Raw genomic sequence first — 57671 nt, forward strand, 5'->3', positions numbered from 1 at the left:
ACCGAGGGTCTCGCCGACGCAGTCGACGCAAGCGAATGCTGAAGCGCACCCCCGACCCGACGACGCCCGGTGTCCGGATCGATTCCACCTGTAATACGCTGGAAAGACTCCTAAGTAGGAGCCCTGGCGGGCTCGACCTGATCAGCGATGATCATCCGGCCTATCGCGCCGCCATCAACAGACTCAATCGTCGGTTCACATCCGGCACCCTCATTCGCCACTCGATACACGCCAACCCGGATCGATCGTCGGGTCGGAGCCGGGTCGTCGCCAAGGAACGGGATCAGGCGATGTTTGCCGTCGATCTGCTGCACAAGTTGATTCGGCACTGCCAGGCCCATCATCGTCGGGAAACCATCGCGTTTGGTCGCAAGAGTGCCAACGTAAACGGCAGGGCGATGCTCTTTGCGATCTGGCGAAACTTCATCAAGCGCATGACAGAGCGGAGGCCCGAGCTGATCTCGCCGGCGATGCGAGTCGGGTTGACCTCATCGCTCTGGACCTGGCAGGATTTCCTCGCCAAGCGGCTGTTTGCCGGAAGGATCTCGGGCTAGCCGCTTTCGGCGACGAGCTCGGCGCAGATCTAGCACGACGACGTCCGCGATAGTCGACACTTGAGCCCATCGACATTCAGATCCCGGGTCATGACAGCGCCACGCGTCGCGTGGCGTCGTAACTACAACATTCTTCGGGTCACGTTGGAATCGTCGGCTGCGCCCGCTATAATTCCAGCCTCTCGATGGCCTTCCCGGTCTCGAGTTCCCGGCCGCACAGGGTCGGCAAAAGGGGCAACCGTGTCCGAGGATCGCACGCTGCGCATCGCCAACGGGCAAGGCTTCTGGGGTGACTCGATCGACGCTCCGGAGCGGTTGATCGACGAGGGGCCCATCGATTTCCTGACGCTCGACTATCTCGCCGAGGTCACGATGTCGATCATGCAGAAGCTACGTCGACGAGACCCGGAGGCCGGGTACGCGACCGACTTCATCAACCTGATCCAACGTACGCTGCCGCGACTCAGAGAGCGTGGGATCCGTATCGTCGCAAACGCCGGTGGGGTCAATCCACAGGCCTGTCGTCGCGCGCTCCTCGCCGTTGCCAGAGAGCAGGGGGCGACGGGCATGCGTGTCGGCGTCGTGCAAGGCGATGACATCCTCGATCGTCTGGATGAGATCGTATCCTCCGGTGTCGCGCTGGATAACCTCGACGACGGTCGGCCACTCTCCGAAATCCGCGACGGCATTCTCTCCGCCAACGTCTACATCGGTTCGTTCCCGGTCGCCGACGCGCTGCGACAGGGAGCGGACATCGTCGTGAGCGGTCGTACGACCGATCCGGGGTTAGTGCTGTCTCCCTTGATCGCCAAATTCGGTTGGGGCAGCGACAATCTCGATCTGCTGGCGGCGGGTACCGTCGCCGGTCATATCATCGAGTGCGGAGCGCAATGCACCGGTGGCAACTACAGTCGCTGGTGGGAAGTCGAGGGTTGGGATCGTCTGGGCTATCCCGTCGTCGAATGCTCCGAAGACGGTTCCTTCGTCGTCACGAAGCATGAGAAGACGGGTGGGATGGTCACCGTCGATACGGTGGCCGAACAACTGGTCTACGAGATGGGCGACCCCCATCGCTACATCACCCCGGATTGTGTCGTCGATTTCACGTCGATCCAATTGGAGCAGCAGGGCAAGGACCGTGTGCGGGTCTCCGGGATCCGCGGAGCCGACGCGACCGAGACCTACAAAGTGTCGATCTCTTATCTCGAGGGGTACAAGGCCACCGGCCAACTGACGGTCAGCGGGCCCGACGCGCTGGCCAAGGCGAAGATCTGTGCGGAAGCCCTGTGGGGACGTCTTCGCCGGGCGGGGTACGAGTACGACGACACCATTACCGAGTACGTCGGTGTGGACTCGACCCACGGCGACATCTGCCCGACGGGATCCGTCAACGAGGTCGTGCTACGTGTCGGCGTGAAGGACGCCGATCGGCAGCGGGTCGACCGGTTCGGAAAAGAACTGGCGCCGCTTGTCACGTCAGGGCCGCCCGGTGTGACGGGGTTCGCCGGCGGCCGACCCAAGGCCACCGAGGTGTTGGGCTACTGGCCGACCCTGATTCCAAAATCGTTGGTGCACCCCGAGGTGACGGTCGAGGAGGTCGAGTGATGCAGGTTCCGCTGTATGCGATGGCTCATGCGCGCTCCGGCGACAAGGGCGATGGGTCCAACGTCGGTGTGCTGGCGTATGACGCTCGCGGTTACGAGATCTTGCAAGCCTGGTTGACCGCCGAACGAGTCAAGCAACACTTCGGCGGGATCGTGCTCGGCACGGTGGATCGATTCGAGATGCCCAACGTGATGGGCTTGAACTTCATCCTGCACGACTCGCTGGGCGGAGGGGGATCGGCCAGTCTCAAGACCGATGCCCAGGGCAAGACCCATGCGATGGCGTTGTTGCGTATCCTGGTTGAGGTCCCCGACGACTACGTACTACCGGATGTGGGAACCCGTGGGGCGATGGCACCCGGCGGCGAGTTGGGATGAGTCGCTACGAGACGATCCGAATAGAGAGCGAACCGAACGGCATGCGTCGTCTCGTTATGGATCGTCCTCCGGTCAACGCGCTCGGACGTGTGCTGGTCGACGAGATGACGGATGCGTTGGCGGCGCTGAGTTCCGATGACGATGCCCGCTGCCTGATCCTGATCTCCGCAGGAAAACATTTTTGCGCCGGGGCCGATCTCAAGGAACGCAAGACCATGACCGTGGACGATGTTCGGGCGTTCGTCCCGAAGTTGGCGGGGGTTTGCGAGGGGCTCGCGGCGTTGCCGTTCCCGTCGATCGCGGCGGTGAGCGGTGTGGCCGCCGGTGGGGGCTGCGAGTTGGCCCTCGCCTGCGACTTTCGTGTTCTGGCGGAGAGTAGCAAGATCGGTCTGCGAGAGACCGCGTTGGCGATCATCCCGGGTGCCGGTGGGACGCAGCGACTCCCGCGTCTGGTCGGAGCGGCCGTCGCCAAGCGCTGGATCTTCACCGCCGAGCTGTTCAGCGCAGAGGCGGCTCTGCGGGACGGCGTGGCGCAACTCGTCGCAACGGACGACGGACTCGCGGATGAGGCAAATCGCGTGGCGGGGCTGATCTGCGCCAACGGCCCGGTGGCCATCCGCCTGGCAAAACAGGCGATCGAGCTAGGGCTCGATCTCCCGCTCCAGGAGGCTCTGGCGTTGGAGTGGGAGCGCTATCAGAAGGTCCTCGAAACCCACGATCGGACCGAGGCTCTGGCCGCGTTCGCCGAGAAGCGGCCGCCCCGCTTCGAAGGACGCTGAGCAATTCGCTAGGATAGAGCGATGCTCCGCTACGGCAATCTATCGATCGACCCACCCCTGGTGCTGGCTCCCATGGCCGGGATCACCGATCGTCAGTTTCGATTGGTCCTCCGGCGTGTCGGCGGAGTGGGGCTTGTCACGATGGAGTTTATCTCGTCGGAAGCCCTGACCCGCGGCAACAAGCGCACGTTGCAGATGATGCATTACGTCGAGGAGGAGCGACCGATCTCGATCCAGATCTACGGTTCGGATCCGTCGCGCATGGCAGAAGCCGCCCGGGTGGTCGAGGGGATCGGCGCCGACATCTGTGATATCAACATGGGCTGCCCCGCCAACAAGATCCTGAAGGGATGTGCCGGCTGTTCGCTGATGTCCGACCTCGATCTGGCGCAGGCGATCATTCGCGAGGTTCGAGGCGCCATCAAGATCCCCCTCACCGTCAAATTCCGCGCAGGAATCCGCGACACCTCGCTGAACTATCTGGAGCTTGGCAGGATCTGTCAGGGCGAGGGCGTCGATGCCGTCGCGTTACACCCCCGCACCGCCAAGCAGATGTATCGGGGCACCGCCGACTGGTCGCGGATCGCACGACTGCGCGAGGCGCTCACGATCCCTGTGATCGGCAACGGTGACGTCACCGAGGCCGAGGACGTCCGGCGAATGATGCGCGAGACGGGTTGCGACGGCGTCATGATTGGTCGTGCGTCGATGAGGAACCCCTGGATCTACCGCCAGGCCCAGGCGCTTCTTCGCGGTGAGCCGGTCTACCAGCCGACACTCGAGGATCGTCACGACGTCATCGTCAGTCACTTTCGGTTAATGCTGGAGCAGGAGGCAGACCCGAAATTCCGCCTCCACAAGTTGCGGACCTTTACGGGTTGGTACACACGCGGACTTGTCGGCGGAAAGCATCTAAGATTGAAGATCAGTGGACTAGATACTCCAAACGCATTCCTGGACGCCGTCGAGGAATTCTTTGAACAAGCCCGGGCGGCAGCGTAACCGGCAAGGAGAGGACGATGGATCTCGGTGCCATCCAGGAGGCGATTCGCGACCAGGGGCTGGACGGCTGGCTGTTCTTCGATTTTCATCACAAGGACCCCATCAGCTATCGCGTGCTCGGCGTCGACATGAACACCATGACGACACGACGTTGGTTTTACCTGGTCCCGGCCAACGGTGAGCCCACGAAACTCTGCAGCACGGTCGAGCCGACCCGGCTGGATAGTCTGCCGGGGAAGAGCGAGACGTATCTCTCGTGGAAGCAGCTCCATCAGCAGCTCGCGTTGATCCTGAAGGGTCGGAACAAGATCGCGATGCAGTATTCGCCGATGGGGAACATCCCGTACGTCTCCAACGTCGACGCGGGCACCATCGAGATGGTCCGTGCGGCCGGTGTCGAGGTCGTGACGTCCGCCGATCTGGTCCAGACGTTCGACGCCCTCTTCGACGCCGAGGGGTTCGCGAGTCACCGCGAGGCGGGCGAGACGATCCTGCGGATCAAGGACGACGCCTACGCCATGATGGACGCGGCCCTGCGGGCGGGAAAGAAGATCACCGAATTCGATGTCTGTTCGTTCATTCTCGACGAATTCGAGTCGAACGGCCTGACCACAGACGGCTCGGTCCCGATCGTCGGCTTCAACGATCATCCCGCGGATCCGCATTTCGAGCCGACCGCGGAGAACGCCTACACGCTGCATCACGGCGATACGATTCTGATCGACCTCTGGGCTCGCCGTCGTGAGCCGGCCGGCGTCTACTACGACGTGACCTGGTGTGGGTTTGCCGGTCAGGACCCACCCGACCTGTATCGCGAGATCTGGGATGCGGTCGTGAGCGGCAGGGATCGCGGACTGGAGTTCGTGAGAAGTCGATTCGAGCAGAGCAAGCCGTGCTTCGGATGGGAAGTTGATGATGCGACTCGAGCCGTCGTCCGTGACGCCGGCTACGGCGATGCATTTGTCCATCGCACGGGGCACAGCATCGGCGTGCTCGATGTCCACGGTAACGGTGCCAATATCGATAACCTGGAGACCCGCGACGAACGACGTCTAGCACCCGGAAGCTGTTTCTCGATCGAACCGGGGATCTATCTCGCCGGGCAAATGGCCGTAAGAAGCGAGATCGACGTCTTCATCACAACCGAAGGAGCCGTCGAGGTCTTCGGTGCGATACAGACGGACCTGATTCACGTCGGCTAGCGGTCGGAGAGGAGAGTCTCTGCGGAGTCGACGACGGCAGAGGCCGCATCTCGGGCCCGTTCCGGAAACAGATGGGTCGTGTTTTCGATGACCCGGATCGTTGCGGCCGGTTGCATTCCTTCCGTTCGCTGCCGGACCCGGTCGGGCGTCCCGAACTCGTCGTTTTCTGCCTGGACCACGAACAGCGGCCGTTTCAGCAAGGGGAGTTCGTCGAAGGGGTACTTGTCGACAGGAAGTCCGAGGGCGATGACGCCGCGGATATTGGCGTCGCGGATCGCATAGCCGATCGAGCACACCGCCCCGAACGAGAATCCGACCAGCAGCATGGGAACTCCCGGTGCCAGACCGCGAAGCCATGCCACGGCCGCCGCGATATCCTCGATCTCGCCGCGGCCGTCATCGTGGGTCCCTTCGCTCTCTCCGGTTCCGCGAGAGTTGAAACGGAGGGTCGTCATGCCGACGCGATGCAGTTCCCGATCGCTGTGAAAAATGACCGGGTTATGGAGCGTCCCGCCGTGCAGGGGATGGGGGTGCATGACCGCCGCAAGTGCGCGAGGTCGCTCGGCCACGCGGAGCGCCGACTCGAGCCGTATGCCGTCTCCCGGGATCCAGAGCTTGCGAACTTCCGTCATCCATCACAAGTAGCACCGACCGGCGGGACGCGACAAGTATTCATCCCGAAACCCATCTCGGCCGGCGAAGAGATCATCGATCCCCAGAAGGACCTACCGTCGAATCATGGATTCGATCTTGCGTCGTGTCTGCGGGGTCGCGCGCCTCGCACTGTGGCTCTACCTCCTGGCGCTGGTTGACCGGCCGTGGCACGAGCTCTCGGGCTGGCTGACACCACAAGTCGGCTGGTACGCACGACTCGCGACGGTGGTCGGCTTCGCCGTCGGACTGTTACCGCGGCGCGGGACGGTTCGTTGTGGGCACGCGCTCCTGGTGATTCTTTCGTGCTACCTGGTGGCTCTCTCACGAGGGGAGCTGTTCGTCTGGGCGACGACGTCCGCAGTGACCGCGTTGCTTGCGGGTCGGGACATCGTCTACGCGGTCCGGCCCCTACTCTTCGGTCGCCCCGTCGGAACAACGGGAGCCCTGCGGGAGCCCGATGCCGAGGACAACGCCATCAGCACCTTCGTCGTCGCGCCCGAGATCGCCATCGACCGAAGACCCGCGCGCGAGACCCAGCAGAGCTCTTCGACTCCTGACGTCCGGCCGCAGCGTAGGGACCCGACGACGATTTCGAGGGTCAGCCGACGATGCAGGATGCCGTGAGTCACGGTTCGTTCCACCACCATTAGGCGCGCGTCGAGGTCAAAACGATCCAGGAGATAGCGTTGCAACGATCCGGTCGCCGTGTCTTCGCCGGGGAGTTCGCAGGACGGAAGGTCCCATTCGCCGCGAAGCGGTCCTCGATCTCGGCGCTGCAGGAGGTATCGATCTCCCCGTCGAACGACCGCGACGCCGGCGCGGACCTTGACGGTGGCCCTTCGTTCGAGACGACGGGGAATCTCTGCGACGAGTTCCTGCTTTCTTGCGACACAGTCTTGCGAGACGGGACACGACGGACACTCAGGGTGGGTCGGCGAGCAGATCGTCGCCCCTAACTCCATCAGGGCCTGGTTCAGATCTCCGGGCTGCGGGCCCATGGCCCAGGTCGACGCGCGCTCCCAGAGCATCTTCTCTTCCGCACTCTTCGATAGGCCGCAGGCATCGATCCCCTCGATGCGGCTGATCACGCGACGCACGTTGCCGTCAAGAATCGGTTCCGGAAGACCAAACGCGATGCTTGCCACCGCACCCGACGTGTAACGCCCGATTCCCGGCAGCGCGCGAAGTGCCAGAGGATCCGATGGGACCTGACCATCGTGCCGGCTGACGACTTCCCGAGCGGCGCTATGAAGTTGCCGTGCGCGGCGGTAGTAACCGAGTCCGCTCCAGAGTGCCAGAACCTCGTCGACCTCTGCGGCGGCCAACGAATGCACGTCGGGGAATCTCGAGAGGAACCGCTCGTAGTAGGGGATGACCGTAGCGACCTGCGTCTGCTGAAGCATGATCTCGGAGACCCACACGCGATACGGAGCCGGTTCGCTCCGCCAGGGAAGATCGCGGGCGTGCTGCCCGTACCAGACGAGGAGCCGTCGACGCGGCTCCTCGTTATCCATCGGCGCCGGGCTTTGCAGGCGTTGCGTGTTGGATTCGTAGGCGCTCGACGGGGGTCCCGCCGATGAGGTGATCGTTGAGGATCTCTTCGACATCGACCGGGGTGACGTGGCCGTACCAGACCGCCTCGGGGTAGACGACGATCGTGACGCCGTCCTCGCAGGTGCTGAGACAGCCGGCGGAGTTGATCCGAACCTTGCCCTTCAGGCCGGCCTCGAAGGCCAGACGCTTGAGCTTGGCGTGGACCTCGCGCCCGCCACTGCGGACGCAACACCCCTTGGGGTTATCGGCGGCTCGTTCGTTGACACAGACGAATACATGACGTTCGAAGGGTGGCATGCTGGGATTATAGCCAGATGAAACGGCTGTGCTAGCATTGCCGGTCGTTCGAGTTCGTCAAGACAATCCAACCAAGACGCTGGAGATTCGAGATGCCCGCAGAGAACGCAGAGAGAGTCGGCAAGCGCGTCAGCGCCCTGAAGAGCAAGATGGCCGCCGCCGGAGATTCCTTGACCGGAGTCGACCGTCGCAAGGCCGCCAAGAAGGTCCGTCGCGCGCAGCGCAAATTCCGCCGAATCCACGTCCCCGCGCCCGAGGCCAAGGAAGAGTCCGCCGAGTAGGCTCCGGACCACGAGTTCGACATGAAACCCTGGCGCAGACTTGAGGCGCGGCGGGTCGAAGCTTGCAAGATCTTCGATCTCGACCACGTCCGTTTCGAACGACCGGAAGGTGTCGGTAGCGAGTGGTTCTACGTCGTCGAATCGATCGACTGGATCAACGTCATCGCGATCGACGACGACCATCGTGTCTTGATGGTTCGACAGTATCGCTTCGGCATCGAGGACTTCACACTCGAAATCCCAGGTGGGATGTGCGACCCGGGCGAGCAGCCGCTGGAGTCCGCACGTCGGGAACTACGCGAAGAGACCGGCTTTGAGGCCGACCGTTGGGACGACCTTGGGTGGGTGCATCCCAACCCTCCCATTCAGAACAACCGTTGCTTCACGTTTCTTGCCCGTGGACTTCGCCGGGTGGGAGATCCTCGCCCCGATCCCAACGAGGCGTTCGAGCAGATGGTCGTTCCACTCGCAGATGTTTCGCGCCTGATTCTCGAAAGACGCATCACCCATGCGTTGGTGCTGGCCGCGTTTCATCGCTACCAGCTCTTCGGCGAGGGTTCGGCGGGCTAGTCGTCCGACTTTCGCATGAGCGCGCGGGCCAGCAACGCGTCGACGGCTGCAGGGGACAGCCGGTTCGCGATGTTGAGGAAGCGAGCCTCGAGCGACAGCACTCTCTCGCGTCGTCTGGAGCCGGCCATCTTGACGATCGCACGGGCTACCGAGTCCGCGGAATGCCGACGTAGACGTTTCCGGTTCTGGCCCGGGCCCTCACGGAGTAGATGATCCTGGAAGCCCGTCTCGGTGGATGACGGATAGACGACGCCTACCGTCACGCCGGTCTTGCGAAGCTCGACACGTAGGGCCTCGGCGATCCCCGTGAGCGCAAACTTGCTACCGGAATAGGCGGAGTAGTTTGGGATGCCGCGCTTTCCGACGATGGACGACACGAATAAGATTCGACCGCTGCCACGTCGGACCATGTCGTCGATGTGCGGGCGCACTGTACGATAGACGGCGACGACGTTGAGATCGAAGACCCGCTCCAGGGCCTCGTCCGTCGTCTCCGCGAACCGAGCGTCCAGGCCGATGCCGGCGTTGGCGACGATCACATCGGGGGTTCCGATTCCGGTAAGCAAATGGGTCAGCGCGTCGGCGTCGTTGGTTTCCGTCAGGTCGGCCGCGAACGGGATGCAGTTGTCCTCTCCCAACTCTTTGGCGAGGGACTCGAGCGCTTCACGATTCCTTGCGACCACGACGAGGCGATCGCCGTTCTCGACAAACCGTATCGCGGCCGCTCGTCCGATACCCGCCGATCCACCGGTCAGCAGGACCAGGCGCCCGCCCGACTTCATTCCGCGTTCTCCGCGACCGCGGTGATCCGGACACGACCAATTCCCTCGATCTGGCCGATCGCCGTGTCGCCAGGGGTCAGCGGGCCGACGCCGGCAGGGGTTCCGGTGAACAGCAGATCCCCGCGTCGCAGCGTCATCAGCCGCGAGGCGTACGCGACCAGCTCATCCACACCGCGAAGCATCTGAGACGTGTTCCCCGACTGCCGAGTCTTACCGTTGACCTCGAGCGTGATCGCGAGTTCGCCGATATCTCCGGCCTTCTCACGGGAGATGGCGCTCGAGACCGGTGCCGACTGATCGAAGCCCTTGGCCTGTGCCCAGGGTTGTCCCTTGTCCTTTGCCTCCGACTGCAGATCGCGGAGAGTCAGGTCGAGACCCACCGCGTAGCCGGCAACGTGTTGCAGGGCATCCGCCTGCGGGATGCTCTTGCCGGTGCGCCCGATGACGACGACGAGTTCGACCTCGTGGTGGATCTGCCCGAACCCGTCGGGAAGACAAACCTCGGCACCGTCTGCGGCCAGCGCCGTCACCGGCTTGAGGAACATGACGGGTTCCGAGGTCGTGTACCCCATCTCCTTGTTGTGTTCCGCGTAGTTCCTGCCGATGGCAAGAATCTTCCCGACGCGCAGTCGTTCGCCGGTGTCCTCGATCTGGATCGTGTCCGGCGGAGCGGTCTTCGTCCCCGGTTTTCCCGACCACAGCCGCCAGGTCCCAGTTCCGGTGGCGAGCAGGCGATCACGATCATCGACCACCTCCCCGGCGGCGAACGCAATGCTCCGTCCGCGTCGTACGACCCGCCCGCGAGCGGTCAGACGACCGTCGACCGGACCGCGCAGGAACTCCGTGTTGAGCGAGAGCGTCGCACACCACCACTCACTCGGCATCGACGAGATGACCGCCGCGCCGAGAGCACTGTCCAGCAGGCTTGTCATCACGCCGCCATGAGCGACACCCCGCAGATTCAGGTGGTGAGGCAGAAGCTCGAGGGACACCTCCGCCTCGCCATTCCCGCGCCGGGAGACAGTGGTCCCGATGAGCTCGTTGAACGGAGGGATCTGCATTTAACCGAATGGGTCCTAGCGAACCTTGGCCTTGAGCAATAGGTCCACTCGGCGGTTCCTCTCTCGACCCGCGGTCGTCGAGTTGTCATCGACGGGATGGGACTCGCCATAACCCAGCGACGTGATGCGGGAACTGTCGATGCCATTCTCCATCAGGTACCGTGCCACCGACTGTGCACGTCTCTCCGACAGTCCCTGGTTATGCTCGTCGCTACCGGTCGAGTCGGTATGTCCCTGGGAGATGATGGCCGTCTTCTTATACTCGACGAGTACGGCGGCGGCCTGCTCCAGCGCACTGTAGGAACTGCCGCTGAGCTCGGCGGAGTCGACGGCAAACAGAATGTCCGAGTCGAAGCGAACCAGAAGTAGATCCTTGTCTTTCCGCTCAATCGTCGTTCCGGGGATCTTCGCCAGTTTCTCTTCCTGGTTGTCCATGTAGGTTCCAACGCCGGCTCCCACGCCGGCGCCGATGGCCGCACCGGCGAGGATCTCGTCCAGTTCGCCCTCGCCAAGCACCGCACCCAGCACGGCACCGCTGGCGGCACCGATGGCCGCACCTTTCTTCATCTTGTCTCGATCCGTCGTGTGTTCTTCGGTTGCGGCGGAAAAGAAGGCGCAACCGCTGGAGGTAAGTACCGTCGCTGCGACGACGAGGACCAGAAGGCGAGAGATAGTACGCATGATGAAACTCTCCGTGGAAGATCGGTGGGCGAACTCAGGTTCGATCAACGATAGGGTGGGTGGATCGACAAAATCAAGGTATTCCCTGGGATACTTGTTGCGCCAGTTGGGCTGCAAAGTAAAAGGCCGTGATGGTCACGATCACACCGACCACCGCCAACGCTGCCCATACCGCACGGGACGTGCTTCCGCGTAGTCGACCCGGTTTGACAAAGAACCCGAAAGCACCACCGGCCAGAAGCCCACCCAGATGGCCGAGATGATCGATGCTGCCGACGAAAAATGTGATCACCAGAAGAAACAGCGCCATCCGCCACAGCATCGCCTTGACCGCCGACCAGATGGCGCCGCCTTCGCGGTAGCCGTAGGCGATGAGGAATCCCATCAGCCCCAGTAGGGCGCCCGAGGCACCGACCGTCGGTGCCCATCCGCCACGGACCAGAAAGCCGATGTAGGACTCGCTCAGCGTGGCCCCGGCAACGCCGGAAACCAGGTAGACGACCCAGAAGCGGTCCGTCTCCAGCAGGTCCTCGATCGTCGGGCCGAGGTTCATCAGGAACAGGGTGTTCATGAAGAGATGGATCAGTCCGCCGTGGATGAAAATGGGGGTAATGAGACGCCACCACTCACCGCCGGAGACGAACCCCTCGGCGATCAGGTGGGGTTCGCCGAGACCGGCACCGAATCGCATCAGCAGCTCGATATCGAAGCCACCGAAGATGCCGCCACCATTTCCACTCCGGATCTGGCTCATCAGCATCAAGACGAACCAGAACCCGTTGGCCAGCATCAGGAGCGAGGTCGCGCGGGAGATTCCCGGGAACAGGTTGCCGACGATACGACCGGCTCCGGGTCGGCTGGCACCGCGACGGATTTGCTCGCCGCACTCGGGGCACGTCGATGCGCTCCGCGGCACCAGCGCACGACACTCGGTACACATGCGGTGTTTGCCCTTGGCGGACCGAAACAGCATCTCTGCCTGGACGCCGGACTCTGCGGCCTTCAATCGGCGTTGACGCCACTTCCAGCGGAACCGCGTGCCGTTGAGTCCCAGAAGGTCCAACAGCTTCGCAAGGCTCTCGACGATGGAATCGAGGATTCCGCCGCGTGGTTCATCGTCCATGGCAGCCGCCTCTAGTGGCCCTTGAACTCGGGTCGTCGGCGACCGAGCGACGACAGGCCCTCGTACGCGTCCTTGGTGGAGAAGATCGTCTCCAACTGGTCGAGTTCCATCTGAAGTCCGTTCTGAAGCGTCGTCTCCAGTCCGCCGTCGATCAGCTTCTCTGAGATCGTGAGCGCGATCGGAGCCTTGAAGCCGACGCTCTTGGCCGCCTTTGCCAGGGACTTGTCGTCGTTGACCTCGACCTCTCCGGACCGCAGCGCATCGACGCTGTTCGATTCAAAGAAGTTGCGTAAACTCTCATAGGGTTCCGGTCGTTTCTGATCCTCCAGGCAGGCGGCGTCGTGGATGACACGCTTGATCGTGGAGTCGATCTGTCCGTGGGGTACGACCTGATCGACCAGACCGATCTCGGCGGCCGTTCTGGCGGGAACCATGGCACCGGAGAAGATCAGCCACTTGGCGAGTCCCTTGCCGACACGACGCGTCGATCGTTGGGTCCCACCCAGGCCTGGGTAGATGCCGATTCCCGTCTCAGGGAACGCGAACATCGCCTTCTCCGAGGCGATGAGGTAGTCGCAGGCCAGGGCCAGTTCGAGACCGCCACCGAGGGCCAGGCCGTCGAGACGGGCGACGACGGTCTTCTCGCACGCGTCGATCGAGTTGAGCAGGATGTGCCCGGCCTTCGTGAATGTGGCGATGCGTTCCAGATCGCCTGCGTCCATGTTGCGAACGAAGAAACGAATGTCGGCGCCGGCGATGAAGGCCTTCCCGGCACCGGCGATCACGATCCCGCGGATGTCGTCGCGATGCGAGACGTCCCGAAAGGCCTCCGTCAACTGACCGACGACGGCCTCGTTCAACGCGTTCATGGCGTCCGGGCGATTGACCGTCAGGGTCGCAATACCCGCGTCGACGTCGGTCTTGACGAGACGAAACTCGAAGGGCTTTCCCGACTCGACCTGTTTAGTGAGGACCGTCGGTGTCTTCAGGTTCCATCGTTCGCAGAGGGCGTGGACATCCTTCATCGCGTCGACGACACCGACCCGATTCATCAACTGAAACGGTCCGCGGGGCCATCGCAATCCAACCCGCGCGCCGATATCGGTGTCCTCGATGGAACTGACTCCTTCATCAACCAGCGCACCGGCCACGCAGAACGTGACTCCGAGCATCCGGGAGGAAACCGCCTCGAAACGTCCCTCGTCCGCGTCGCCCTCGAGTTTCCAGTGCTCTCCGCTCTCGACCTGCGCCCGAAGTCGATCGTCGGGGGCATACAGAGGTCCGAACTGTTCGCCGAGGGTGGTCGCCGCATGGAGTGCGATCGGGACACCTGTCACGTTCATCAACTCGAACGGACCCATTCCTACGCTGAAAGTCTTCTTACACGCCGCCTCGATTGTGGGGATGTCGGCGACATCCTCCGCAAGGAGACGAACGGCCTCGTTTAGCCACGGTACGAAGTAGCGGTTCACGACGAAGCCCGATGCGTCGGCAGACGCGATGGGAGTCTTGCCGATCTGTTCCTGTAACGACCACGACCGCGATGTATGGATCGGTGCGGTCGCGGGGCCGGGGATCACCTCGACGAGTCGGTTTTTTGCAGGATGGTAGAAGTAGTGCAGTCCGATGATCCGCTCGGGATGGGTTGCATCGCGGGCCAGGTCTTCAACGAGAAACGACGAGGTGTTGGTCGCGAGGATCGTATCGGCGCGACAGACGGACTCCAGTCGGCGGATGACGTCCTTCTTGACGCCGAGATCCTCGAATACCGCCTCGACGACCAGGTCGACGTCGGCCAGATCGTCCCAGTTGGAGGTTCCCTTGACCCTCTCCCGGATCGCTTCCGCCTGATCGGGTTTGAAGATCTTTCTCTTGACGCCTTCGGTCAGCGTGTCCTGGATAATGGTCAGACCGCGCTGGACCTTTTCGTCGTCGATGTCGACCAGGACAACCTCGAAACCCTCTGTTGCCATCTTCTGTGCGATCCCGCTGCCCATGTTGCCGGCACCGATCACGGCCAGTTTCTTGATCTCGCGTTGAGACTCCGTCATCACTTCCTCGCTGAATGAATCGAACCGATTTTGGTTAGAAGTTCACAGTCTAGCAGGCAGCCAGCACCACCGCGGCGACGAACAGGACGAGCGCTGGCCACCATCCGGAGCGCGGTTTTGCGGCGAGTCCGGCAAGCGTTGCGGCCGAGGTTGCAAGAAGGACCGACAGAGCGACGAGAACGTAAATCCACCCCCGTTCGCCGCCGGCCAGGGCCGGGAGAAGAAGCCCGATCAACAGGGCCAATCCACTCCAGGGCAAAGACCGCCCGGCCCGTCGGGAGGCGGCCCTGCAGGCCGGTTCGTCCTGCTCCAGCCGGATGGCCCCCCGCAGGCGAAAGAGGTCGCCGAGAAACCGAGAGCCGGTGAGAACCCAGGCCACGGCATACAGGCTGGCGGTCCTACCGTCGGGATACCGTTCCGGAAACAGGGAGGTCACCAGGAGGCCCCAGGCCACAAGCGCGACCATCGCGACCAACAGTCGCGTTCGGGTGAACCGTTGCAAACTGCGCGCGATGGTGAACTGGGTCACCAGCACGACGAGCGCCAGGCTGACACTACCGATCATTCTGCGTCTCCGGCATCGTAGAACCCTATACCACGGGTCTAGCCGTCGACGTGACGACTGGTCTATCCTGCGCCAGGATCGTGAAACGCTCTTGGAGATGACGATGGATCAGAATCGTGTCGTGGTGATTGGAGCGGGGACCATGGGGCACGGCATCGCCCAGGTGGCTGCCTCCGCAGGTCTTCAGGTGGCGCTCCACGACGTCTCGTCGGACCGAATCGAAGCCGGTCTTGCCGCAGTTGAACGGAATCTGACCAAGGGCGTCGAGAAGGGCAAGGTGCAGCCCCAGGATCGCGCGCAGACGCTGTCGCGATTGACCGCCGCGCCGGATCTATCGATGGCCGAGGGCTGTGGGCTGGTCGTCGAGGCAGTGCCCGAGGATATCGGCCTGAAGAACGCTCTGTTCGCGCGACTGGACGAGATCATCGATGCCGATGCAATCCTGGCCAGCAACACCTCGTCGCTCTCGATCGCGTCGATCGCAGAGGGTACGAAGCATCCGCAGCGGGTCATCGGCATGCATTTTTTCAACCCGGTTCACATCATGAGCCTGCTGGAAGTCGTCAAGACCGATCGGACCACTCCCGACGTGTTGGAGCGCACCCTCGACTACGGACGACGATTCGGGAAGGAGCCGATCGTTGTCGTCGACTCGCCGGGGTTTGCCTCCTCACGACTCGGTCTCGTGCTGGGGCTCGAAGCGATGCGAATGTTCGAGCAGGGTGTGGCAAGCGCCGAGGACATCGACAAGGCGATGACGCTGGGTTACCGCCACCCGATGGGTCCCCTACGGCTTACGGATCTGGTGGGTCTCGACGTCCGACTGGCGATCGCCGAGCATCTCCATCGCGAGCTGGGGAGTGAGGCGTTCCTACCTCCACAGATTCTGCGAGACTACGTCGATAGCGGGCGCCTCGGGAAGAAGAGCGGTCGCGGTTTCTACGACTGGCCATGATGGGAGTTTGAACGTGGACCATCTACTCCCGCCGGACTGGTTTCTGACGCAGTCCCAGTGGGTTCTTCTGGCGGTCGCGGCCCTCGCGATGGTGGTCCTGTTGCGAGGCGCGGACCTGCTCGTCGACGGGGCGGCCGGCCTGGCGGCGCGCTTCGGCGTACCGGAGGTGATCATCGGCGCGACGGTGGTCTCGCTGGGGACGACCAGTCCGGAGGCGGCGGTCTCCGTGATGGCCGCGTGGTCCGGGGAGCCCGGCCTGGCTCTCGGTAACGCGATCGGATCGATCGTCGCGGACACCGGCTTGATCTTCGGACTGGGCTGCATGTTGGCGGTCATCCCCGCCAAGAGCAAGGTGCTGAGTCGGCAGGGTTGGATTCAGTTCAGCGCGGCCGCCGCGCTGGCCGTGTTCTGTTATGGCGCTGCGTACTTCCAGGGTGAGGAGGCAACACTCGGACGACCCGTGGGCGTGCTTCTCCTGATGGGTCTGATTGCGTACATCGTCTGTACCATTCGCTGGGGTCGCTCCGGTGCGGAAGAAGAACCGGTGGCCAGCGATCGAGGGTTGACGGTTCTGATCGCCATGGGAATCGGCGGACTGGCGATGGTCCTCGTGGCCAGTCGGGTGATGGTCCTGTCGATGATCGTGTTGGCCGAGGTGCACTGGCAGGTGCCGTCCGTGGTTGTCGCGGCAACGTTGGTGGCGTTCGGGACGTCGCTTCCTGAGCTGGCTATCGGGATCACCTGCGTCCTGCGTGGGAAGACCGAACTCCTCGTCGGCAACGTCATCGGCGCCGATATCCTCAACGTCCTGTTCGTCGTCGGCGCCTCGGCCGTCGCCGCTCCGCTGCCGATCCTCGATCCCTCGGCCGAGATACCCGACATCCTGCTGATCGTCCACGTGCCGGCAATGTTGCTGATTCTCGCCCTTTTTCGGCTCTTCATCCTACGGGCGACCCGGCAGGGGAACTTTCGTCGCTGGTACGGTGTACCGCTGGTGGTCTGCTACGTGCTCTACGTGGTGGTGCAATACGTCATCTCCTAGTCCGCCCGCTCCCTGACCGGTTTACGCGGCAAAAAACCTGGGCTAGACTTATTGGCGCACGGTGTTTACACGGATTGTTTGAAAACGGAATGGAGAGTCCATGAGCTACAAGATCGACGAAATCGAAGGGATCGGACCCAGCTACAGAGAGAAGCTGAGCTCCGCCGGCATCACGACCACCGACCATCTTCTCGACCAGTGTGCGGCGCCGCAGGGTCGCAAGACCGTCGCGGAGAAGACCGGTGTCAGCGAGAAGAACCTTCTCGGCTGGACCAACATGGCGGACCTCATGCGGGTCAACGGCGTCGGCCGACAGTACGCGGAGCTTCTCGAGGCTTCGGGTGTTGACACGATCAAGGAACTCCGCAATCGCAATGCGGAGAACCTGACGACCAAGATCGAAGAGGTCAACGCCGAGAAGAACTTGGCAAACGCCACGCCGGCGGCCAAGACCGTCGCTAACTGGATCGAGCAGGCCAAGACCACCGAGCCGAAGATCACCTACTAGCTAGTTCCTCTGAAGCTGATCCCATCGTGAAGATGGGGTCAGCGCCAGACGGCAACCCTGACGCCGTTGCTGGCTTCGCGGAAAGGCAGCCAGACGAGCCGGATGTCTCGGACCGTGACATCGGCACGACGGGGACGGAGCGCCTTGCTCTCGAGAGTCTCCGTCAGCGGATCCAGTCGATCTTCGAGAAGATCGATCTCGTCTTCCATCTCTCGATTCAGATCCTGAATCTTCTGTTGCAGATCTGCGGCGTTCTCTTGAGCGCGCCCCACGTCCTGTCCGGCACGCATCGAACGTCCCACGCCGCGGGCTGCGGTCGTCGCTCGTCCGAGAGTTCGTGTGCCCAGGGTCTTGCGACCCAGCACCGCCGACAGGAGCGTCGCGCCGAATGAGATGGCGGTCTGCATCTTCTGACCGGTGGCCTGTTCCTTCTCCCGTTCGATCGCTTGCATGGCGCGACGCAAACGATCGTCGAGGCGTTGCGCCCGCTTGGCGTATTTCTTCTGCAGCTTGTCGGTCAGCTCGGAACGATGCTGGCGGGAATATTCCGCGAGACGGATACGGAAGTCCGCCTCGCTCTCTTCGGGCTCGGATGCGAGCCCGGTCGACGGCGACACGAACAACGTGAGGTCGCGATTGCGGTAGAGGTAGTCGGAAAACGACTTGCGCCACCCGCGGTAGGACGTGGCACGGATCGCAGGCCCTTCGATCCCCTCGAAACCGGCGCCAGGTTCCGGTTCCTGCTCCAGGTCCTCGAGACATATATCGATCGCCTCGGCCTGTTCCCACTGCGGGGCCACACTGGTGCCGGGCAGCGGATGGAGACAGGCGATCTCTTCCGCATGCTTGAGCCGCTTGGTCTTGCGATCCAGGAACTGAACCCGTCCCAGCCCCACGAGGTGAGCCTCATAGACCAGCCGATCCTCTCCCAGAGGCACCTCGACAGGCAAGAACGCCTGCGGAACACCCTTCGAGAGCACCGGTCGTTGGCTCGGGAGTTCGGTGTCGTGGTTCACCTGATCCGGGCCGAGGGCGACGGGCAAGGCGACATGAGATGTCGGCGCCGTCTCCGTGGAGTCGGTGAGGTCGCCGATCTGTGAACGTGTGAGCGGTCCACGGAGGTAGGACATGGCCCATCGAGTGTTGAACAACTCCGGGCCCTTGCGATGCACGCTGTGGAGTAAGAACACGCGCTTACCCAGTCCGGAGAGGATCCGATCGAGATCGCCACGGTCGAAGCCGTCCCCTTTTCGGAGTGCCCCTTCGAGTCCGTCGATCACCCGCATCTTGTCTCGTTCCGTCTGCAGACGACCCAGGAACCAGGTTCCGGTATTGGAGAGCCCCTTGTAGTCCAGGTCGACGGGATTCTGGGTCGCCAGGACGACGCCGAGACCGTAGGCCCGTGCCTGCTTCAATAGGGTCAGCAGCGGCTTCTTGGACGGTGGTTCCGCCGTAGGTGGCGCGAAGCCGAAGATCTCATCCATGTAGAGCAGCGCACGGAGGCTGCTGGTACCCGGGCGACTACGCATCCACGAGATGGTCTGGTTGAGCAACAGCGAGACGAAGAACATCCGCTCGTTGTCCGGGAGATGGGCGATGGAGAGAATCGCGACCCGCGGCCGCCCCTCGGGGGTGTAAAGCAACGAGCCGACATCCAGGGGGGTGCCCCGTAGCCAGGCCTGAAAGCCGGGAGCGGCCAGCAGGTTGTTGACCTGCATCGCCAACGCAAAACGATCCTTCTCCGGATAGAACGTCTCCAGGTCCATCACACCGATGGTGCTGACCGGTGGCTGCTGGATGGCGCGGATCAACCCTGCCAGATCGAGTTTCACTCCCTGACGCCAGAGTTGCTCGAGTACGTTCGAGATCAGGATGTGCTCCCGCGATCGAAGCGGGTCCGCATCGATGCCGATCAGGCCGAGCAGACTCGCAGCGGTCGTCGAGACGCGCTCTCTGAACAGATCGTCATCGGCCCGGACCTCCTCGGAGGGAGCGGCAAACGACGAGAGGATGGAGATGGGCTCACCGGCATCGCTGCCCGGCGTGTAGATCTTGAAGTCAGCCGACGCCCGTAAGGCCCGGATCCGATCGCCGTCCTGCCCCCAGCCGGCAAGACCCTTCTTCCAGAGGGCCGCCTGTGCGTTCGCGAATTCGTCGACCGACAGATCCGCGCGTCGCGCGGCATCGCCGTCGACCCACGGACGGAACGATGGCCCATCCAGTTCAGGGAACGTCAGGAGGAGGTTTCCCATGTCGCCCTTTGGGTCGATGACGAGCGAGGGGATTCCGTCGAGGGCCGCCTCCTCAAGAAGATCGATGCAAAGCCCGGTCTTGCCACTCCCGGTCATCCCGACGCAGACCGCGTGAGTCGTCAGGTCCCTGGCGTCGAGGAGCAGCGGTGAATCGACGGTCTCGCCGCTGTCGGGGTCGACAGGGCGGCCGAGGTAGAACATGCCTAGTTTTTCGAATGCGGACAAGAGAAGCCTCCAACGATGAACGATGCTGGAATTATTCCACAGACTGGCTTCCGGCGAGACGCCCCAGGGCATCTGCGTCGATACGGAACACGTTCCAGCCTTCCATGTTCCGTGCGCCGAGCCGCTCGTAGAAGGCGATCGCGCTCTCGTTCCAATCGAGAACCCACCACTCGAGACGACCGCAATCTCGCTCCACCGCGATCCGAGCCAGGCGTACAAGGAGGTCACGCCCGATTCCGGCACCTCGCGCATCGGGAGTCACGAAGAGATCTTCCAGATAGATGCCAGGGCGTCCGAGAAACGTGGAGTAGTTATGGAAGAAGAGCGCGAATCCGACGGGTCGATCCTCGAGTTCTGCGATCAAGACCTCGGCATAGGGGTGTGGGCCGAATAACGTCTGCCGCAACGACTCCTCGGTAGCGACGACCTCACTTCGAAGATTTTCGAACTCCGCGAGTTCGCGAATGAAACGTAGGACGGTCGGCACATCGCCATCGGCGGCGAAACGGATCGTGAGCGGCGGGGCGACGGCTACGCTTCCTTGAGGGCCGTGATGATTTCCTGGATCGCCTGCTTGCCGTCGTTGAAGAACATCAGCGTGTTGTCCAGCGCGAACAGAGGGTTCGGGATACCCGCGTAGCCCGGGCTGAGGCTACGCTTGATCATCACGACCGTTCGGGCCTTGTCGACATCCAGGATCGGCATGCCGGCGATCGGGCTGGTGGGATCCTCGCGAGCGGCGGGATTGACGACGTCGTTTGCGCCGATGACGATTACCACGTCGGTCTGTTCGAACGCCGGGTTGGCCTCGTCCATGTCCTTCAGTTTGCCGTAGTCCACGTTGGCCTCGGCCAGCAGGACGTTCATGTGTCCGGGCATGCGGCCCGCGACGGGGTGAACCGCGTAGTTCACCTCGGCACCGGCAGCCTCCAGAAGCCCTGCCATCGTGTGAACCGCGTGTTGGGCCTGCGCCACCGCCATCCCGTAACCGGGGACGATCACGACCCGCTGAACACCGTCCAGCAGCATGGCGATCTCGTCGGCGGACGTGGACTTGATCTTGCCGGCATAGACCTCGTCGGCGCTGGGGCCGTCGGCCGTCGGCCCCACACCGACAAACAGAACGTTCGCCAGCGAGCGATTCATCGCCTTACACATGATCTGCGTCAGGATCAGCCCCGACGCACCGACCAGAGAGCCGGCCACGATCAACATGTTGTTGCTCAGCACGAAGCCCGTGGCTGCCGCCGCAAGACCCGAATAGGAATTGAGTAGCGCAATCACGACGGGCATGTCGGCGCCACCGATGGGGTATACGGACAGGACGCCGAGGAGGGATGCGGCACCGACCAGCGCCCAGAAGTAGGTCATGTTTGTGGGTTCGATCACGACCATGACGCCCAGGCCCAGAGCACCCAGGGCGATGATGGCGTTGAATATCTGCTGGCCCGGAAAGAGGGGGGAACTGCCGTAGAGTGTTCCGCGCAGCTTGAGAAACGCGATGATGCTGCCGAAGAACGTGACGCCGCCGATCAACGCCGACACGGCCGTCGCGATGAGCATCTGCATCGGCGTAACGCCGTCGCGCAACGCCAGCAGCAGGGCACTGCCCGCCACCAGGACCGAGGCCGCGCCGCCTAGCCCGTTGAACAGCGCGACCAGCTCCGGCATCGCCGTCATCTGAATCTTGCGGGCGACGACCAAGCCAATGGCTGCGCCGACGACGATCCCGGCCAGAATCAATTCCCAGCGAATGATGTCGCGGTTGCCGAGTGTCACGACGACGGCGATGAACATGCCGGCGCTACCCATCAAGTTGCCGCGAACGGCGGTTCTCGGATGGGTCAGTCCCTTGAGACCGAGGATGAACAGGATCGACGCGAAGATGTACGCGATGTTGATGAGAGAGGAGCTCAAGGGATCACCGTTTCCTGAACATCTCAAGCATGCGATGGGTGACGAGGAATCCCCCGACCGCATTGATCGTGGCCAGCATGACGGCCATGAACGCCAGGATCTTGGTCAGAAGTGTGTAGTCGGTGCCCGCCGCGATGACGGCACCCACGAGGGTAATGCCCGAGATGGCGTTGGATCCCGACATCAAGGGCGTGTGAAGCGTTGGCGGGACCTTGGTAATGATCTCGAAGCCCACGAACACCGCAAGCACGAAGATCGTCAGCGCGGCAATCAACATCTCCATCAGCCTTGGCCTCCGTATACCTCGAGAACCCGCTCGTTGGTGATCCGACCGCCATGCGTCACGACGGTGTCACGAGTGATCTCATCCTCGAAGTCGGGTCCGTCGTCCTTGAATACGTGTGTCAGCAACGTCGCCATGTTCTTCGCGTACATCTGGCTGGCGTGGAACGGAATCTCTGAGGGGATGTTGAGCGGACCGGCGATCGTGATGTTGTGACGCTCGACCGTCTGGCCGGGTTCCGTGAGTTCGCAGTTGCCGCCCCGCTCTGCCGCCAGGTCGACGATCACCCCGCCACGGTGCATGGCCTCGACCATCGGAGTGGTCACGAGGAGCGGCGCCTTCTTCCCGGGGACCGCTGCTGTCGTGATGACGACGTCTTGCTCGGCGATGACTCGGGTCATCAGCTCGCGTTGTTTGCGGTAGAACTCTTCGCCGAGGGCCTTTGCGTACCCGCCTGCATCCTGCGCGCCCTCGCTATCGAGATCCATCTCGACGAACTTCGCGCCGAGGCTCTCGACCTCTTCCTTCACCGCGGAGCGCACGTCGTAGGCGGAGACGACGGCGCCCATTCGTTTGGAGCTGGCGATCGCCTGTAGTCCGGCGACGCCCGCGCCGATCACGAGGACCTTCGCCGGACTGACCGTGCCCGCAGCCGTCATCAGCATCGGAAACATCTTTGGTAGGTGTTGGGCGGCGATGAGCACGGCCTTGTAACCGGCGATCGTCGCCATCGACGACAACACGTCCATGCTCTGGGCACGGGTGATGCGCGGGATCATCTCCATGGCAAACTGCGTGACGCCGCGTTCGGCGATCGCGTTCATCGAGTCGCGCTCCGTCAGCGGCTCGAACATCCCGAAGACGGCCTGGCCGGACCGGAGTAGCGGTAGATCGCTGCGACCGTTATCGGTATTGGCGCCGAGGGATCGAACCTGACAGAGGATCTCGCAGCGCGAGAAGACGGACTCGCGGTCATCGACCAGCGTGGCTCCGCGCTCCGCGTAGTTCGCGTCCTCGTAGCCCGACGCCTCGCCGGCGCCCCGCTGACAGTGGATCTCGAAACCGGCCTTCGAGAGAATCGGGATGATCGCGGGGACGATGGCGACACGTCGCTCCCCCGGGAAAGTCTCCTTAACAACGCCGACAGATTTCACGTGCGATCTCCCACTTACGCGCGGAATGGAATTCTACTCAAACGGGGCAGGATGTCACCCCCAATTGTGGACTCTTCTTCGCCTTGATTCACCGTATCGTCTATGCTTCGTTCGATGCGCGATATGAAGCGGCGTCTTTCGGGCTGGGGTCGATACCCGACGGTCGAGGCCGAAGAGCGATTCGCCCCACGATTGACCGATATCACCGACGGGGCGGTCCTTACCCGCGCCTATGGCCGGTCCTATGGCGATGCCTCGCTGCCGGCAGCGGGGGACGGACCCGTCGCCAACGCCCGGTCCTCGCATCGGGTTCTTGGGTTCGATGCAGCGACCGGTCTCCTCCACGCAGAGGCAGGATTCGGTCTGGAAGAGCTCAATCGTCGGTTCTGGGATGAAGGCTGGGCCGCTCCGGTCACTCCGGGAACGGCCCAGGTCTCGGTCGGTGGGATGATCGCGTCCGATGTTCACGGCAAGAACCACCATGTCGCGGGCACCCTCGGTCATTTTGTCGAGTCCATCGAGATTCAGACCGCAGATGGGCAGATTCACACGGTCGGCCAGGGGGATGCCGAGGGGTTGTTCGCCGCCACCGTCGGGGGGATGGGGCTGACGGGCCATATCCTCTCCGCCCGGCTTCGGCTGGAGTCGATCGCGAGTCCCTGGATCCATCAGCACATCCGTGTGTGTCGGGATCTGGATGGCCTTCTCGAGGGGCTGGCACAGGAGAGTCGGCGGTCCCCGATGACGGTCGCCTGGGCCGACGCGTTGGCGGGCGGTGGATCGATGGGTCGCGGCATCGTCATCGGTGGTCGCTGGGCGGAACGGGGGGAGGCGCCCGAACGTGCCCAGCCGCGTGCCACCGGTTTTCGACTGCCGTTCGACCTGCCGGGTCCGACCCTGGCCCGCTGGAACATCGGCCTCCTGAACCGGATCTACTTCGCCCGTAATCGTCGTCGCGAGGGCGACGGACTCGTCTCGGCCCGGGAGTTCTTCTATCCACTCGATGGCGTCCAGAACTGGAATCGCGCCTACGGGCGACGGGGATTTACCCAGTACCAGTGCGTGCTGCCCCGGGCGGAGGCGAGGCAATCGGTCGTTCGGATTTTCGACGAACTGCGTCGCCTGCGAATCGCGTCCTTCCTGACCGTGATCAAGGATTGCGGCGAATCCAGCATCGGCCTGTTGTCGTTTCCGATGCCGGGTATCAGCGTCGCGTTGGATCTCCCGATGATTCGGGGCGAGACTGCGGGCTGGGTCGCGGCGCTGGATCGCGTGGTCGTCGAGTGCGGCGGGCGAATCTATCTGGCCAAGGACGCCCTCACCGGGCGCGACGCGTTCGCCGCGATGGAAGGCGAGCGCATCCGACGGTTCGATGAGGCACGGAGGAGATTCGACCCCGATCGAAGGATCCGGAGCGCGTTATCGCGGCGCTTGCTGGAGGGACGATGAATATCCTGTTTCTTGGCGCGACCGGAGGCATGGGGCAGGTCCTGGCCCGTGCACTGGCGGCAGATGGGCATCGTCTGGTTCTGCTGGGTCGGGACGAGGAGAAACTCCACACGGTCAGAGCCGGACTCATCGAGGCACGCCCCGATTCCGTCGTTGAGACAACGACGTGCGACCTTGCGGATCCCGCCGGGATTCCAGAGGCCGTGGAGCGGGCGGCGGGCTGCGTTCCAACCGTCGATGCCGTCGTCGTGGCGGCGGGGAAATTCGCCGAACAGGGGCAGTTAGAGACCGACCGAGCGCCGCGGCTGCAGATGCTCGAGGTCAACTTCCGCTCTACCATCGAATTCTGCGAGTGTGTCCGACCCCACCTTCTCGAAGGCGGCGGCACCCTGTGTGTCTACACCTCGGTCGCCGCCGTCCGCGCCCGCGGATCGGTCGCACTCTACGGCGCGACGAAGGCCGGACTCGACTACTATCTCGACGGCATCGGCCAGCGTTACCAGGATCGGGGACTGCGGGTGGTCCGCGTCCGTCCGGGGTTCGTGAAGACGCCGATGACGGCGGGTCTCAAGCCACCCGCCATCGCCAACGAGCCGGAAGAGACGGTCGCGTCGGTCATGAGGGCGCTCCGGCATCCTCGACACATCGTCTATACACCACCGGTCTGGCGATACGTGATGACGGTCATCCGCCTCATGCCACGATGGTTGTTGCGTCGTAGCGGAATCTGAGGCCTCGCGTTGATCATCGACAGCCACTGCCATCTGACCCACAAGCGACTCATCGACGAGGTCGACGCCGTCGTGCAGCGCGCCGCGGAAGTTGACGTTCGAGCCATGGTGACGATCGGCACCGGAGTCGAGGATGGTCGCGCGACTCGAGACCTCGCTCATCGTTTTCCCGGCGTCGTCTTCGCGACGGTGGGCATCGACCCGTTCACGGCACACGCCGCTGGGGAGGCATTCGATGATCGTCTGGACGAGCTCGACGGCCTCTTGACCGAGGGCGGCTACTGCGCGTTGGGTGAGATCGGTCTGGACTACCACTACGACCTCGACTCGCGGGCGGTGCAGGCCCAGCGGTTCGAGGCGCAGCTCGAGATGGCAAGACGTCACGGGCTGCCGGTCGTGATTCATGTTCGTGAGGCCCACGAGGACATGGCCGCGATCCTGCGGAACCATCCGCAGGTGTGTGGCGTGATCCACAGCTTCACGGCGGGTCCTCTCGAGGCCGAGACCTACCTGGGCCTGGGCTGGTATCTGGCCTTCAACGGTGTGGTGACCTTCAAGAACGCGGACGACGTTCGCGAGGCGGCGCTCCAGGCGCCCTCGGACCGCCTGATCGTCGAAACGGACAGTCCCTATCTGGCGCCCATGCCAAGGCGTGGGAAGCGTTGTGAGCCCGGCTGGGTGCGCGACACCCTGGCGTTTGTCGCCACTCTCCGGGGGAGTTCCGTGGACGAATTGGCGCGAAGCACGTCCGTCGCGACCAATCGGCTATTCCAACTCGGCCTCTCGGCGTAAGCCCGGTTTCCGTTATGATGTACCCATGGAGTGGTGCAAGCTTTGTGGCGCGGCCCACGGTACCGAGGTCGTCTGTCCGGTCGGACTCGAACCGATCGAGATAGAGCGTCATACGTGGCGGGTCAATACCGATACGCCCGACGGAATCGTGGCCATCGGCGTTCTTCTGGCTCCTTGTGACGCCGGCTGGCGAGCGCGAATTCTGACGTACCCGAATGTCCTCTGGCTGGCACCGGAGGGAACGGTCTCGTTGAAGTTTCACGGCATGGATGCGAAGACCACCGAGCGGCAGGCGATCGATTTCGTTCGTCGCCACTGCCGAAGCAAGTTGTGGGAAATGCGTGACGAGGTGGCAGTCGTGCATGCCGAGCCGCTGCAAGCGGAGTCCGGGATCGAGACCGCGAGGGTCGGTGGAGTCCCCGCGCCACGACGCGTGCGGTTCCTTCCCGTGCGCTACGGCGTCGCCGCCATCAACGAGGCCGCGGGGACCGGCGACCTCTCCGAGACCGGCATCTTCGTGATCACCGATCGACCCGCCACGTGTGGGACTCGACTGAACCTGGCTCTCGATCTGGATGAGGGTTCCGTCGACCTGCAGGGCGTCGTTCGTTGGGGTCGTGCCCAGCATCGAGTCGGGCGCGCGCCCGGCATGGGGATCCAACTGGAAGATCCGCCCTCGGCTTATCTGACCTACGTCCGCCGTCTGGAATGAGGCGCCGGTACTCATGATCATGATCGCCGCCATGTCATCGGACCGGGTGATTGGTGCCGGGGACCGGATGCCATGGGCGGTCCCGGAGGAATACGCGCAGTTTCTCAGCCAGGTGCGGGACCAGTGCATTCTCATGGGACGTCGATCCTGGGAGATCTTCGGCGCCGACCTGGTACAGAGCGAGAATCTGGTGCTCACGCGATCGGACGCGGTCGAAGGAAAAGCCCGCCCTGTGCACTCACTGGACGAGGCCGTAACCTACGCCGAGTCCCGCAACCAACGGCTGTTCGTGGCCGGTGGGGCGTCGGTGTACCGGCTGGCACTGCCCCACGCGACGGCGATGCATCTATCCACGATCCATGGCGATTTCGAGGGGGACGCGGTGTTCCCGGCGTTCGGTCCGGAGGAGTGGACATTGCGGGTAGAGCGTAAGTATGAACGCTATACCTACCGCGAGTTCAGTCGTTGAGCCCGGGTTTGCGTCGTGTGCGCTTGACGTCCGATTTTCGTTTCTTCGCGGTGATGCGTCGTTCGCGTGCGGCACGTCCCGGTCGGGTCTTGACCCGTCGTTTGGGGGGGCGTAGCGCCGCGGCCAGCAGGTCGCTAAACCTCTCCAGCAGGATCGCCTGGTTGCGGCTCCGGCTGCGATGGGCCTGACAGTGAAGAATGAGGAGGCCGGCCCGGCTGATACGGGTCTCGAGCTCACGAAAAATTCGACGCTTCTGCGTCGGTGTCAGCGCCTGGGATGCCTCCACGTCGAAGCGAAGTGTCACCCGAGACTCCACCTTGTTGACGTGCTGACCTCCGGGGCCGGAACTCCGTGAGTACGAAAACTCCAGATCCTCCGGGTCGATGGTCACACCGTATCCCACATCGATCATCGAGACTCCAACATCCATCCGGCACAGGATAGAATCCACCGGACGCTACGATCATCCCGGTCTCCGGGTCGAATTGTCAAACGGAAGTGGTCATCATGAAGTTCGATTGGGAACCCGTCACGGAGGCCAGTGAGTAACGACGACCGACACCGTGTTGCCATAACGGGAGCTTCGGGCCTCGTCGGTCGCGCCCTCTGTCGGTCGCTCTCCACGACGGGGCATGACGTTGTTCGGCTCGTCCGACGTCAGCCGACGGCTGCTGACGAGGTGTTATGGAACCCGGCGACCGAGGAGATCGACGGCCGTGCTCTTGAGGGGATCGACGCGGTTGTGCATCTCGCCGGAGAGAGCGTCGCCGGGCGGCGTTGGACCGATCCGGTCAAGAAACGTATCCGCGACAGTCGCGTGCTGGGGACGCGTCTTCTCGTGCGGACGCTGGCGGGACTTGACCGGCCTCCGGCGGTCCTCGTGTCTGCATCCGCAACGGGATTCTATGGAGACCGCGGCGACGAGACCCTCGACGAGACGTCCGACCGCGGGGAGGGGTTCCTGGCCGACGTTTGCGGTCAGTGGGAGGCCGAGACCGACGTGCTGGCTCAACGGGGTGTTCGTGTCGTGATTCCACGACTCGGCGTTGTCCTCGCGGGCGGCGGCGGCGCGCTGACAAAGATGTTGTTGCCGTTTCGTCTCGGTCTGGGTGGGCGTCTGGGGAGCGGGCACCAATGGATGAGTTGGGTGGGGCTCGAAGACCTTGTTGGAATGCTTCAGATGGTCATCCGTGATTTGCGGATCGACGGTGTCTTCAATGCTGTGTCGCCGGAACCGTGCACCAACCGCGAATTCACCAGGACACTCGGGCGTGTATTGGGTCGTCCGACTCTCCTCCCGGTGCCTGCATTTCTCCTGCGCTGGGTGGCGGGAGAGATGGCCGACGAGTTGTTGCTGGCCGGGGCACGGGTCTATCCGAGACGCCTGATGGATCTCGGTTTCGAGTATCGGCAGTCGAATATCGAGGAGACGTTGCGCTCCGAGTTGGGACGCCGGAGGCCGGAAGTTTCTTAAGACCCGTGGTGCTACGATGAGACCGAGCGCGTTCATGCGGAGCCGTCCATGGGTCACGATCATTCGGCAGAGTCGTTTCGGAACTCGCTCTTCGCGGGGATACCGGAAGAGCTTCCGCCCCTCGTCCCGCAGGACTCGACCGTCGATCATGCTCCCGCACGGCGATCCGTCCTGGACCCCGCGCAGAAGCGGCAGGCCCTGCGCAACGCCCTGCGTTACTTTCCCGAGACGCAACACGCCGACCTGATCGACGAGTTTCGCGAAGAGCTGGAGACGGACGGTCGCATCTACATGCGGCGCCTGCGTCCGGCCGATCACGAGATGAAAGCGCGCTCGCTCGACGAGTATCCGGCGCGCTGCCGGCAGGCCGCCGCCATCATGCTCATGATCCACAACAATCTCGATGCGGCGGTCGCACAGTTTCCGCACGAACTCGTGACCTATGGTGGCAACGGCACCGTATTCCAGAATTGGGCTCAGTACCGACTGGCGATGAAATACCTCGCCGAGATGACGGACGAGCAGACTCTCGTGCTCTACTCCGGGCATCCCCTTGGGCTCTTTCCATCGCATCCGGACGCGCCGCGCGTCGTCGTCACCTGCGGCATGGTCGTGCCGAACTACAGCACGCCCGAGGACTACGAACGTCTCGCGGCTCTCGGGGTGACCTCCTACGGTCAGATGACGGCGGGGAGTTTCATGTACATCGGACCTCAGGGCATCGTCCATGGAACGACCATCACGTTGCTCAACGCGGGTCGGTGCTACCTCGATATCGATGACGCGGAAGGATTGGCAGGACGTGTGTATGTCACGTCCGGGCTCGGCGGAATGAGCGGCGCTCAGGCGAAGGCTGCCGTCATCGCGGGCGCCATCTGCGTGATCGCAGAGATCAACCCACGAGCCTTGTACAAACGGCACGAACAGGGCTGGCTGCAGGAGGTCGCGACCGACCTCGATGAGGTAGTTCGACGTATTGAAGCGGCCAGGTCCTCTCGCGAACCCCTCTCGCTCGGCTATCTGGGAAACGTCGTCGATCTCTGGGAGCACCTCGCGAAGAAGAACGTCCGCGTCGATCTCGGTTCGGATCAGACCTCCCTGCATAACCCCTATGGGGGCGGTTACTACCCGGTCGGGTTCAGTCTCGAGGCGTCGAACCGATTGATGCGGGATGACCCCGCGGCATTCCGAGAGCAGGTCCAGGAGTCCCTCAGGCGCCACGTTGCCGCTATCAACCGGATGGCCGATGCCGGCACCCGATTCTGGGACTACGGCAACGCCTTCCTCCTCGAGGCCCGAAGAGCAGGTGCCGATATCGACGCGGCGGACGGGCGTTTTCGCTATCCGTCCTACGTCGAAGACATCATGGGCCCCCTCTGTTTTGATTTCGGGTTCGGCCCGTTCCGTTGGGTCTGTACCAGCGGGGACGCCGAAGATCTGCGGACGACCGACCGTATCGCGGCCGACGTCCTGGAGGCGATGCATCGCGAGGCCCCTCCGGAGATTCGCGGGCAGCTCGCGGATAACCTCCGCTGGATCCGCGAGGCCGAGGGCCACCAGATGGTCGTGGGCTCCCAGGCGCGCATCCTCTACGCGGACGAGCCGGGTCGGAAGCGCCTGGCGTTGGCGTTCAACGACGCGGTTCGAGAGGGGAGACTCAAGGGTCCGGTCGTGCTGGGACGCGATCATCACGACGTTTCGGGAACCGATTCTCCCTACCGCGAAACCGCCAACATCGAAGATGGAAGTGCCTGGTGCGCGGATATGGCGGTGCAGAACGTGATCGGAGATGCCTTTCGCGGCGCGACGTGGGTCAGCCTCCACAACGGTGGCGGCGTCGGCTGGGGCGAGGCGATCAACGGCGGATTCGGCCTGCTGGCCGACGGGACGAGCGACGCCGACCGGCGGATGAAGAGCATGATGAGTTGGGACGTCTGTAACGGACTCGCGCGGCGTGCATGGGCGACCAACGCCAACGCGAACACGGCCATCCGTCGGGCCATGGAGACGGTTCCGGGGCTCAGCGTGACCTTGCCGACCACGGTCGATTCGTCATTGTTTGACGGCGAATCCTAGGCCGGAGACGGTGGAATTCGGGCATAATATCGATGTCGGTGCCAGCCGGCGCGATGAGACGAAATCCAACATGCGAGGAATCATGATGCAAATGCGGACTCTCTTCGTCATCCTCTCGTTCGCGATCGTTCTGATCGCCGCGGCAGGCTGCGACAAGGCTCACCAGGCGGCTGCCGAACATGCCGAAGCCGCCCACGACGCTCTCGAAGGCGTCCATGTTCCTGAAGGGGACCCGACCGTGTCCGCGACGGTCGACGCCAAGAGTGGAAGCACGCTGACCGGTTCTGCGGAGTTCTACGAGAACGACGGCATGATCATTCTGGTCCTCAAGGTGCAGAACGCCCCACCCGGAGTTCACGCCGTTCATCTTCACGATGTCGGCGACTGCAGTGCCGACGATGGCACGTCTGCCGGAGGGCACTGGAACCCCACCGCGGTCGACCACGGTGCGTGGGGCGGCGAGGCGTTTCATCTCGGCGATATCGGGAACTTCGAGGTCGATGAGACCGGCGCCGCGGAGCACACCTTCAATACCGATCTCTGGTCCATTGGTTCCGGCGATGCCAATGATATCGTCGGCAGGGCGATCATCATTCACGAGAAACAAGACGATCTGACGTCACAGCCGACTGGCGCCGCTGGGGGACGCATCGGCTGCGGGGTCGTTGGTTAAATTGATCCACCGAGGAGGATTGGAGCGATGAGCGAGTTGTTGAACGGACTCCTGCAAGATGTGAAGGCCAAGAATCCGGCAGAGCCGGAGTTTCACCAAGCAGTCCACGAGGTCGTCGAGTCTCTCGAGGTCGTGCTCGACCGTCATCCTGAATACCGGGCAGCACGCATCGCCGAGAGGATCATCGAGCCGGAACGGGTCATCATGTTTCGCATCCCGTGGATGAGCGACGCAGGCGAAGTGCAGGTCAATCGTGGCTTTCGCGTCGAGATGAACAGTTCCATCGGACCGTACAAGGGCGGGCTTCGTTTCCATCCGTCGGTCAACCTCGGGATCCTGAAGTTCCTCGCGTTCGAACAGGTATTCAAGAACGCCCTGACGACTCTCCCGATGGGTGGCGGCAAGGGCGGCTCCGACTTCGATCCCAAGGGCAAGAGCGACAACGAGGTGATGAGGTTCTGTCAGAGCTTCATGTCGGAGTTGTTCCGACACATCGGACCCAACACCGACGTCCCCGCCGGAGATATCGGCGTGGGGGGGCGAGAGATCGGCTTCCTGTTCGGCCAGTACAAACGACTCGCCAATGAGTTTACCGGAGTGCTTACTGGCAAGGGACTGGCGTGGGGTGGTTCACTGATTCGTCCCGAAGCGACGGGATACGGGACGGTCTACTTCGCCGCAGAGATGCTAGCGACGAAGAACCAGACTCTGGAAGGCAAGGTCTGCCTCGTCTCCGGCAGCGGCAACGTCGCGCAGTACACGACAGAGAAGCTACTCGACCTTGGCGCTCGGGTCGTGACGCTGTCCGACTCCAGTGGTGTGATCTACGACGAGTCTGGAATCGATCGAAAGAAACTGCAGTGGGTCATGGACCTCAAGAACAATCGACGCGGTCGGATCGCGGAGTACACCGATCAGTTCAAGGGGGCCGTCTACACCGAGACGGCGGCCGACGCGGCGTCCAACCCTCTGTGGAACCACAAGGCCGATTGCGCATTCCCGTCAGCGACGCAGAACGAGATCAACGACAAGGATGCCGCTCATCTGCTCGCCAACGGCGTCAACGTGGTCTCCGAGGGCGCCAACATGCCGACGTCGATCGACGGCATCAACCAATTCGTCGATGCCGGAATTCTCTACGGACCCGGAAAGGCAGCCAACGCCGGCGGCGTTGCCGTTTCCGGCCTCGAGATGGCGCAGAACAGCATGCGGCACGCATGGAGTCGCGAGGAAGTCGACGGAAAACTACACGGAATCATGCAGGCGATCCATGGGACCTGCGTCGAGGCCGCCGACAGGTTTGGAACCCCCGGGAACTACGTCAATGGTGCCAACATCGCGGGCTTCCTCAAGGTTGCCGATTCGATGATGGACCAGGGACTCGTTTGAGGAGTCTTATGTGACGGGTCGCGGGCCCGACGAGCAGCAGTTCAGGACACGGTCTCGCAACCGTTTCCACGATCTTATGCGCCACCGGGTCCGGCATATTCTGCTGGTTTCGAGTCTCTACGACTCGTTTACCCTGGCGGAGGATGGCCAGTTAAATCAGGCCCTTCTCCGCCAGTCTCTGCAACTCAATCTCAGTCATCATCCCGATGTCGTCCGGGTCTCCACCGGCGAGGAGGCGCTGCGTATCTGTCGCGAGCGTGCGGGCATCGATATGGTCGTCACCAGCCTCAACGTGGACGACATGGACGCATGCGAGTTGGCGACCCGTCTGCGCGAGTTGGGAATGCAGACGCCGGTCATTCTTCTGGCCTACAACAATCGACAGCTGACCGATTTTAGTGCCGGGAATGACATGTCGGTATTCGACAACGTCTTCCTGTGGCGAGGTGATGTCGACATCCTCCTGGCCATGGTTCAGCAGGTCGAGGACTTGCGGAACGTAGGCCATGACGCCGGCGTCGCCGGCGTCCCGGCCATTATTGTCGTCGAAGACAACGTACGTTTCTATTCGTCGTTTCTGCCGACGATCTACTCGGAAATCACCATTCACACCAAGCGGTTACTCGCCGAGGGCCTCAATCTCTCGGAGAAGATGCTTCGAATGCGTGCGCGTCCGAAGGTGCTCCTGGCGACGGATTACGAGACCGCCTGGGACTTCTTCGAGACCTACGAGGATCAGGTCATGGGGATCATCTCCGACGTCGAGTTTCCACGGGGGGGGGCTCAGACACGCGACGCCGGGTTGAGTTTCATCGCGGCGGCACGCAAGCAGAGGCCGGATCTGGCGGTCATCCTGCAATCCAGCATCCCGGAAAACGAAGAGTTGGCCCGGGCGCAGGACGCCGCCTTCCTCCTCAAGGGCTCGCCCACACTCCTGACGCAGTTGCGTCGGCTTCTGAAGAGGGAATTCGGATTCGGCGATTTCGTATTCCAGACCAGCGAGGGAGAGGAGATCGATCGGGCTGGAGATCTGAAGAGTCTCCTTGCAAAACTCCCTACCGTGCCGGCGGAGACTCTCGCCTTCCACGGCGAACGGGATCATTTCTCCATGTGGTTGAAGGCTCGGACGGAGTTCGAGCTGGCCGAGAAATTGAAGGCCCGCAGCATCGCCGACTTTCGGGATCTCGAGCATCTTCGCGAAGAGTTGATTCGTTCGGTTCAGGACTATCGCACCGAGCGTCGTCGCAGCGTCGTCGCGGATTTTAATCGGGAGGACTACGACGGGTCGTCGTGCCTCGTGCGAATCGGTAGTGGGTCGCTCGGAGGAAAGGCCCGTGGTCTGGCACTGGTCAATCGGGTCCTCAACGAGTATCGAGTTCAGCAGCAGTTCCCCACGATTCCCATCGAAGTGCCTCAGGCCGCGGTGCTCGCGACGGAGATCTTCGACGAGTTTCTGACGAGCAACGGGCTCGACGACTTCGCGCTGAGCTGCACCTCGGACGCCGAGCTGGAGCAACGGTTCCTCTTCGCCCCATTTCCCAAGAGTTGCAGCGGCGATCTGGAACGGTTCCTGGAGTTCGCGGACTATCCGTTGGCCGTTCGCTCTTCCGGACTTCTTGAGGACTCCCACAGCCAGGCCTTCGCCGGGGTCTATCAGACCTACATGCTGCCCAACAATGACCCGGACCCGGCGGTCCGTCTGCGGCAGTTGATTGCGGCGATCAAGCAGGTGTACGCCTCGACCTTTTCAAACCGCGCCAAGGGCTTCCTGGACATCACGCCGTACCGACTCGAGGAAGAGAAGATGGCGGTGCTCATCCAGCGGATCGTGGGGCGCCAGCACGGGGCGCGGTTCTACCCGGATTTTTCCGGAGTCGGTCGGTCGCATAACTTCTACCCGGTCGCCCCGGCAACCTCCGACGACGGCATCACCGCCGTGGCGCTGGGTCTCGGCATGGCCGTCGTGGATGGCGGCAATGCGCTTCGTTTCTGTCCGAAATACCCTCTGAATCAGCCCGGTTTCTCGTCGGTCGATGACGTGTTGAGAAACTCCCAGCGGCAGTTCTATGCGCTGGATCTGAAGTCGGGTCACGAGTCCGGTGGCGTGTCGGAGCTCGAGATCTCTCGCTACGACCTGGGAGTCGCCGAACGCGACGGTACACTCGCCGCGATCGGATCCACGTATTCTCCCGACAACGATTCCATTACCGACGGGACGTCACGACCCGGCGTTCGGGTCGTCAGTTTCGCGTCGGTTCTGAAACACGGTCTGTTTCCGCTGTCGGACATCATGTCCGGTCTTCTGGAGGTGGGTCGAGATTGTATGGCGGGGCCGGTAGAGATCGAATTCGCCGTCAACCTCGCGTCGCCCCAGCGCTCTGCCGAGTTCGGTTTCCTGCAGATGCGTCCCTTGCCGATCGCCGGTGGCGGCGGACACGTCGAGATTGGCGATGAACTGGCGTCGCGGATCCTCTGTCGTAGCGAGAGCATCCTCGGTCACGGCATCGTCGATGACCTGCACGATATTCTCGTCGTGGATTACCATCGTTTCGATCGGATGCGGAGCAGCGAGGCGGCGTCCGAAGTGGCGCGCTTCGACGCGGGACTTCAGCACGCCGGCACCGCATACCTCCTGATTGGTGTCGGTCGATGGGGATCGACCGACCCGTTCCTCGGGATCCCGGTGACCTGGAATCAGATTGCAGGGGCCCGCGTCATCGTCGAGGCGGGATTCAAGGACTTCAGGGTGACGCCGTCACAGGGGACCCATTTCTTCCAGAACCTGACTTCCTGCGAGGCCGGTTACTTCACGGTCAACCCGGAGGCCGGTGAGGGGGCCGTCGATTGGACCTGGTTGGCCGCGCAACCGGCGGCGGACGAGGGCGAGTTCGTTCGCCACCTGCATCTCTCGAAGCCGTTGACGATCAAGATGGATAGTAAAGGCATGCAGGGCGTCATCCTGAAGCCGCAAGAGGGAGAATGATGGGACGTCGGGATCAGGACGACAAGAAGCATGGCGTTGCGCGGGCGGCGCTCGAGCGGATACCCGCGGGGATCATTCTCGGCGTCGGTACCGGTTCGACGGTGGATCGCCTGATCGAACTCTTGCCCAGCTTGCCTCACCCGATCCAGGCGGCCGTTTCCAGCTCCGAGGCATCGACACGCCAGTTGCGGGAGTGCGGAATCGAGGTCGTCCCGCTGGCCGACCAGTCGTCCCTGCCGCTGTACATCGACGGAGCGGACGAGGTGGACGAACAACGACGACTCATCAAGGGTGGTGGCGGCGCCTTGACCCGGGAGAAGATCATCGCCGAGGTCTCGCAGACGTTTCTCTGCATCGTCGACGATACGAAGTGTGTGACCCGTCTGGGAACGTTTCCGTTGCCCATCGAGGTCATTCCGATGGCCGTTCGACTGGTGCAAGACCGCATCGCTCGGCTCGGTGGGCGATGTGAGCTTCGCGACGGATTCACGACGGACAATGGAAACGTCATTCTCGATGCGCAGGATCTCGACTTCGAAAATCCAGAGGCGCTGGAGAGGCAGTTGGACGGGATTCCCGGAGTCGTGACCCACGGCATCTTCGCGAGGCGTCGTGCCGATGAAGTGCTCGTGGGTGACGACGGCGGTGTCCGCCAACTCTGACGACCGATTGCCGACTCAACCGGCAAAAACGACGACAATCCCGAAAAACACAAGCGCGTCGGTGATCATTTCTCCCAGGAATTGGTTCTCCTCTGCCCGTCTACCCCGTATCCTCAATTGTACGGAGGAGACGATGAGGGCCGGGAGGCGACACGACCGATACCCGTGGGCCCTGGCCTGCCTGCTCGCTGCTGCGTTTCTCGGTGGCTCGTCAACCCTCGCCGTTGAGGTCACCCGTGGTCCCTACCTGCAAATGGGCGGCGATGATCGCATCACGATCCGCTGGCGAACCGATATCGCCACCGGTAGTCGAGTCGACTACGGAACTCCAGCCAACGGGTTGAACCTAACAATGCAGTCGTTGGTAATGACGACCGATCATGTCGTCGAGCTCGTCGGACTGGAACATAGCCAGCGATATGACTATGCCGTCGGGTCTCCTGCAGAGATCTTGGCCGGTGACGACGGCAACCACTATTTCATAACGTCACCGTTGCCGGGGCAGTCGCGCCGGACACGCATGTGGATCCTTGGAGATTCCGGTGAGGGTTCGACCGAGGCTGCGGAGGTCCGTGATGCGTATTACGCCTACACCGGAACCACCCACACCGACCTGTGGCTGATGTTGGGCGATAACGCGTATCCGAACGGTACCGATCAGGAATACCAGGACAAACTATTCGACTGGTTCCCGCAGATGCTCCGCAAGTCTGTCCTCTGGCCGACGCTGGGCAATCACGATGCGGCCAGCGCCGATTCGCCGACGGAGTCCGGGGTCTACTACGACGTCTTCACGTTGCCACGGATGGCGGAGGTCGGTGGTCTGGCATCCGGTACCGAGGCGTACTACTCGTTTGACTTCGGATCGATTCACTTCATCGTGCTGGATTCGCAGGATACTTATCGGAAAGATGATGGAGGCATGATGGGCTGGCTGGAGGCCGATCTGGCGGCTACCGCCCAGGACTGGATCGTCGCGTTCTGGCATCACCCTCCCTACAGTCGCGGGAGTCACAATTCGGATGTCCTCCTCAACATGATCGACATGCGTCAGTTCGCCGTCCCGATCCTGGACGACTACGGTGTCGACCTGACGTTCACCGGCCACAGTCACAGCTACGAGCGGAGCTATCCGACGGACGGACACTACGGAGACTCCGAGACGTTCAATGAGATGACGATGCGCCTGGATGGTGGAGACGGCGATGTGAACGGAACCGGTGCCTATACGAAGCCGATGATCGGGCCGAACCCCCATAGCGGCATCGTTCATACCGTCGCGGGTAGTTCCAGCAAACTGAGTGGAGGGGACCTGGATCATCCCGTCATGTTGCGTGGAATGAACGAGTTTGGCTCCGTCGTCATCGATATCGACGGTCCGCGCATGGACGCGGTCTTTCTCTCGAAGGATGGCGTCAAGCTCGACGAGTTCACGATCGTGAAGGGGCCGGTTCCCGCATCGCCGGTCGCGGCGTTTTCGGCGCACCCCGTGGTGGGGCAGTTCCCACTCTCGGTTACGTTCTCGGACGCAACACAGAACGAACCCACAAGCTGGGAGTGGGACGGCGACGGCGACGCGATCGTCGACAGCATCCAGCCGAGCCCGACGATGGTCTTCGATCAGCCCGGGATTTTCGACGTTAGCCTGACCGCATCGAACGTGTCCGGCAGCGATCAACTCACCGAGACGCAGTACATCTGCGTGGTCAGCGGCATCCCGCAGCCCATCGAGAATCTGCGGTTCACAACCGAAACGGCGATGACCTGGGACCCGCTTCCCGATTCAATGAACTACCAACTTGTCCGTGGAGAGCTCGGCGCGTTGAAGATGAGCGACGGCAACTTCGCGGCCGCCGGAGTTTCCTGTTCCGCGGAGGAGCTTCCCGGCCCCTCGACCGATGCCCTCGGGCAGCCTCCCTCCGGAGCCGCCTGGTTCTATCTGGTCCGGGCCAAGAACTGCGCACTTCAGCAGGGAAGTTGGGATAGCCCCGGGGCACCGCCGCAGGGGACCCGGGACCCGGACTTCGAGGTCGCCGCCGGTGTTTGCGGATGTAGCCTGGCCATGGATGACGACGGCGACGCGATCTGTGATGGGGAAGACGCCTGCCCGTTCGATGCGGCAAACGATGGAGGCGATTTCGATTCGATCTGTGGAGACGTGGACAACTGCCCGACGACCGTGAACCCATTGCAGGCCAATACCGACGGCGATGCGACCGGCGACCTCTGTGACCCGTGTCCCTTCGACGCGCTCGACGATGATGACGGAGACGGTCTCTGCGCCGATGTGGACAACTGCCCCACGACATCCAACAGCCCACAGGTGAACCAGGATGGCGATCTTCTTGGCGACGCCTGCGACGCCTGTCCGCTGGATCCATTCAACGACGCCGATAGTGACGCCGTCTGCGGCGATATGGACAACTGCCCCGTCGATACCAATGGCGGGCAGGAGAACACGGACGGGGATGCGTTCGGAAACGTCTGCGACCCGTGTCCCGTCAACATCGAGAACGACGCAGACGGCGACACCGTTTGTGAGGATACGGATAACTGTCTTGTCACGAACAATCCAGCTCAGAGGGACGACGATCTGGACGGCATCGGCAATGTCTGCGATATCTGCTTCGCGGATTCAGACACGCAGCAACTCGACGCTGACTCGGATGGCGTCGGCGACGAGTGTGATTGCTTCCCAAATCGAGATGATCGGGCGAATCCCGTCGCGGTCGTGTTGAACGCCGAGCGACTGGGCACTCACGACGTGCGGCTCGTGTGGGGTGTCGCTCCGGCGGCGGATCGATGGACCGTCAGTCGCAACACCACCGGGATTGCGTTCTCGGACTACGGGGCCTGTTTCGAGGCCAATCTGGCGGTGCCGCAGGCGGACGACACCGAACTACCGCCAAGCGGAGATGTCTTCTTCTATCAGGTGCGTTCGTGGAACGACGTGTGCGGGGAGGGCTCTCTCGGGTTCACGTCTCAGGAACTCCCTCGGAAGAATCTGAACGCTCAGGCCTGTACCGCGCCCTAAGCGCCGCTGACGACCGCCACTCCGGCGATGGCCAGAAGCGTGCCGGCCAGGGCACGCGGCGTGATCGCCTGGCCAACCACGAAACGATCGAAGATCAGGCTGAACACCGGCCCCGTGGAGAGAAGAACCGAGCTTACGGCCGCCGGCGACCACGCGATTCCGGCCATCATCAAGAACAGGGCGATGTAAGTCCCAAAGAGCGTTCCGGGCGCGACTCGTGCAAGGGAGTTGCGATCGCCGATCAGGCCTCGAAGCCGCGAGAGTCCACCCGCCGCCGAACCAAGCAACAGCAAACCAATCGCCGCGGAGCCCAGGCGCAAGAAACTGGCCGGCAAGATCGCGACGTCTTCCATGCCCTGTTTTGCCAACACGAGCCCGACGGCCTGCCCGAGAGCAGCGAGAACCGCGAAGAGGATTCCCAGCAATTTCCAATCGCCTCCCGATCCCGACCTGCGAGAGGGGGCGACAACCATGCCGACCCCGGACAGGATCACCAGGCCGCCGACGGCGATCCTGGGCGTCAGTTGTTCGTCCAGGACCAACGCAGCCGTGATGGCAGCGAACACCGGTGAGAGCGTTTGCAGCAGGAGTGTCCGATGAACCCCGAGACGTGCGATCGCCGCGAAAAGAGAGGTGTCGCCGAGTGTCAGACCAATGATCCCCGAAATGCCGATCAGGACGACACTCCGGATCGGTGCCTCGAACAAGGCATGGAACTGTCCGAGCAGCAGGACCGTCACGCCCTGAAGAACCGCCGCGATCGAACACTTCATCAGGTTGACGGAGCGTGCCCCATGCAACTCGATCGGGCCCCTGAAGAGGTAGACCGACATCGCCCAGAGTCCGGCCGTGGTCAGGCAGGCGGTGGGGCCCAGATAGGGTGCGACGTCGGGACTCAAGACGACCCGGTCAGGTGGGGCAATAGATCGCGAGCGTCCTCGGAGCGAACCTCGACGTCGGCGATCTCAACGAGTTCGTCGGACGCGGGATTGAACGCAACGGTGAATCCCGCCTCGCGGGCAATCCATACGTCGTTCGAACTGTCGCCGACGAAAGCGGTCCGGGCCAGGGGCACCCCGTGACGCATCGCCAGTGCGCGTAGGAGTTTCGCTTTTCCGTCCATGTCGAAGGGTGTCGCACGCCAGTGACCGATCGTGCCGTCGTCGTTGAACCCGATGTGATTGGCGTAGACCTCGTCGAAAGGATGATCGGGAAACAGGGTCTCTAACATCAGATCCAGGGTTCCGGTAACCGCAAAGAGAAGGCAGCCATCGGCTTTCAGCTTCTGTAGCGTCTCGGTCGCACCGTCGATGAGCCGGAGAGGACTCAGGGCGCCGACGATCGTCTCGCGTGTCGCGCCCGCGTCTCGCCAGCCTTCGATGTCCAGTGCAACCCACTCGGCGTAAGACAGTTCACCGCGCTTGTAGCGCGCGTAGCGCTCGCGATTGACTTCCGGTACACCGGTGAAGTGATCGTTGAGTACTTCCCACACCGTAAACCCGTTGGGTCCGTGTACAAGTGTTCCGTCAATATCGAAAGCGATCAGTTCGAATCGCGACATGGAATCCCCGGATGAGTCTTGAGAAGATCGCGGGCAGTATACGAGGACCGGCCGGTGCTAGCATGAGCGGCGATGCCGGAACTTCCCGAGGTCGAGACTGTCGCACGTCAGCTGAGCGCCCGCGTCGAGGGACGTGTGATTCGGCGGTTGACGATTCTTGACGACCTGCTCCGGCGAGAAACGCCCCCGCCGCTGGCGGGCGCGGTGATTTCCAGTGTATTTCGGGCCGGAAAGCAGGTCATCTTCGAGCTGACACACGACCGACGACCGCAGTGGTGGCTGGCGGTGCATCTTCGGATGACCGGGCGGCTCCTGGTCCACGAGAATCCCCGTGTGTCGATACCTCACCTGCGAGCCCGCTTTCGATTGGATCAAGGCTCACTTCTATTTGTTGACACGCGACGCTTCGGTACCTTCGGCTGGCGGGAGCGTCATGAAGATATCCTTCCCAACGCGGTAGAACCCCTCTCTCGCCGCCTGACGCCGCGACGGTTCCGTCAACTGATCGGGAACAGTCGTTCACCCATCAAGACCTGGCTGCTGCGGCAGGACCGCCTCGTGGGTCTCGGGAACATCTACGCCTCGGAGATTCTTCACGAGGCTCACATCGCGCCCCAGCGTCATGCGTGCGATCTCGACGACGAAGAGATCGCAAACCTGACCCGCGCGACAAAGAAGATTCTCCGTCGTGCGATTCGAAATTGTGGGACGACCTTTTCAGACTTTCAAGATGCGGACGGCGTCGAGGGCTCGTATCAGAACTACCTCTTCGTGTATGGGCGGGACGGAGAAGGTTGTCGACGTTGCGACGGAACCATCGAACGTGAGGTTCAGCAGCAGCGAAGCACCTTCTACTGCCGTCGGTGTCAGCACTAATTCGGGAATCGATTCGTCAGCGACCGAGACGCCGGGCGAGAAGGCGGACGCCACGACCGACAACCTCGGGCCGGGCCGCCGTGAAGCAGATCCTGATGTGGGTCGGATGGGGGCCGAAGCTCGGTCCCGGCGCAAGAAACAGACCCTCGTCGGCGCAGTCCTCGAGGAACCCGATCAGGCCGCGCTCATCGAGTTGGTCGGCGACGTCCATGAAGAGAAAGGTGCTCCCCTGGGGAGCGGCCAGCCCCAGCTGGTCGGCGGCATCTTTCCCGGCCTGACGGTAGCGGGGGCGAACATCGGCAAGCCAGTCGTCGCCCCGCCCGTCGAGAACCTGGACGGCGGCGATCTGACTGGCGGTCGGCGTGCTGTAGAACGCGTGGGTGCTGACCTTGCAGAGATCGGCCATCCGCTCGGACGGACCGACCACGTAGCCACACCGGTTGCCGGCCATGCCAAAGGCCTTCGAGAACGAATGAACGGAGAACGTGCGTTCCGGCGAGAACGGGCGGGCGGGTGCATGTTCGCCCTCATACACGTAGTCCTCGTAGACCTCGTCGGAGAAGACCCACAGGTCGTGCTCCGCTGCCCAATCCACGATTGCCTCGATCCAGGCGGCCGGGATGACCCGTCCGCTGGGGTTGTTGGGAGTGCTCAGATAGATCGCAGAGCAGGCGTCGGTCCGGGCGGCATCCAGCCGACCTCTGATCTCCTCGGCCTCGCCGTCGGTCAGTAGGTCGACGGGCACGGGCCGGGCCCCGTAGCAACGGAGGATACCGACGATCAGCGGCCAGTAGGGGGTGAGGACCAGGACGTCGTCGCCGGGCTGAAGGAGCGCGCCGGCCACGGCGCCCAGGCCGCCGGTCGCGCCGGCGCTGATCAGGAGGTTCTCGGGGGTGACCGCCAGGCCGCTGCGCCGCGCCGTCCGCTCGGCGACGGCCTCCAGAAGGTCACGCCGTCCCTGGGGTGGCGCGTAGCGATGCATCCCGGGGTAGCGGTCAACCGTCAGATCCTCCATCCGACACCCGATCGCCGGTTCCAGCCATGTGTCACCGACATGGAGCGGGTAGACCTCGCCCGAAAAGCCGGCAAGTTTGTGGGCCAACGCGGAATAGACGTTGCCCGCGATGTGCCCGACCGCGTGTGATGTGAATGGGAATTTCGGCATCGGAATTACGAATCTGCAAGTGCCAGATTGTAAACCATTTTGATCCACGACGGAATTGCCTGGCCCCGATCTCGAACCTATATTCGCGATGCGAGGGCGGAAACCAAACCAGAAGTAATGTGATGATTAACAGTATTCAATTACGGATGCCAGGGCTATTGGCCTGTCTGGCTCTTCTCTGCCTGGCGGCAATTCCGTCGCTGGCGATGTCGCCGATCGACGACGAACTGATCCGCAGCTACGTCTCGGCGGATGGCGAGACGTCCGAGGACGCGATCGACGCACGCTTGACGGCGGTCCGTCAGACGGTCGAATCGATCGTGCGCTCGCGGGACGACGCACCGGGGTATCGCCGGGCCCGCAGTATTCACAACCGGATCCAACATCGGGTCTTCCGCCACTACAACGAGGAGGCGGACAGCCTTGAAGGACTCGTCGAATACGGGATGTACAACTGCGTCTCTTCCACCCTGTTCTACGGTCTCGTCTATCGTCAGATGGGCTACCGACCGGAAATTCTCGCGTTTCCCGGGCATCTCATGGTCCGCATCCACATCGGAGACCGGGCTGTAGATATCGAGACCACCTCAAGGGACGGTTTCGATGTCGGCTGGTTCGCCGAGCGCTGGGGAAGAAAACTCAACCGTCAGCAAGTCGACCCGCTTCGGGCGCGCCGACGAGACCCGATCGCACGTCTCCAGCAGACGGAGGGGATGTACTGGCAGGTTCCGCTCGAGGCGGCGGCGGGTCTCGCCCGTCTGAACGTCGCATGGGATGCCATCGATCGAGGCGATCTGGAACGGGCCACGGCGGGTGCTGCCGACGCCGCAAGCTTCATGAGCGACATCGTGCGGCAGACCGAGGGCGTACAACGATTGTTCGAGCGAGCGCATCGCATCGCATTCGAACGAGGCGACTTCGATCTGGCCTACCGGATCGGAATTCGTGAGTGGGAGACGTTCGGGTCCAGGACATCCACCGTCGATCGACTTCTGGTCGCCGGCGTCAAGAGAATCGAGGATCACTGTAACCGAGACAAGCCACGCGAGGCGATGCATATCCTTCAGGAGTTGATGGCCTTGCCGTCGATCGAGGAGTCCGTCGATCGACTCGGGCGTCAGGTGTTGCCCTTGATAGTGGCGAGCGCCGCGCGAAACGGTGAATGGTCCGTCGCGGATCGCGGCGTCCGTCTCTATTCCGACGCGGAATTGGATCCGGTCGAATCTCGCCGTCTAAGTGACTGGCTGGAGATGCGTCGCGACCATCGCTGATATCTACTCTGTCGTCGTCCTCGTGACGACCGGGATTCGGCGTCGCCAGCGCACGCTCCCATCGGAGCGAGGTTCAAGCAGGCAGGCATCGACATGGGTGCCGACCTTCGCGACTGCATCCAGGGCCTCGGCAAATGCCGGATCGATGTCGGCGGCGGCGGAGACTCTCCGTGCGTCCTTGCGCTGAACCACGAACAACAACGCCGTTCGTTCTCCGCTCCGCGCGAGGTCGGCCAGCGCGCGCAGGTGGCGGACGCCGCGTAGTGTCGGTGCATCGGGGAAGAGGCCCTCTCCGTCCTCGACCCAGCTCACCGACTTGACCTCGACCCAGCACGGGCCCTCCGCGTCCGTGACGAGAAAGTCGAACCGATGATTCCCGTGCGGGACCTCGCGTCGAAAGGTTAGCGGGGCTTTCAGCCAGGGCAGCTGGTGCGCCTCGAGAAGAACGGCGGCGTGACGATTAGCGCGTGCCGCTTCGACGGACACCCAGCAGTCAGCGCGCGGGGCATGGACCAGGCAGCAGGTAAACGCGGTCTTGCGTTTGCTCTCGGGGGCGGCAGGTCGGAGTCGAAGCCGTCCTCCCGGGTTCAGCAACCCGGTGAGGCGTCCGGAATCAGCCAGATGGGTCGCCACGACCGTCCCATCGTCGAGACGGGCATGAACCGTGAACCGCTTCTCTCGATCGACGAATGTCGCGTCGATAAGATCCGGTTCACTGGGGGAGATGATCGTCCCGAGTTCCATCCACTACGACCTAATTCGTCAGATAGGCGAACAGGTCGACCGTGACGGCCTTGTTGGTCGTGTTGTAAACGTACGCGCGGTAGGCCTGAAACCCGACCGTGTAGCGCGGCTGATCGGAAGCGAAGAAAGACGAGCTCGGTGTCACCTTGTTCGCCGTGGCACGCAGGGAGAAATGGAGCAGACCCTGTTCGTTGAAGGCCTGTCGGATGCGAGGTTGTTCCGGAAGGAGAACGACGCCCACCTCACCGGTCTGCTGAACCTGTCCCTTGACCTCGCCGTGCAGACTGAGAACCAGATAGGGAAACCCCTCGGTCTTGATGATTCCGGCATCCACCAGACGAGTCGTCTCATCGAGTCGCACCGGCGGGACGAGAACGTCCTGGATCGAGGTCAGTTCGGCCATATCGATGACGCCAGTGACCTCGACATCGCCGACGATCCGCTGGATAGCCGGGAAATTTCGGACGACGACCTCGTCGAACTCCTGGGCGATCGTGGTTGGCCCGACCAGGAAAACGACGCCCGTGACGGCGATTACCACGGCAGAGACGATCCCCAATGTCTTTTTCATAGCTCCCCCTCGAGCTAGGTACGCGCGGTTTACGGACCCCGTCTAGTCGGCCGCGGCCGCGTTGACCCGCTCGCCACTGCGCAATGCCCAGATCTCGCACGGAGGCAAGCTCGGAAGTTGCAGGGCCATTTTGACGGCACGGGCGTAGACCGCCAGCTGTTTCGAATAGCGATCCCGCAGGCGATCCGGGTCGGTGTCCAGGTCGGTCTTGAAGTCGGCGACCACAATTCCGCCGTGCCCGTCGCGCGCGTCGCGATAAAGCAGATCGATGGATCCACGCCAGCGTCTTCCATCATCGTCCCGTAGAAGTAACGGCACTTCTCGGCCCACGATCTCAGCGTTTCGAAGTCGTCCTGCCAGATCCGAAGACAGGAACGCACTTACAAGTGCTTCAGCCGAGCTCACAAGCGATGTCGGGTCGACCGCGTACGCCACAGCCTGCGTTTCAGCGATTCGTCGCGCGCAGGCGAGCAGCGAGGCATCGTTCAGGTCCCATGTCTCCAGGGCTAGATGAAGCGTCGTGCCGAGGGCTCGTCCAACGTCGGATGAGTCGTTCGCCTCGTGTGGACCATCGCCCATCGGTGCGATCGTCTCGGGAGCGTCGTGGTCGCTCGGAGCGTGAAAGCCGCAGGTCGACGAATCACGGATGAGTTTCGCGGCCTGCTCCCAGCGATCCACCGAGCCACTGTCGAGAGGGGTGTCATCCCGTGTGACCTGTGGCTCGACGTCGCCGCCGGTGACCGATCGGTGTCGAACGGCAGGATGATCCAACGTGCCGTCGTTCGTGGGGGGCGATTCGACATCGTAGCCCCACGCGGCCAGAGCGCGTTGCCAGTCGTTCTTGGCCTTTCCTGGAGGATTCATGATGACGAGACGGTGGGCAGCGCGGGTCAGCGCGACGTAGAGGACTCGCAGACCCTCTGCGCGTCCGTGCTCAATATCGAGGAGTTCCTGTGCGGCGGCGTTTTCGTTGCAGATCGTCGTTCCACGGACGGCAGCGTGGGAGGACTCGTCGCCGCCGCTCACGACCCGTGCGTTCCAGCTTGGCGCTCGGTTGTCCATCGACTCGCGTGCGAGGTCCGGAACGAACACAACCGAACCCTCGAGGCCCTTGACCTTGTGGACGGTCATGATTCGAACGCCGCTCGTCGCATCGTCCGACAGAGGGGCCTCGGTATCGAGGTCTCCGATACGTCCCGCATGGATGGCGTCGAGAATCTCCGCCAGATCGAATCGCCCGTCGGCGACGCGGTCCGCCACGGTCGTCGCGACCTTCCGCAGATTCGCGACCCGCTGTGGGCCCTCGAACCCGGCGCCATGGAGGATCAGGAGACGACTGGACTCAAGCGCGTGATGGATCGCCAGGCCCGGTGTCAGGTCGGACATCTCGCGAGAGAGCGTTCGCAACTCTTCGAAGCGTCGCGCCAGCGTCGGGTACTGCTTGGGGTCGGGGTGTTGAGCGGACCAGACCCAGCGACCGCCGCCGTCTGCGAACCGCGTCAACTCGGTGTCGTCGACACCGCCGCCAGGCGACCGCAGATAGGCCACCAGGGCCGCCTGATCGCCGGGACACGCGACGGTCCGGAGCACCGACAAGAATTGAACGACCTCGGCGCGTTCAAGGAACTGCTTACCTCCGTCGACGACAAAGGGAATCCCTGCAGCCCTGAGTGGGCGGACATAAAGCGGGAGGGACGTCATCGCTCGTAGGATCACGATGCAGTCTTCGTAGCCGAATGTTCCGTCCTGGACGGTCTCCTGAATTCCCTGGGCGAGGATCTGCCCCTCGATCGCGCGTCGCTCATCGGCGTGCTTCCCCGCCGCACCGGCGAGCGTCCAGATCTCGATCGGGCGCTCTTCGCTGCCCTCTCTGGTGGCGCCAAGACGGACATAGTCCGGCTGACGACTATCGGCGTTCCAGCCGGAGAGAGGGGAGTCCAGCAGGTCGTTGATCCCCGCAAGGATCGCGGCGTCACTCCTGAAATTGCTGATCAGGTCGAGGGTCTGCCCGCCGCAGGACTCGATGTGAAGCACCGCGCGCCGGAACGCATCGAAGTCCGCTCCGCGGAATCGGTAGATCGACTGCTTGGAGTCTCCGACGATGAACAGTCGTCCCGCCGTGAGATCTTCTGCGTACGCGTCCCGCTCGGTCGAGCCTACGACGCCGGTCAGATAGAACACGATCTCGTACTGCAGTGGGTCCGTGTCCTGGAACTCGTCGACCAACAGCATGCGATAGCGACGTTTATAGTTGTCGCGAATCGCGGGGTATTGGCGCAATAGGTCTCTGGTCAGACGGAGGAGGCCATCGAACGTCACATAGCCGCTTCGGAGCATGGCTTGGCGAAACTGCACTCCGAATGAGTGAAGCAGCTCGGTCAGTGTGGCGACCGTATCGTTGTCGATCTTTCCCAGGGCCTTCAGTACACGCTTGCCGCTCTTGAAGGCCTCCTGGATTGCTTCACTCTCTTGATCGGTGACCTTGACGCCCGGCGTGATGGACCGTCCCATCAGCGTCTCGAATGCTTCGCGGTCGGTTCCGATCACGCTGTTCAGTCCCGCGGCACCCTCGTCGACGTACGCACGGAGTAGCAACGCAACGCGGCCGGAGTACTCGCGGGTCTTGGCCGTGAACTCCGGTTGGCCCTTGAGGAGCGTGTCGATGGCATCGGCCGGACGCGTGGCCAGATCGCGCAGGAACCCCTGCTGAGACCCGCCCGTTTGCGCGCCGGAGTCTTCGTCCATCGAAAACGACGCCAGAACTCGCGCGATGGAGGTGATGTCTTTCAGCGATAGTCGATCCAGCAGTCCGGTCCACTTCCTGTTTGCCGAATGATCCGATTGGAGTTGCTCGCCGAGGAACCGACGCCAACGCTCCTCGAACAACCGCTGACCGTGCTCGCCCTTGTCGATGATGAAATCCGGGTCGACCCCCGCCTCTCGTGGATGGGAACGGAGGATCTCGCTGCAGAAGCCATGAATTGTGGTGATCTGGGCCGTCTCCAGCGAATCCAGTGCGTCCACGATCCTCTGCTTGATGTCTGACGTCTCGTGATGTTGTGAGAGGTAAGCCCACGCACGACCGGCTTCTGACCCCGAGTCCGGTGGCGCATCGCCACGGGTGACGGCGTAGAGCGATTCGAGCCCGCTACCCAGACGCTCGCGCATCTCGGCGCTGGCCTTGTCCGTGAACGTCACGGCGGCCATCTGATCCAACGCCAGGATCCCGGTGCCGATAGCGTTGAGAATTCGCTCGATGAGCAGGCTGGTCTTGCCGGTACCGGCACCTGCCAGCACGACCAGGTTCGAGTTCATATCCGTGGCGGCCCGCCCTCGGGCCGTCGCGTCGGTCAACGGCGCCTTAGCCATCCGCGGCTCCCGGTGCAATCTCGTCGGGTACGAGGGGTGCCTTCAGCGATTTGAGTTTGACCGATCGGATCCGCCGCCCGTCGATGTCCAGCTGCTCGCGTTGATCGGACGGGGGGTGCAATCGTCGGCAGGCGGAAGAGAACGAGCAGTACGTGCAGTGGCTACCGCTGGAGAACGGGAAACTGCCTCGAATATGGAAACGGGCGACGAGCCCGAGGGTCTCCTCGAATCCGGAGGCTTTGTCTTCCGAGGCGAATCCGGCGAAGTTCCCAATAGCATCACGTGGACCGGGCTTGACGTCGGGCGAGATCGCCAGCATTTCCACGGGCGCGCCTTCGACCCCTCGCCAATAGAGCGCCGACTGAAGATGCTCCGCACGGAGAATCTTCGAGGGCGAGACCAGATCCTTGACCGATCTTGACGTCTTGTAGTCGCCGATGAGAGTGGTGGTGCCACCATCCTCGCCACGCCCCGTGAGAATCCGATCGAGACGACCAAGGAGTGTAACGGTCCGATCACCCACCGACAGCGTGAACTCGAGAGGCTGTTCCACCTCAATCGTCTGCCACTTGTCCACGGCCATCCTCGCGAGGTCGCCACAGACAAAATCGACGATCGCTCGTCGCCAGCGCTGCTCCTCCCATTTCCAGAGTGCCGGTAGCTCTCGTGCGAGTCGGCGGCCGAGGGCACCCACCGTATCGGGCCAATGTCGGTCGATCACGGCCTCGACGCGGTTCCGGTCGACGTCGGGACGTTCCTTGAACAGGATTGGCTGGCACTGCTGCAGTAATGCGTGAACCGCGCTCCCCATCGTGCGATGGGAAAGGCTATCGAAGAGCGGTGATTCGTCCAGGGCGCGAACGCCAAGGACGTGGCGGAACCAGTACTGAAGCGGGCATTTCCCAAGCAGTTCGAACGCGGAGACACTGAGTTCCTCCGTCACTCGCGGCTTCACTCGCGCATCGAATATGCCGGCGTCCCCGGAGAAGTCCTCCGTCTGCTCGATCATCCTCATCCCATCCGACCACTCGGGGGCAGAGCACAGTCGTTCTCGGTCGTCCTCTCGATTGCGAGAGCGGAAGGCGCGCAGAAGCCAGAGCCCGTTGGGATCGAGGATCTGTCGCGTCGACACCGCATGCTCCAGGGCGTGACGGGGGTGGGACGGAACTCGCGATGCGAGCATCGGGACGCTCTGCAGGCGGTCCAGTTGCCGGGCGTACGAAGACGGAGCCACGGTCTGTCCGGCATCGTTCGCGCGCTGACGGATGAGAATCAGTCGTCTGCGAGCGGCACCGACGAGGGCGACCAACAACTGTCGCTCCTCGAGGCCCGATTCGTTTCGGAGCGATATCGGATGGCCTTGATGCTGCAGTCGTTGGCGAAGGTCCTCACCGAGGATCGGATCCTCCCGAACCGAGGCCGGGAACTGACCGGCGTGGAACCCGATTCCGATCACCACGTCGGCGGTCTGGCCACGAAGTTGTTGAAGATCGAGGATTCGCAAGCCGTCCCTTGCGCCGAACGGCTGATACTCCGTTCGCTCGACGGCCTGTTCGAGCCACTGGGTTGCAGCGCCGAAGCCGACGACCTCGTCTTTCAGGAGAGCGGCGAGCCCAGCCATCTCCTCGAGCACCGTATTCCACGAATCCTGCCCCACCGGTGCGACGACCCGGCGAAACAGCTCCACCCACTCGGCCCAACGGCGATCTCTGTTCGGTTCAATCGCCCCGTGAACGGCTTCGATGAATTCGAGTAAGCGTTCCGGTCTCTTGTCGTCGGGCGAGGAGGCCAGCGCCTCTTCCCAGCCGTCGCGTCCTCCGACGACCCCGTTCTCACGACTCCACGCCTCGACGGCGATGGCTCCGGGGAGCGCGGCGCCGCCGCAGAGGGAAGACAGATCGATATGACGCGACTGCAGCAGCTCGATCGTCGTCGCGCGCGGGAAGTCTTCACGCACGACCCGTATCAGCGTCAGAAGTTCGCGAACCCATGGAACTCGCGCCAGGGTGTCACGATGGGTGGACGAGAACGGAATCTCCTGTTCGGTGAGGATCGCTTCCAGACTGGGCGCGTACGCATCGATCCCACGGGCGACAAGGACCACTTCATCGACCGAGACGCCGTCCAGAATCGCCGCTTGCATGAGTCCGATAGCCGTCTCGACCTCGGCACGGGGGCCCTGACAGTCCAGCATCTCGATCGCTACCGGATAGGTGCCGGTCGCATCGGTGTCCTCGTCAAACAGGATGGCGAGGTCGTATCGCGGGTCGTCCGTTGGCGGTGGTTCAGAGACCTGAATATCACCGAGCGAAGTCTCGCCGAAACGAGCCCAGAATGTCTCGGCAGTCGTCGTTGCGGCGAGGCCCGGTGTGAACGGCAGGAAGAGCTCCACCGCCGCTCCGAGCGACAGTTGCTGGAACAGCTTCAGGTTGATGCCGATCCAGTCGTAGGCTCCGTGGATCAGGATCGACGTGTAACGTTCGGCCCATCCGCGCGCCAGCGATGTCGCCGATTGGACAGAAGCTGCGCCGTCGAGACGCCCCGCCTGCTCCTGTTCGGCGATCGTCTCGCGATACCAGTCGTACCAGGTTGCCAGGGAGTTTTCGGATTCGGTCGTTGCGGAGGCGCGGACATCCGCCGCGGGTACATCCGCCTCGCGCAGATCTTTCAAGGCCGCCATCATCCGGCGGAGCGCTCTCGGACGGCGACGAAGGAACGCCGACCATTCGTCCCGACTTCCGGTCGAACGGAGGTGTCGTTCCGCAAGCATCTCGAGTTGCGACTCTGCCAGGGTCTCCCGGCGATCCAGCCCCTCGCCGGCGAGGATGTTGCAAACCAGTGCACCGACGGGTTCGATCTCGACCCCCAGCCACGCCGGAGATCGCTCCAGCAGTCTTCGTGAGAGATGGTCGCAGAGTTGGCGGGTCGGGACGATGATCAGCAGGGGACCCGAACCCTCATCGCGCAGCGACACCAGGCGATCCAGCAGTCGTTGCTCAAGCCCGAGTGGATCGTGGTGCTGATGGAGTTTCAACCGTGGCTCGCGACGGGGACATCCCGGGTTCGGAGTGTCGCCGGGAGACGGGTCGCGGGTCAACCTCCCGCGCGAATTCAAGCGACTTCAACGAACACTTATAAAAGTTAAAACCCCGTGTGCTAGTATCTTCCTGGTAATAGACCCGTTGGCCACGGATCTGTTGCATATTGTCCGCACAGACAAAAACCCAGTGAAAAACCATCCGTTGTGCGTCTATTGGACGTAGAGTCGGGAGGATTGCCGGTGTTCGAGATGAGACGGTGGATAGGTTGGGCGCACCTGCGGCGCTGGATAGGCGCGACCTCCGAGTTGCGATCCGTCACCCGCCGGAAGCCGACAGATCTGAAGCATGACGAGCCGGTCGAGCGATTCGACGCGGTCGCGCGCTCGGCCTCCAAGTCCCTCGAGTGCTGGGAACGGTCGCGACCCGACCTATTCGGAAAGTCGACGGACGCGACCGATCACGCCACTCTCGATGCAGCTCGTCGCAGACGTCAGGCCCGCTCGGGTGGTTCCGCCGCCTAGTCGCGTATTCTTCTCATGTAGAATCACCGCCGGAGGTGCTGACGTGTTGCGTCGCATGGTTCGTCTCCTGTGGATTTCGTTCTTCGTAACCCAGCTGAGCGCCGCGGAGTCCTGGCTCGAGTTTCACCCGACTCACCCGGGCTCGACCGAGACGGTCCAGGTCAACCTGCGACCGTCGTCGGCACGTTGGACCGTCGCGCGATTCCAGCATCTCACCAAGCGCTCCAGGGAGAACCTATCGCTGGGGAGCGACCACTCGATCGAGCTGACGCTCGCCGATCCGGGTGTTGCGTTACTGGCCTGCGATACCCGGGACAGCGACAGTTCCGGCGAGCGCTACGCGAAGGCCCTCATCGTCCCTGCAGGCGCGCGCGCGGGTGGATCCCTGCATTGGTCGGAAGTCGGGCAGCGTCTCGAGATCGTTCCTCAAACGGACCCCGTGGATCTGGCGACACGTGGAGGTGATGTGACTCTTCAGGTCCTCCATGAGCGTGAACCCCTGTCGGACTCTCACGTGATCGCTCACCCCATCAATGACCCCGATGCGTCGCTCCGCGTGATGACCGATGAAATCGGTCTGGTTCGCTTCACGCCACCTGCAGCGGGAGTCTGGGTTTTTTCGGTCGTTCACGACACGACCTGTCGAGACTGTCGGAGCGGCCTGCGTCGGCTTCGGTCAAGTCTCACCCTGGCGGTCGGGACTCGATGACCCAGTTCTCGTCGGACGACTGCGAGGAACTCGAACAACGGCAGATCTCGATCGACGAGGTCCGGCGTCAGATCGAATTTCTGAGCGGACCCCGTCCGGTGGCCCGTCTCGTTCGCCCCGCCACCCTCGGTGACGGCATCCACCGCATCCCTGAGGATCGCCAAGACGAGTTGATTCGACGACACGATTCGACGGCACGTGCCGGGCGATTCTCGAAATTTGTACCGGCATCGGGGGCCGCGAGCAGGATGTTTCGCGACCTCATGGTTTCGCCGACTGTGGGTAACGATGCACGGGCGAGATTCATGGAACATCGCCATCGATTTCCGTTCTTCGACGACCTTGCAAGTTGTGTCGGCGCCGCGGGGAGCTCCGACGCCTGGGTTCATGCACTCCTCGATCCCGATCAGCTTGGCCTCGAGAGCTTGCCCAAGGGGCTTGTCCCTTTTCATCACGGCAGGCCCGAACCCAGAACGCCCTTCGACGAGCATCTCATCGAGGCCGCGCAGACCATTGCCGATGCGGATGGCGGCTGTCGCGTGCACTTCACCGTCTCCCCGGAGCATCGAACGATGTTCCTCGATCGGTTGGCCCGCCGCGGACCCGAGTTCCAGGAAATTCACCGCTGCCGATACGACGTGTCCTTCAGTGAGCAGTCGCCGGCGACCGACACCATCGCGCTGACTCCGGAAGGGGATCTTCAGAGGGACGAACTGGGGCGGATCGTCTTCCGTCCTGGTGGACACGGAGCGTTGATCGAGAATCTAAGCCGAACCGAAGGCGACCTGGTGTTCGTCAAGAACATCGATAACGTGCAACCCGACAAACGGCGCGAGACCACCGTTCGTTGGAAGAAAATCCTCGGCGGACTCGGTTCCTGGCTTCATGATCGTCGGGTCGAGTATCAGACTCGGCTGCAGGATGCGTCGACCGACGAGACGAACCACCGCGAGGTGGTGGACTTCCTCCGAGAGTGGTGTTTCATCGAATCGGTCTTGGTGGGTGACGATGACAAGGACCGTCGACGCCTCCAGAGAGTTCTCGACCGGCCGCTGCGAGTCGCAGGCGTCGTCCTCAATCGCGACGAACCCGGTGGAGGGCCGTTCTGGGTACGAGGCTCCGCCGGGGAGGATCGGCCGCAGATCGTAGAGACGGCCCAGATGAATCGCGAGGATCCCGAGCAGTCCCGACAGGTTGACGGCGCCACCCATTTCAACCCCGTCGATCTGGTCTGTGCGGTCCGAGATGCCGAGGGGCGATCCTACGACCTGGAGCGATTCGTCGATCCGGAGACGTCGATCGTCACCGAGAAGACGGTCGCCGGTCATCAAGTTCGTGCACTCGAGCGACCCGGTCTGTGGAATGGGGCGATGGCCGGTTGGTTGACGGTCTTCGTCGAGGTGCCGCTCGAGACGTTTAGTCCGGTCAAGTCGGTGTTCGATCTGCTAAGACCCGAGCATCAGTCCTGATCGGAGTCCGTCGCCTCGGGATGAAGCGCACGCTGTACGTTGCCGGGAAGAGGCACGACCAGCAGGTTTCCCGTCAGGGCGTTGGTGTCGACGTAGACCTCCGCGCGGAACACCTTGGTCAGGTTTGCGTAGGTCAAGACCTCTGCCGTGGTCCCACCGGCAAAGACGCATCCATCGTCGAGCAGATAGATTCGATCGCAATACTCTGCCGCAAGATTGAGATCGTGCATCACGGTCAAGACGGCCACGTTGCGACGCTGAACCGTTTCGCGAACAAGATCGTAGATCGCAACCTGATTCCGTATGTCGAGAAAACTCGCCGGCTCGTCGAGAAGCAGAACGTCCGGCTCCTGCGCGAGGGCGCGAGCGCAAACAACTCGTTGTCGCTCGCCCGCTGACAGCCGATCGATCGGGCGATCGGCAAGATCCAGTGCATCGCAACGCTCGAGGGCGCCGCGGGCAATCTCGACATCCTGTGTCGACTCGAACGCCAGCCCGGCAAGATGAGGGTGACGCCCCATCAGCACGATTTCGAGGGCGGTGAAAGGAAACTCGAAGTTGGGTTCCTGAGGGACGACCGCCACGCGACGGGCCAGCGCGCGCCGATCCATCGTCGCAATCTCGACGCCATCGAGTGTTGCGGACCCTCGGTAATGACGCTCGAGGCCCGAGAGAATGCGAATGGTCGTGCTCTTGCCGGTACCGTTCGGGCCGAGGAGTCCCACGATCTCTCCGCCCGCCACCGTCAGGTCGACGGACTTCAGGACGTCACGGTTCCCGTAACCGAATCCGAGTCCCTGCGTCTGTAGTCGGTGTTTAGACATGGTGGCGAGCACCCCAGCGACGAAGAAGATAGAGAAAGAACGGGCCGCCGATGAGTGCCGTGACGACGCCGACGGGGAGTTCTCCGGGAGCGATGAACAGTCGTGCGCCAAGATCCGCGATGACGAGGAACGTTGCGCCGCCGAACACGGAGAGCGGAATCAGGAGTCGATGATCCGGGCCGCGCCAGAGTCGCAGTAGATGGGGAACGACGAGGCCGACGAAGCCGATCATGCCCGCGACCGATACCGCAATGGCCGTCAGTAGCGCTCCGAGAAACAGCGTCTTTCGCTTCAATCGCTCGACGTCGACACCGAGCTGCGCTGCGCCGTCTTCGCCGAGGCTCAGAGCATTGTAATCACGGGCCGACGCGAACAGGAGCAGGGTAGGAATCAACAGGACTATCAGGATTACGCCAAGGGTCGTGTAGCCGTAGTTCGGGACGCGTCCCATCAACGAAAAGACGATCGCGTGAAGTTGGTCGAGAGACGCGATGCTCTGCAGGAAGTAGATCAGGGCGGCACTGAAGGCGTTGAAGATCGCGCCTGTCAGGAGGACGGTGTACACGGTCATGCGTCCAGCGACCGTTGCGATCCTCTCGATCAGGAGCAGCGTGAGGAACGCTCCAACAAGAGCCGCGGCCGGTCGGGCGAAGCCCGCCAGCAGGACCGACGAACCACCGAGCCCGACGAACACCGCGATCACGTTGCCAAGACTGGCTCCGCCCGAGACCCCCAGCACGTAAGGGTCGGCCAGCGGATTCCGGAGCAGCGCCTGGAAGACAACACCGGCAAGGGAAAGAGCTCCTCCGAGCATGGCCGCGAGGAGCACGCGTGGAAGTCGAACATCCCGGAGGATCGCCGTTGTCCCGACGTCGGACGCGCCCAGGAGATCGAGTAGGTTAATCCGAACAGCACCGAGAGACGCGGCGATGAGGATCGTCACTATCAACACGGCGAACGCCACCGCGCCGTACCCGATGGCTCGTGCCGCGGTCAGTGGACGGTCAGTCGACATCGCCCGCCTCAAATCGGTTTGGATGGACACGATGGGCAACATAAAGGCTCATCTCGGCGAGCCGCACCCCGGGGATAGCAACCAGTGCCGGGTCGATCGCATACACCCGCCCATCGCGAACCGCGGGTAAAAAGTCAAACGCCGACCAACTCCCCGCGCCACCGGTCGTGTCGAGGATGATCTCCGGTTTCCGTGCGAGCACTTCTTCCAGCGAAAACTGTCGATAGGGTGAGCCTTCGTCCTCGATGACGTTTCGACCGCCGGCGATCTTCAGCACCTCGTCCATGTGACTTCCCGGCCCCGCAACGAATAGGGGCTCTCGGCCGACCACGATGAGGGTCGACGGTCGCGGCAGGTCGCGGGTTCGGTCCGAGATGTCGGCGAGGTCGCGCCGTATCCGGTCTACGACCCGTGCCGCCTGCTCCTCGCGATCAAATCGGGCGCCGAGTTGTTCGATCGAAGAAAGCACGCCGTCGAATGTATCCGTCTTGAGGGCCAGCACTTCAACCCCTAGCGATTCGAGATGACGGAGTCGGTCGTCCGCGGCGCGACTGGAGGTCGTGACCAGCCAGTCCACACGAAGCTCGATCAGCCTCTCGGAATTCGGTGCATCAAAC

The 57671-nt window shown here is 62.8% G+C and carries 53 protein-coding genes (1 of these 53 running past the window's edge); 28 read left to right on the forward strand and 25 right to left on the reverse strand.

Annotated elements, in window-relative coordinates:
- The 6 genes from OES25_00005 to OES25_00030 form a co-directional block, all read left to right on the forward strand.
- Nucleotides 1–554: hypothetical protein (locus OES25_00005; protein ID MDH3626019.1), on the forward strand; the 554-nt coding region annotated here is incomplete at its 5' end.
- Nucleotides 555–794: 240 nt separating this feature from the next.
- Nucleotides 795–2159: a DUF1446 domain-containing protein gene (locus tag OES25_00010; GenBank protein ID MDH3626020.1), complete on the forward strand. Its 1365-nt coding sequence runs from the start codon at nt 795–797 to the stop codon at nt 2157–2159.
- Complete coding sequence (locus OES25_00015) at nt 2159–2536, forward strand: hypothetical protein (GenBank protein ID MDH3626021.1); 378 nt, start codon at nt 2159–2161, stop codon at nt 2534–2536. The genes OES25_00010 and OES25_00015 overlap by 1 nt, the downstream gene beginning before the upstream one ends.
- A complete protein-coding gene (locus OES25_00020) occupies nt 2533–3315 on the forward strand; it encodes an enoyl-CoA hydratase-related protein (GenBank protein ID MDH3626022.1) in 783 nt (260 codons plus the stop codon). Before OES25_00015 ends, OES25_00020 begins: the two co-directional genes overlap by 4 nt.
- 21 nt (nt 3316–3336) lie before the next feature.
- Nucleotides 3337–4317 carry a tRNA dihydrouridine synthase DusB gene (gene dusB, locus OES25_00025; protein MDH3626023.1) on the forward strand — a complete coding sequence of 327 codons (981 nt, stop codon included), beginning with the start codon at nt 3337–3339 and terminating at the stop codon, nt 4315–4317.
- Nucleotides 4318–4334: 17 nt separating this feature from the next.
- Nucleotides 4335–5519, forward strand: coding sequence for a M24 family metallopeptidase (locus OES25_00030; GenBank protein MDH3626024.1), 1185 nt, complete (start codon nt 4335–4337; stop codon nt 5517–5519).
- Here the strand turns inward: OES25_00030 and OES25_00035 are convergent.
- From OES25_00035 to OES25_00045, 3 genes are all read right to left on the reverse strand, one after another.
- On the reverse strand, nt 5516–6151 hold the full coding sequence (locus OES25_00035) for an alpha/beta hydrolase (protein MDH3626025.1): 636 nt from the start codon (nt 6149–6151) through the stop codon (nt 5516–5518). The genes OES25_00030 and OES25_00035 overlap by 4 nt on opposite strands.
- Before the next feature lie 414 nt (nt 6152–6565).
- Nucleotides 6566–7687, reverse strand: a complete 1122-nt coding sequence (gene mutY / locus OES25_00040) for an A/G-specific adenine glycosylase (protein MDH3626026.1) — start codon at nt 7685–7687, stop codon at nt 6566–6568.
- On the reverse strand, nt 7680–8024 hold the full coding sequence (locus OES25_00045; GenBank protein MDH3626027.1) for a (2Fe-2S) ferredoxin domain-containing protein: 345 nt from the start codon (nt 8022–8024) through the stop codon (nt 7680–7682). Before OES25_00045 ends, mutY begins: the two co-directional genes overlap by 8 nt.
- Nucleotides 8025–8116: 92 nt before the next feature.
- On the opposite strand from OES25_00045, the gene OES25_00050 reads away from it, so the two are divergent.
- Nucleotides 8117–8305 (forward strand): hypothetical protein, encoded by a 189-nt coding sequence (locus OES25_00050; protein MDH3626028.1) that lies wholly within the window; start codon nt 8117–8119, stop codon nt 8303–8305.
- Between the two features lie 21 nt (nt 8306–8326).
- Nucleotides 8327–8875, forward strand: a complete 549-nt coding sequence (locus OES25_00055) for an NUDIX hydrolase (GenBank protein MDH3626029.1) — start codon at nt 8327–8329, stop codon at nt 8873–8875.
- Here the strand turns inward: OES25_00055 and OES25_00060 are convergent.
- The 6 genes from OES25_00060 to OES25_00085 form a co-directional block, all read right to left on the reverse strand.
- Nucleotides 8872–9657: an SDR family NAD(P)-dependent oxidoreductase gene (locus OES25_00060; GenBank protein ID MDH3626030.1), complete on the reverse strand. Its 786-nt coding sequence runs from the start codon at nt 9655–9657 to the stop codon at nt 8872–8874. The two genes, OES25_00055 and OES25_00060, sit on opposite strands and share 4 nt — an antisense overlap.
- Nucleotides 9654–10718, reverse strand: a complete 1065-nt coding sequence (locus tag OES25_00065; protein MDH3626031.1) for a fumarylacetoacetate hydrolase family protein — start codon at nt 10716–10718, stop codon at nt 9654–9656. The genes OES25_00060 and OES25_00065 overlap by 4 nt, the downstream gene beginning before the upstream one ends.
- Nucleotides 10719–10733: 15 nt before the next feature.
- Entirely contained in the window at nt 10734–11399 is a 666-nt protein-coding gene (locus OES25_00070) for an OmpA family protein (GenBank protein ID MDH3626032.1), read from the reverse strand.
- A gap of 73 nt (nt 11400–11472) precedes the next feature.
- The gene (locus OES25_00075; GenBank protein MDH3626033.1) at nt 11473–12522 is read right to left on the reverse strand and encodes a rhomboid family intramembrane serine protease; all 1050 of its coding nucleotides are present in this window, start codon (nt 12520–12522) and stop codon (nt 11473–11475) included.
- An 11-nt stretch (nt 12523–12533) separates the two neighbouring features.
- The gene (locus OES25_00080) at nt 12534–14573 is read right to left on the reverse strand and encodes a 3-hydroxyacyl-CoA dehydrogenase/enoyl-CoA hydratase family protein (protein MDH3626034.1); all 2040 of its coding nucleotides are present in this window, start codon (nt 14571–14573) and stop codon (nt 12534–12536) included.
- A gap of 49 nt (nt 14574–14622) precedes the next feature.
- Complete coding sequence (locus tag OES25_00085) at nt 14623–15138, reverse strand: hypothetical protein (protein ID MDH3626035.1); 516 nt, start codon at nt 15136–15138, stop codon at nt 14623–14625.
- Between the two features lie 103 nt (nt 15139–15241).
- On the opposite strand from OES25_00085, the gene OES25_00090 reads away from it, so the two are divergent.
- The 3 genes from OES25_00090 (at nt 15242) to OES25_00100 (ending at nt 17643) form a co-directional block, all read left to right on the forward strand.
- Complete coding sequence (locus tag OES25_00090; protein MDH3626036.1) at nt 15242–16093, forward strand: 3-hydroxyacyl-CoA dehydrogenase family protein; 852 nt, start codon at nt 15242–15244, stop codon at nt 16091–16093.
- 13 nt (nt 16094–16106) lie between these two features.
- Entirely contained in the window at nt 16107–17135 is a 1029-nt protein-coding gene (locus OES25_00095; protein MDH3626037.1) for a sodium:calcium antiporter, read from the forward strand.
- Nucleotides 17136–17235: 100 nt separating this feature from the next.
- Complete coding sequence (locus OES25_00100; protein MDH3626038.1) at nt 17236–17643, forward strand: DUF4332 domain-containing protein; 408 nt, start codon at nt 17236–17238, stop codon at nt 17641–17643.
- A 38-nt stretch (nt 17644–17681) separates the two neighbouring features.
- Here OES25_00100 and OES25_00105 read toward each other — a convergent pair whose 3' ends face one another.
- The 5 genes from OES25_00105 to OES25_00125 are packed head-to-tail and all read right to left on the reverse strand — an operon-like array spanning nt 17682 to nt 23474.
- Nucleotides 17682–20120, reverse strand: coding sequence for a DUF87 domain-containing protein (locus tag OES25_00105; GenBank protein ID MDH3626039.1), 2439 nt, complete (start codon nt 20118–20120; stop codon nt 17682–17684).
- A gap of 31 nt (nt 20121–20151) precedes the next feature.
- Nucleotides 20152–20607: a GNAT family N-acetyltransferase gene (locus OES25_00110; GenBank protein ID MDH3626040.1), complete on the reverse strand. Its 456-nt coding sequence runs from the start codon at nt 20605–20607 to the stop codon at nt 20152–20154.
- A 44-nt stretch (nt 20608–20651) separates the two neighbouring features.
- Nucleotides 20652–22037 carry an NAD(P)(+) transhydrogenase (Re/Si-specific) subunit beta gene (locus tag OES25_00115; protein ID MDH3626041.1) on the reverse strand — a complete coding sequence of 462 codons (1386 nt, stop codon included), beginning with the start codon at nt 22035–22037 and terminating at the stop codon, nt 20652–20654.
- Between the two features lie 4 nt (nt 22038–22041).
- Nucleotides 22042–22323, reverse strand: a complete 282-nt coding sequence (locus OES25_00120; protein ID MDH3626042.1) for an NAD(P) transhydrogenase subunit alpha — start codon at nt 22321–22323, stop codon at nt 22042–22044.
- Complete coding sequence (locus OES25_00125) at nt 22320–23474, reverse strand: Re/Si-specific NAD(P)(+) transhydrogenase subunit alpha (protein MDH3626043.1); 1155 nt, start codon at nt 23472–23474, stop codon at nt 22320–22322. Before OES25_00125 ends, OES25_00120 begins: the two co-directional genes overlap by 4 nt.
- Nucleotides 23475–23588: 114 nt before the next feature.
- Here OES25_00125 and OES25_00130 point away from each other — a divergent pair, with 114 nt between their 5' ends.
- Genes OES25_00130 through OES25_00150 form a run of 5 tightly spaced genes read left to right on the forward strand, consistent with a single transcriptional unit; the run spans nt 23589 to nt 27627 of the window.
- Nucleotides 23589–24923, forward strand: coding sequence for an FAD-binding oxidoreductase (locus tag OES25_00130; GenBank protein MDH3626044.1), 1335 nt, complete (start codon nt 23589–23591; stop codon nt 24921–24923).
- On the forward strand, nt 24920–25654 hold the full coding sequence (locus tag OES25_00135) for an SDR family NAD(P)-dependent oxidoreductase (protein ID MDH3626045.1): 735 nt from the start codon (nt 24920–24922) through the stop codon (nt 25652–25654). The genes OES25_00130 and OES25_00135 overlap by 4 nt, the downstream gene beginning before the upstream one ends.
- Nucleotides 25655–25663: 9 nt before the next feature.
- Nucleotides 25664–26446 (forward strand): TatD family hydrolase, encoded by a 783-nt coding sequence (locus OES25_00140; protein ID MDH3626046.1) that lies wholly within the window; start codon nt 25664–25666, stop codon nt 26444–26446.
- A gap of 25 nt (nt 26447–26471) precedes the next feature.
- Entirely contained in the window at nt 26472–27158 is a 687-nt protein-coding gene (locus tag OES25_00145; GenBank protein ID MDH3626047.1) for a PilZ domain-containing protein, read from the forward strand.
- Nucleotides 27159–27171: 13 nt separating this feature from the next.
- Complete coding sequence (locus OES25_00150) at nt 27172–27627, forward strand: dihydrofolate reductase (GenBank protein MDH3626048.1); 456 nt, start codon at nt 27172–27174, stop codon at nt 27625–27627.
- Here the strand turns inward: OES25_00150 and arfB are convergent.
- Nucleotides 27617–28057: an alternative ribosome rescue aminoacyl-tRNA hydrolase ArfB gene (arfB, locus tag OES25_00155; GenBank protein ID MDH3626049.1), complete on the reverse strand. Its 441-nt coding sequence runs from the start codon at nt 28055–28057 to the stop codon at nt 27617–27619. The two genes, OES25_00150 and arfB, sit on opposite strands and share 11 nt — an antisense overlap.
- 111 nt (nt 28058–28168) lie before the next feature.
- Here arfB and OES25_00160 point away from each other — a divergent pair, with 111 nt between their 5' ends.
- The 7 genes from OES25_00160 (at nt 28169) to OES25_00190 (ending at nt 39918) form a co-directional block, all read left to right on the forward strand.
- Entirely contained in the window at nt 28169–29101 is a 933-nt protein-coding gene (locus OES25_00160; GenBank protein MDH3626050.1) for a TIGR01777 family oxidoreductase, read from the forward strand.
- A 48-nt stretch (nt 29102–29149) separates the two neighbouring features.
- Entirely contained in the window at nt 29150–31177 is a 2028-nt protein-coding gene (locus OES25_00165) for a urocanate hydratase (GenBank protein ID MDH3626051.1), read from the forward strand.
- A gap of 82 nt (nt 31178–31259) precedes the next feature.
- The gene (locus OES25_00170) at nt 31260–31850 is read left to right on the forward strand and encodes a superoxide dismutase family protein (protein MDH3626052.1); all 591 of its coding nucleotides are present in this window, start codon (nt 31260–31262) and stop codon (nt 31848–31850) included.
- Between the two features lie 27 nt (nt 31851–31877).
- Nucleotides 31878–33239: an NADP-specific glutamate dehydrogenase gene (gdhA, locus tag OES25_00175; protein ID MDH3626053.1), complete on the forward strand. Its 1362-nt coding sequence runs from the start codon at nt 31878–31880 to the stop codon at nt 33237–33239.
- A 10-nt stretch (nt 33240–33249) separates the two neighbouring features.
- Nucleotides 33250–36222 (forward strand): response regulator, encoded by a 2973-nt coding sequence (locus OES25_00180; protein MDH3626054.1) that lies wholly within the window; start codon nt 33250–33252, stop codon nt 36220–36222.
- On the forward strand, nt 36219–36884 hold the full coding sequence (gene rpiA, locus OES25_00185; GenBank protein MDH3626055.1) for a ribose-5-phosphate isomerase RpiA: 666 nt from the start codon (nt 36219–36221) through the stop codon (nt 36882–36884). The genes OES25_00180 and rpiA overlap by 4 nt, the downstream gene beginning before the upstream one ends.
- A 133-nt stretch (nt 36885–37017) precedes the next feature.
- Complete coding sequence (locus tag OES25_00190; protein ID MDH3626056.1) at nt 37018–39918, forward strand: metallophosphoesterase; 2901 nt, start codon at nt 37018–37020, stop codon at nt 39916–39918.
- Here the strand turns inward: OES25_00190 and OES25_00195 are convergent.
- Together OES25_00195 and OES25_00200 are read right to left on the reverse strand one after the other, a co-directional pair.
- The gene (locus OES25_00195) at nt 39915–40817 is read right to left on the reverse strand and encodes a DMT family transporter (protein MDH3626057.1); all 903 of its coding nucleotides are present in this window, start codon (nt 40815–40817) and stop codon (nt 39915–39917) included. The genes OES25_00190 and OES25_00195 overlap by 4 nt on opposite strands.
- Complete coding sequence (locus tag OES25_00200) at nt 40814–41479, reverse strand: HAD-IB family phosphatase (protein ID MDH3626058.1); 666 nt, start codon at nt 41477–41479, stop codon at nt 40814–40816. The genes OES25_00195 and OES25_00200 overlap by 4 nt, the downstream gene beginning before the upstream one ends.
- 72 nt (nt 41480–41551) lie before the next feature.
- Between OES25_00200 and mutM the strand changes: the two genes are divergently transcribed.
- Nucleotides 41552–42355: a bifunctional DNA-formamidopyrimidine glycosylase/DNA-(apurinic or apyrimidinic site) lyase gene (gene mutM / locus OES25_00205; protein MDH3626059.1), complete on the forward strand. Its 804-nt coding sequence runs from the start codon at nt 41552–41554 to the stop codon at nt 42353–42355.
- Between the two features lie 16 nt (nt 42356–42371).
- On the opposite strand, the gene OES25_00210 is transcribed toward mutM, so the two are convergent.
- Nucleotides 42372–43520 (reverse strand): pyridoxal phosphate-dependent aminotransferase, encoded by a 1149-nt coding sequence (locus OES25_00210; GenBank protein ID MDH3626060.1) that lies wholly within the window; start codon nt 43518–43520, stop codon nt 42372–42374.
- A gap of 146 nt (nt 43521–43666) precedes the next feature.
- On the opposite strand from OES25_00210, the gene OES25_00215 reads away from it, so the two are divergent.
- Nucleotides 43667–44791 carry a hypothetical protein gene (locus tag OES25_00215; GenBank protein ID MDH3626061.1) on the forward strand — a complete coding sequence of 375 codons (1125 nt, stop codon included), beginning with the start codon at nt 43667–43669 and terminating at the stop codon, nt 44789–44791.
- 3 nt (nt 44792–44794) lie between these two features.
- On the opposite strand, the gene sfsA is transcribed toward OES25_00215, so the two are convergent.
- From sfsA to OES25_00235, 4 genes are read right to left on the reverse strand one after another with little or no spacing between them, the layout of a single operon-like run.
- A complete protein-coding gene (gene sfsA / locus OES25_00220) occupies nt 44795–45535 on the reverse strand; it encodes a DNA/RNA nuclease SfsA (GenBank protein MDH3626062.1) in 741 nt (246 codons plus the stop codon).
- 10 nt (nt 45536–45545) lie between these two features.
- The gene (locus tag OES25_00225) at nt 45546–46106 is read right to left on the reverse strand and encodes a hypothetical protein (GenBank protein MDH3626063.1); all 561 of its coding nucleotides are present in this window, start codon (nt 46104–46106) and stop codon (nt 45546–45548) included.
- Between the two features lie 42 nt (nt 46107–46148).
- A complete protein-coding gene (locus OES25_00230) occupies nt 46149–49475 on the reverse strand; it encodes a UvrD-helicase domain-containing protein (GenBank protein ID MDH3626064.1) in 3327 nt (1108 codons plus the stop codon).
- Complete coding sequence (locus tag OES25_00235) at nt 49468–52509, reverse strand: PD-(D/E)XK nuclease family protein (GenBank protein MDH3626065.1); 3042 nt, start codon at nt 52507–52509, stop codon at nt 49468–49470. The genes OES25_00230 and OES25_00235 overlap by 8 nt, the downstream gene beginning before the upstream one ends.
- Before the next feature lie 246 nt (nt 52510–52755).
- Here OES25_00235 and OES25_00240 point away from each other — a divergent pair, with 246 nt between their 5' ends.
- Genes OES25_00240 through OES25_00250 form a run of 3 tightly spaced genes read left to right on the forward strand, consistent with a single transcriptional unit; the run spans nt 52756 to nt 55215 of the window.
- Nucleotides 52756–53037: a hypothetical protein gene (locus tag OES25_00240; GenBank protein ID MDH3626066.1), complete on the forward strand. Its 282-nt coding sequence runs from the start codon at nt 52756–52758 to the stop codon at nt 53035–53037.
- A gap of 43 nt (nt 53038–53080) precedes the next feature.
- On the forward strand, nt 53081–53746 hold the full coding sequence (locus tag OES25_00245) for a DUF4198 domain-containing protein (protein ID MDH3626067.1): 666 nt from the start codon (nt 53081–53083) through the stop codon (nt 53744–53746).
- Nucleotides 53743–55215, forward strand: a complete 1473-nt coding sequence (locus OES25_00250; protein MDH3626068.1) for a DUF4301 family protein — start codon at nt 53743–53745, stop codon at nt 55213–55215. The genes OES25_00245 and OES25_00250 overlap by 4 nt, the downstream gene beginning before the upstream one ends.
- On the opposite strand, the gene OES25_00255 is transcribed toward OES25_00250, so the two are convergent.
- The 3 genes in view from OES25_00255 to OES25_00265 are tightly spaced (each overlapping or abutting the next) and all read right to left on the reverse strand, a layout consistent with a single transcriptional unit that may run on beyond the window.
- Nucleotides 55206–56039, reverse strand: coding sequence for an ABC transporter ATP-binding protein (locus tag OES25_00255; GenBank protein ID MDH3626069.1), 834 nt, complete (start codon nt 56037–56039; stop codon nt 55206–55208). The genes OES25_00250 and OES25_00255 overlap by 10 nt on opposite strands.
- The gene (locus OES25_00260) at nt 56032–57054 is read right to left on the reverse strand and encodes an iron ABC transporter permease (protein MDH3626070.1); all 1023 of its coding nucleotides are present in this window, start codon (nt 57052–57054) and stop codon (nt 56032–56034) included. Before OES25_00260 ends, OES25_00255 begins: the two co-directional genes overlap by 8 nt.
- Nucleotides 57044–57671: the 3' portion of a helical backbone metal receptor gene (locus OES25_00265; GenBank protein MDH3626071.1), read on the reverse strand. Its footprint extends 305 nt past the window's final position; the window shows 628 of its 933 coding nt (coding positions 306–933); its start codon lies off the right edge, out of view — the gene reads right to left on this strand; the stop codon is at nt 57044–57046. Before OES25_00265 ends, OES25_00260 begins: the two co-directional genes overlap by 11 nt.

This window comes from Acidobacteriota bacterium (genome assembly GCA_029861955.1).
In the GTDB taxonomy this organism is placed as follows: Bacteria; Acidobacteriota; Polarisedimenticolia; order Polarisedimenticolales; family Polarisedimenticolaceae; genus JAOTYK01.

Coding starts and splice junctions, on each gene's coding strand:
- OES25_00015 (MDH3626021.1), top strand. CDS start 2,159: ATGCAGGTTCCGCTGTATGCGATGGCTCATGCGCGCTCCGGCGACAAG.
- OES25_00020 (MDH3626022.1), top strand. CDS start 2,533: ATGAGTCGCTACGAGACGATCCGAATAGAGAGCGAACCGAACGGCATG.
- dusB (MDH3626023.1), top strand. CDS start 3,337: ATGCTCCGCTACGGCAATCTATCGATCGACCCACCCCTGGTGCTGGCT.
- OES25_00030 (MDH3626024.1), top strand. CDS start 4,335: ATGGATCTCGGTGCCATCCAGGAGGCGATTCGCGACCAGGGGCTGGAC.
- OES25_00035 (MDH3626025.1), bottom strand. CDS start 6,151: ATGACGGAAGTTCGCAAGCTCTGGATCCCGGGAGACGGCATACGGCTC.
- mutY (MDH3626026.1), bottom strand. CDS start 7,687: ATGGATAACGAGGAGCCGCGTCGACGGCTCCTCGTCTGGTACGGGCAG.
- OES25_00045 (MDH3626027.1), bottom strand. CDS start 8,024: ATGCCACCCTTCGAACGTCATGTATTCGTCTGTGTCAACGAACGAGCC.
- OES25_00050 (MDH3626028.1), top strand. CDS start 8,117: ATGCCCGCAGAGAACGCAGAGAGAGTCGGCAAGCGCGTCAGCGCCCTG.
- OES25_00055 (MDH3626029.1), top strand. CDS start 8,327: ATGAAACCCTGGCGCAGACTTGAGGCGCGGCGGGTCGAAGCTTGCAAG.
- OES25_00060 (MDH3626030.1), bottom strand. CDS start 9,657: ATGAAGTCGGGCGGGCGCCTGGTCCTGCTGACCGGTGGATCGGCGGGT.
- OES25_00065 (MDH3626031.1), bottom strand. CDS start 10,718: ATGCAGATCCCTCCGTTCAACGAGCTCATCGGGACCACTGTCTCCCGG.
- OES25_00070 (MDH3626032.1), bottom strand. CDS start 11,399: ATGCGTACTATCTCTCGCCTTCTGGTCCTCGTCGTCGCAGCGACGGTA.
- OES25_00075 (MDH3626033.1), bottom strand. CDS start 12,522: ATGGACGATGAACCACGCGGCGGAATCCTCGATTCCATCGTCGAGAGC.
- OES25_00080 (MDH3626034.1), bottom strand. CDS start 14,573: ATGACGGAGTCTCAACGCGAGATCAAGAAACTGGCCGTGATCGGTGCC.
- OES25_00085 (MDH3626035.1), bottom strand. CDS start 15,138: ATGATCGGTAGTGTCAGCCTGGCGCTCGTCGTGCTGGTGACCCAGTTC.
- OES25_00090 (MDH3626036.1), top strand. CDS start 15,242: ATGGATCAGAATCGTGTCGTGGTGATTGGAGCGGGGACCATGGGGCAC.
- OES25_00100 (MDH3626038.1), top strand. CDS start 17,236: ATGAGCTACAAGATCGACGAAATCGAAGGGATCGGACCCAGCTACAGA.
- OES25_00130 (MDH3626044.1), top strand. CDS start 23,589: ATGCGCGATATGAAGCGGCGTCTTTCGGGCTGGGGTCGATACCCGACG.
- OES25_00135 (MDH3626045.1), top strand. CDS start 24,920: ATGAATATCCTGTTTCTTGGCGCGACCGGAGGCATGGGGCAGGTCCTG.
- OES25_00145 (MDH3626047.1), top strand. CDS start 26,472: ATGGAGTGGTGCAAGCTTTGTGGCGCGGCCCACGGTACCGAGGTCGTC.
- OES25_00150 (MDH3626048.1), top strand. CDS start 27,172: ATGATCATGATCGCCGCCATGTCATCGGACCGGGTGATTGGTGCCGGG.
- arfB (MDH3626049.1), bottom strand. CDS start 28,057: ATGGATGTTGGAGTCTCGATGATCGATGTGGGATACGGTGTGACCATC.
- OES25_00165 (MDH3626051.1), top strand. CDS start 29,150: ATGGGTCACGATCATTCGGCAGAGTCGTTTCGGAACTCGCTCTTCGCG.
- OES25_00170 (MDH3626052.1), top strand. CDS start 31,260: ATGATGCAAATGCGGACTCTCTTCGTCATCCTCTCGTTCGCGATCGTT.
- gdhA (MDH3626053.1), top strand. CDS start 31,878: ATGAGCGAGTTGTTGAACGGACTCCTGCAAGATGTGAAGGCCAAGAAT.
- rpiA (MDH3626055.1), top strand. CDS start 36,219: ATGATGGGACGTCGGGATCAGGACGACAAGAAGCATGGCGTTGCGCGG.
- OES25_00190 (MDH3626056.1), top strand. CDS start 37,018: ATGAGGGCCGGGAGGCGACACGACCGATACCCGTGGGCCCTGGCCTGC.
- OES25_00200 (MDH3626058.1), bottom strand. CDS start 41,479: ATGTCGCGATTCGAACTGATCGCTTTCGATATTGACGGAACACTTGTA.
- mutM (MDH3626059.1), top strand. CDS start 41,552: ATGCCGGAACTTCCCGAGGTCGAGACTGTCGCACGTCAGCTGAGCGCC.
- OES25_00210 (MDH3626060.1), bottom strand. CDS start 43,520: ATGCCGAAATTCCCATTCACATCACACGCGGTCGGGCACATCGCGGGC.
- OES25_00215 (MDH3626061.1), top strand. CDS start 43,667: ATGCCAGGGCTATTGGCCTGTCTGGCTCTTCTCTGCCTGGCGGCAATT.
- sfsA (MDH3626062.1), bottom strand. CDS start 45,535: ATGGAACTCGGGACGATCATCTCCCCCAGTGAACCGGATCTTATCGAC.
- OES25_00225 (MDH3626063.1), bottom strand. CDS start 46,106: ATGAAAAAGACATTGGGGATCGTCTCTGCCGTGGTAATCGCCGTCACG.
- OES25_00230 (MDH3626064.1), bottom strand. CDS start 49,475: ATGGCTAAGGCGCCGTTGACCGACGCGACGGCCCGAGGGCGGGCCGCC.
- OES25_00250 (MDH3626068.1), top strand. CDS start 53,743: ATGACCCAGTTCTCGTCGGACGACTGCGAGGAACTCGAACAACGGCAG.
- OES25_00255 (MDH3626069.1), bottom strand. CDS start 56,039: ATGTCTAAACACCGACTACAGACGCAGGGACTCGGATTCGGTTACGGG.
- OES25_00260 (MDH3626070.1), bottom strand. CDS start 57,054: ATGTCGACTGACCGTCCACTGACCGCGGCACGAGCCATCGGGTACGGC.